Genomic DNA, 55905 nt, shown 5'->3' with positions numbered 1-55905 from the left:
TCGGTCTGCGAGTCGGTCTGCGGGTCGGTGCCCCGGGCGGGGCGCGGGGCGGTGCCCGGGGCGGTGTGCTCGGCGGTGGTGCGGACGGGCCAGCGCCGGAGGACGGCGGGGCTGCCGTCGGGGGCGGTGTCCTCGTCGAGGCAGCGGCCGTCGGTGAGGTCGAAGACCTGCTTGTACATCGGCGAGGCGAGGGTGGGCCGGTCGCCGCGGCTGCCGAGCAGGCCGCGGGAGAGGACGTACGCGCCGCTGAACGGGTCGCGGTTGTCGACGGCGTGCAGGGCGCCGGCGCGGTCGAGGAAGAGGGCCACCTGCGCGTCGTTGCCGTCGTCGGCCGCGGCGAGGAGGACGGCGACGCCGCGGCCGGGCTGCAGGTCGTCGAGGGTACAGACGGGCTGCCAGCGGTTGCCGTCGTGGATCTCCACGGTCACTTGGCGAGCACCTCCAGTCGGGGACCGGCCACCAGGACCGGGGTGGGGGCGTAGACGGGGGCGGTGAGGACGTGGCCGTCCTCGTCGGGGCGGGCGGGGCGGATCTGGCCGCGTTCGGGGACGAAGGTGACGGCCGGGTCGGGCGTGCCGGGGGCGTTGACGAAGGAGGCGAACCGGCGAAGGCGGTCCGGGTCGGCCAGGGTGGCGGCCCACTCGTCCTGATAGGAATCGACGTGACGGTCCATCAGCTGGTCGAGCTCGGCGGCGATGCCGAGCGAGTCGTCGAGGACGACCGCACGCAGGTGGTCCAGACCTCCCTCCAGCCGTTCCAGCCAGACGGAGGTGCGCTCCAGGCGGTCGGCCGTGCGGATGTAGAACATCAGGTACCGGTCGATGGTGCGGATCAGGGTATCGCGGTCCAGATCGGCGGCGAGCAGGTCGGCATGGCGGGGGGTCATGCCGCCGTTGCCGCCGACGTAGAGGTTCCAGCCGGCGGACGTGGCGATGATGCCGAAGTCCTTGCTCTGGGCCTCGGCGCACTCGCGGGCGCAGCCGGAGACCGCCGACTTGAGCTTGTGCGGGGAGCGCAGTCCGCGGTACCGGAGCTCCAGCTCGATGGCGAGGGCCACGGAGTCCTGGACGCCGTACCGGCACCAGGTCTCTCCGACGCAGGACTTCACGGTGCGCAGCGCCTTGCCGTAGGCGTGCCCGGACTCGAAGCCGGCGTCGACCAGGCGGCGCCAGATGGCGGGGAGTTGGTCGACGCCGGCGCCGAAGAGGTCGATCCGCTGGCCGCCGGTGATCTTGGTGTAGAGGCCGAAGTCGCGGGCCACCTCGCCGATCGCGATCAGACCGTCCGGGGTGATCTCGCCGCCGGGCACGCGCGGAACGACCGAGTAGGAGCCGTTGCGCTGGAGGTTGGCGAGGAAGTGGTCGTTGGAGTCCTGGAGCGCGGCCTGCTCGCCGTCCAGGATGTGGCCGTTGGAGAGGCTGGCGAGGATGGAGGCGACGGTCGGCTTGCAGATGTCGCAGCCCTCGCCGCTGCCGTGGCGGTCGATCAGCCCGGAGAACGTGGTGAGGCCGGTGACCAGCGCGATCTCGTACAACTCGGCGCGGGTCTGCGGGAAGTGCTCGCAGAGACCGGTCTGCGGGGCGGTGCCGGCGGCGGTCAGCTCCTCGGTGACCACGGTGCTCAGCTGCTTGAGGCAGCTGCCGCAGCCGGTGCCGGCCCGGGTGCACTTCTTGACGGCGGCGACGGTCTCGCAGCCCTGGTCGCGGACGGCGGTGCGGACGGCGCCCTGGGTGACGTTGTGGCAGGAGCAGAGCACCGCGTCGTCGGGCAGCGCGATCGGGCCGGCGGCGGCGAACCCCGCGGGCAGGACGAGTTGCTCGGGCGGCGTGGTGAGCGGCTTGCCGGCCGTCGCGAGCGGGCGCAGGACGCCGTAGGACTCGGTGTCACCGACCAGGACCCCGCCGAGCAGGGCCCCGTCCCGGCCGATCACCAGCTTGCGGTACACGCCGAGCCGGCTGTCGCTGTACAGCACGTCGAGGGCGCCGTCGGCGGTGCCGTGCGGGTCGCCGAAGCTGGCCACGTCGACGCCGAGCAGCTTGAGCTTGGTGGAGGTGTCGGCGCCGGTGAAGCCCGCGCCGGGGCGGCCGGCGAGTTCGCGGGCGGCGGTCTCGGCCATCTGGTAGCCCGGGGCGACCAGCCCGTAGACCCGGCCGTCGGCGGCCTGGGCGCACTCGCCGATCGCCAGCACGGCCGGGTCCTCGGTGCGGCAGCGCTCGTCGACGACGACGCCGCCGCGCGGGCCGACCGGGAGGCCGCAGTCGCGGGCGAGCTGGTCACGCGGGCGGACACCCGCGGAGAACACCACCAGGTCGGCGACGAGTTCGCGGCCGTCGGAGAGCGTCAGGGCCCGGACCCGGTCGTCGGGACCGGTGGCGACGCCGCTCGCGCCGGCGGCGGTGTGGACGGTGACGCCGAGGTCCTCGATCTTGCGGCGGAGCAGCTCGCCGCCGCCCTCGTCGACCTGGACGGCCATCAGCCGGGGTGCGAACTCGACCACGTGGGTGGCGAGCCCCATCGCCCGGAGCGCGCCGGCCGCCTCCAGTCCGAGCAGTCCGCCGCCGACCACCACACCGGTCGCGGCGGCCGCGGCGGCGGCCCTGATCTCCTCCACGTCCTCGACGGTGCGGTAGACGTGGCAGCCGTCGGCGTCGTGGCCGGGCACCGGCGGCACGAAGGGGACCGAACCGGTGGCCAGTACCAGGGCGTCGTACCGGAGCAGGTGCCCGGACCGGGTGGTGACGGTGCGGGCGGCCCGGTCGACGGCGGTGACCGGGTCGCCGAGGCGCAGGTCGATGCCGTGCTCGGTGAGGAAGCCGGGCGGGCAGAGACCGAGGTCCTCGACGGTGCGGCCGTCGAACAGTGCGCCGAGGTGGACGCGGTCGTAGGCGGGGCGGGGCTCCTCGGCGAGCACGGTGACCCGCCAGCGGTCGGCGCCCGGCTGCTCGGTCCAGGACTCCAGGAAGCGCTGGCCGACCATGCCGTGGCCGACCAGGACGAGGTCCCGCGGCCGGTCGGGCGTGTGCGACGTCATGGCGTGACTCCTCGGGGTGGTGCGGGAAAGGGTGACGGGGGAACCGGCGGGACCGGGGGAACCTGGCAGGGCCGGGGCGGTCGGGACATCGGTCAGGCAGCGGGCGGCGGCCGGGGGTCGGGGTCCGGCGGTCAGGGGTCGGGCCCGGCCGCTCATCCGGGCGCGGGTCCGGAGCCCGCGGTGAGCAGGTGCAGCGGGTGGCCGGTGAGCGGGTCGTCGCGGGCCCAGGCGTCGGCGAGGGCGTCGAGACCGGCCAGATCGCCGAACAGGATGGCCCCGACCAGCCGGTCGCCCCGCAGCACGAGCTTCTTGTAGCTGCCCCGGGTGGCGTCGGTGAGCCGGAGGACGTCGAGCCCCTCGTCGCCCGTCTCGTCGACGGCGCCGAAGGCCGCGTACTCCAGGCCGGCGGCGCTCAGCCGCACCGACGGGCGGGAGCCGGTGTAGCGGGCGCCCGGGTCGGCGCCGGAGAGCCGCAGGGCGAGGACGTCGGCCTGGTCCCAGGCGGGGATGGCCGATCCCTGGACGGCGCCCCGGTGTTCGGCGCAGTCGCCGATGGCGGACACGTGCGGTGCGCCGGCCGCGAGGCGGTCGTCGACCAGCACTCCGGTGCCCACCGGCAGACCGGCGGCGTGGGCCAGCGCGGTCCGCGGCCGGGTGCCGCAGGCGAGCACCACCAGGTCGCAGTCGAGCCGGTAGCCGTTGGCCAGCTCCACGGCGGCGACCCGGCCGTCGGGGGCGACGACCGTGCGGGCCCGGTTGCCGGGGTAGGTCGCGACACCCAGCCCGTCGAGCCGGGCGCGGAGCGCCGCGCCCGCCTCCGCGTCGAGCTGACGCTCGATCAGATGCGGTCCCTGGTGGACGATCTCGGTCCGGACACCGAGTGCGGCCAGCGCACGGGCGGCGCTCACACCGAGCACACCGCCACCGACGACCACGGCCCGGCGGGCGGTGACGGCGTCCTCGGCGAGCCGGGTGCAGTCGTCCAGGGAACGGAGGGTGTGCACGCCCTCGGTGAGTCCGGCCCCGTCGACGCGGCGCAGGCCCCGGACGGGCGGCAGCACGGGGTTGGAGCCGGTGGCCAGCACCAGTTCGTCCCAGGGCTCCACCGTCCCGTCGGCGAGGCCGAGCGTCCGGGCGTCCGGGTCGAAGGTCACCGCCTCGCAGCCGGCGCGGAGCCGGGCGGCGCCCAGCGGCAGGGCGATCGCCTCGGCGTCGTACCGTCCGGTGAGCACGTCGGCCAGCAGCACCCGGTTGTAGGGGGTGCGCGGTTCGGCGGCGTAGACGGTGACGGTGCCGGCGCCGCCGAGCGCGGTGTACCGCTCGGCGAAGCGGGCGCCCGCCATGCCGCCCCCGACCACGGCGATCCTTCGCTCCGTACGCATCACGCCACCGCCCATGCCGTGTCGTCCGGCCGGCGCGCCCCGGGCCGCGTCGCCCGTCCCGCCCGTGCCTCCTGCATCGGCCGCGTCTCCTGGTCGGGACGCCCTTCCTGCTCCGGCCGCCCTTCCTGCCCCGGCCGCGGCCGGGCCGCGGGTTCGACCCGCACCGCGCACGTCTTGAACTCCGGCATCCGGGAGACCGGGTCGAGCGCGGGGTTGGTCAGGCTGTTGGCCCGCCCGGCCCCGGGCCAGTGGAACGGCATGAACACGGTGTCCGGCCGGATCGTGTCGGTCACCCGGGCCGGCGCCACCGCCCGGCCCCGCCGGCTGACCACCGCGACCGGATCGCCGTCGGCGATGCCGAGCCGGGCGGCCAGCCGGGGGTGCAGCTCGACGAACGGCCCGGGAGCGGCGGCGTTCAGCTCGGCGACCCGCCGGGTCTGCGCCCCGCTCTGGTACTGGGCGAGCACCCGGCCGGTGGTGAGGTGCAGCGGGTACTCCCCGTCGGGCTCCTCCCCCGCCGGACGGTGGGTCACGGCAGCGAACCGGGCGCGGCCGTCCGGGGTGGCGAACCGGTCCAGGAAGAGCCTCGGCGTGCCCGGGTGCCCGGCGTCGGGGCAGGGCCAGAAGACGCCGTTCTCCGCCGCGATCCGCCGGTAGCTGATGCCCGCGTAATCCGCGTCCCCGCCCGCCGAGGCACGCCGCAGTTCGTCGAAGACCTGCTCGGCGTCGTCCGGGAAGCCGGCCTCCACGCCCAGCCGGGCGGCGAGTTCGCGCAACAGCCACAGTTCGCTGCGCACCCCCTCGGGCGGGTCCACGGCCCGGCGGCGCAGGATCACCCGGCCCTCCAGGTTGGTGGTGGTGCCGTCCTCCTCGGCCCACTGGGTGACCGGCAGCACGACGTCGGCCAGCCGGGCCGTCTCGGAGAGCACCGGATCGGCGACGACCAGCAGGTCGAGGCCGCGCAGCCGGGAGGTGACGTGGGCGGCGTTCGGCGCGGAGACCACCGGGTTGGAGCCCATCAGCAGCAGCGCCCGCGCCCCGCCCGGCTGCCCGAGGCCGTCCAGCAGCTCGTACGCGGAGCGGCCGGACCTCGGCAGGGCCTCCGGATCGATGCCCCACACCCCGGCGACGTGTGCGCGGTCGGCCGGGTCCTCGATGGAACGGTAGCCGGGGAGCTGGTCCGCCTTCTGGCCGTGCTCCCGGCCGCCCTGCCCGTTGCCCTGGCCGGTCAGGCAGCCGTAACCCGCGTACCGGCGGCCCGCGTTGCCGGTGGCGAGGCAGAGGTCGATCCAGGCGCCGACGGTGTCCGTCCCCTTGCTCTGCTGCTCCGGTCCGCGGGCGGTGAGCACCATGCCGGTCGCGGCGCGCCCGAACAGCCGGGCCGTCCGGCGGAGCAGGTCCACCGGGACGCCCGTGAGCCGTTCCACCCGGTCCGGCCAGTGCGCCATGGCGGCCTCCCGGGCCCGGTCGAAGCCGGTGGTCCGGGCGGCGACGAAGTCCTCGTCCACCAGCCCGTCGGCGATCACCAGGTGGAGCAGTCCGAGGGCGAGCGCGAGGTCGCCGCCGGGGCGCGGCTGGAGGTGCAGGTCGGCCAGTTCGGCGGTCCGGGTGCGGCGCGGGTCGACGACGATCAGCGTGCCGCCGTTCTCCCGGATCTCGCGGAAGTAGCGGAGCGCGGGCGGCATCGTCTCGGCCGGATTGCCGCCGACGAGGATCAGGCAGCCGGTGTGCGGGACGTCGGCCAGCGGGAAGGGCAGCCCCCGGTCCAGCCCGAACGCCCGGCGGTGCGCGGCCGCGGCGGAGGACATGCAGAACCGGCCGTTGTAGTCGATGTTGGCCGTCCCCAGCACCACCCGGGCGAACTTGCCCAGCTGGTACGCCTTCTCGTTGGTCAGCCCCCCGCCGCCGAACACCCCGACCGCGTCCGCCCCGTGCCGCTCCTGGACGGCGGCGAGGCCCGTCGCCACCCGGTCGAGGGCCTCCGCCCAGCCCGCCGAGCGCAGCGGCCCGCCCGGCCGGTCGCGCAGCAGCGGTCCGGTCAGCCGGACGCCGACCGCCAGCACGGCGGGCGCGGAGCGGCCCTTGCCGCAGAGCGCACCCCGGTTGACCGGGAAGTCGGCGCGCTCCAGCACCTCGGCGGGCGCCTCCCCCGGGCCGGCGTCCGTGGCACGCAGCCGCATCCCGCACTGGAGCGAGCAGTACGGGCAGTGGGTGTCCGTGGCATCGGCGGCGCCGGCTCCGCCCGCGGCGTCGGCAGCCCCGGCAGCCCCGGCAGCGTCGGCAGCGACGGACACGTCGGACGCGTCGCGAACGGAGGCGGTGGAGTCGGCGGAGGAGGGGGTGGGGGTACGGGTGGAGGCGGAGCCGGCGGGGGTGGCGGGGGTCATGGCAAGAAATGTGACCGCCGGTCGTTTCGCGACAGGGTCCGCCGTGTTGCACGCGCGGTACACGTCCCTCACGCCCGCCGGCACCCGTGGTGCGCCCCAGGACATCCGCCGTAACCGGAGCAGCCCTTTCACTAACGCGCAGGTGACCGGCGGGCAATCGGCCCGTAACGCGCGGACCGCACCCTTTCGGCCATGGCAACAACCACCCTCACCGGATCGCGCCCCACCCCGCGGCCCGGACCCCTCACCGGCTTCACCATCGGGGTGACCGCCGCACGCCGCCGCGACGAGCTGGTGGCACTACTCACCCGGCGTGGTGCCCAGGTGGTGGAGGCACCGGCCCTGCGGATCATGCCGCTCGCCGACGACCTCGCCCTGCGCCAGGCCACCGAACAGTGCCTGGCCGCCCCGCTCGACTACGTCGTCGCCACCACCGGCGTCGGCTGGCGCGGCTGGATGAGCGCCGCCGAGGGCTGGGGCCGGGGCGCCGCCCTCGCCGAGGCCTGCCGACACGCCGTCGTCCTCACGCGCGGCCCCAAGGCCACCGGCGCGGTCCGCGCCAGCGGCCTCGGTGAGGGCTTCTCTCCCGGTTCCGAGGCCACCGACGAACTGCTCACCTGGCTGCTCGCCCGACCGCTGGCCGGCAGCCGGATCGCCGTCCAGGAGCACGGTGTCCGGCTGCACGCCTTCGCGGCGGCGCTGCGCGAACGCGGCGCCGAGGTGATCTCCGTCCCGGTCTACCGCTGGGCACCGCCGGACGACCCCGCACCGATCCGGCGGCTGGTCGAGCAGACCGTCCGCCGCCAGGTCCACGCCCTCGCCTTCACCAGCGCCCCCGCCGTCACCGCCTTCGTCGAGACGGCCGCCGCCGACGGCCTGCGCGAACCGCTGCTGGACGCGCTGCGCGGGGACGTCCTGCCGGTCTGCGTGGGCGCGCTCTGCGCCCGGCCGTTCGCCGAACTGGGCCTGCCCGCCGTGTTCCCCGAGCGCGGACGGCTCGGCTCACTGGTCCGCCTGCTCGCGGAGACCCTCCCGGGCCGGGGCCGCCGCGAGTTCGTCCTGGGCGGAAGGACCCTGACGCTCCAGGGGAACGCCGTCCTGGTCGACGGTGAGAGCCACTGGCTCAGCCCCCGCGGCGCGGCCGTGCTGCGCGCCCTCGCGGAGCGCCCGGGCCACGTCCTCAGCCGCGCGGACCTGCTGCGGACGGCCTGGGCCGACGCGGTCGCCGACGAGCACGCCGTCGAGGCGGCCGTCGGCCGGCTGCGGACGGCGCTCGGACCGCACGCCCGGCTGATCCGTACCGTGCCGAAGCGCGGCTACCGTCTGGCGGCGGACTGATGGCCGCCCGGCTCCACCCCGCCACCGCGCCCGGCCGGTCCGGCAGCGCCGGGGGTTCAGGCTCCGGCTGCGCCGTCTGCGCCGCCGGTCCGTCGGTGGCCGACCCGGCCGAGCAGCGCGCGCCTGCGGACGAACCCCCGGTCCTGCTCGCCGTCGCACACGGCAGCCGGTCCGCCGAAGGGGTCGCCACCGGCCGTGCGCTGCTCGGCCGGGTCCGCGAGCTGCGGCCCGAACTCGACGTCCGCTGCTGCTTCCTGGACCTCGCCCGCCCCTCGCTGCCGGAAGCGCTCGACGCACTGCGCGGACGGCCCGCCGTCCTGGTCCCGCTGCTGCTGGGAGCCGGCTACCACCTGCGCGTCGACCTCCCCGGTGCGCTCGCCGCCGCCGGGCTGGCGCACCTCCCGCTCGCCCCCGCGCTCGGCCCGCACCCCCTGCTCGCCGCCGCGCTCGCCGACCGGCTCACCGACAGCGGCCGCCCGGCGGGCGCCGGTCCGGTCGTCCTCGCGGCGGCCGGCTCCTCCGATCCCGCCGCCAACGCGGACACCGCGCAGATGGCCCGGATGCTGGCCGACCGCCTCGCCGACGGCCGGCCCGTCGTCCCCGCCTACCTCTCGGCCGCCCACCCCACCCCCCAGCAGGCGGTGACCGCCCTGCACGCCGCCGGCCACCGGCACGTCGCCGTCGCCACCTACCTGCTCGCCCCGGGCTTCTTCGCCACCCGCGCCGCCGCCACCCCCGCGCGCTGGACCGGTGCGCCCCTCGGCACCCACGACGGCCTCGCCCGCCTCGTCGCCGAACGCTACGACCGGGCACGCGCCGGTCAGGCACTCTCCGACCGGGCGCTCGCCGACCGGTCCGGGAACGACCGGGCCCGTCCCGACCGGGCCCACGCCGCCCGGGTTCACCCCGCCCGGATCCACGCCGACCGGAGCACCATGGCCGGAGCAGGCTGACCACCGGCAGCGGCCGTCAGGCCCGGCGGCGGCGGTGGTACGCGAAGGTGAGGGCCAGGATCAGCGGGCCCCCCAGCACGAACAGCCCGCTGACCACCACGGAAAGCGCCCGCCACCAGCCGTTGGCGAAGCCGACGTCCGAGAAGCCCGCGAGCCCGAAGGTGGTGAGCACCCAGTCGACCGTCAACAGGGTGAAGCCCAACCCCGTCACCTCGGTGCTCGTCATGTGCCCAGCCTCCGCGTCCGCCGACCGTCGCGAATCGTGCGGACGCCCGATCCCTTTCCCCCGCGCGGGGGAGCACCGGCCTGCGCCCGGCGCCTCTCCTCTCCCCTCCTTCCCTTCCGCCTCCTCCCCCTCTCTTCCTCCTCTCTTCCTCCCGTCCGCCGGCGAAGCTGTCGGACTGCTCACACCCACCCGCCAATCCCCCTGCGCCCGCCGCCCTCCGCCTAGGGTGATCTTCGTCGGTGCGGGCGGATCGGACGATGGGGTGGACCAGGTGGGAGTTTCACTGACGGCGCGTCAGCTGGTCGAGCTGCTCGTGGACCCCGGGAGCCACCTGGACTGGGACGAGCCGGCGGACACGGAGCCCGCGGACGCCGAGTACCGGGCGAGCCTCGCCCGGGCACGCCGGCGGACCGGACTGGACGAGGCGGTCCTCACCGGCACCGGCCGGATCGGCGGACAGACCGTCGCCCTGATCGCGTCCGAGTTCGGCTTCCTCGGGGGGTCGATCGGGGTCGCCACGGCCGAACGGATCACCCGGGCCGTGGAGCGGGCGACCGCCGAGCGGCTGCCCGTGGTCGCTCTGCCGGTCTCCGGTGGGACGAGGATGCAGGAGGGGTCGGCCGCCTTCCTCTGCATGCTGCGGATCACCGCCGCCGTCCAGGCGCACCGCGCGGCGGGCATCCCGTACCTCACCTATCTGCGCAACCCCACCATGGGCGGGGTGTTCGCCTCCTGGGGCACGCTCGGGCAGCTGGTGTTCGCCGAGCCGGGGGCCCGGCTCGGCTTCCTCGGGCCGCGCGTCTACGAGGAGCTGCGGGGTGTGGAGCTGCCCGCCGACGTGCAGCGCGCCGAGACCCTGGCCGACCGCGGCCTGGTGGACGCGGTGGTGGCGCCGGAGGAGTTGCGCGAGGTGCTGCGGCGCTCGCTCTCCGTGCTGACCCGCGTGGCGCCGGTCGGCGGACCCGGAGAGCCGCTCGGATCCGATGAGCCCGCCGGACCCGCCCGACCCGGCGGGTCCGGCGGGTCCGGCGGGTCCGGCGAACGGCCCGACGCCTGGGAGGCCGTCCGGCGGACCCGCCGCCCCGACCGACCGGGCACCCGCGAGCTGCTCCGTCGAACGGCCGAGGAGCTGGTGCTGCTGGACGTACCGGGCGGCCGGGACGGCGCACTGGTGCGCGCGCTCGCCGTCCTGGAAGGGCGGCCGGTGCTGGTGGTCGGGCAGCAGCGGCAGGCCGGCGACCGCGAGCGGCCGTTCACCGCGGCCGACCTGCGCGCCGTCCGCCGGACCGCCGGGCTCGCCGAGCAGCTCGGGATGCCCCTGGTCACGGTGGTCGACACGGCCGGGGCCGAGCTCTCCGCCCAGGCCGAACTGGACGGCATCGCGGTGGAGATCGCGCACTGCCTGACCACCCTGCTCTCGCTGCGCACGCCGGTGCTGTCGGTGCTGCTCGGCCAGGGCTCGGGCGGCGGCGCGCTGGCCCTGCTGCCGGCCGACCGGGTACTCGCCGCCGGGAACGCCTGGCTGGCGCCGCTCCCGCCGGAGGGCGCGTCGGCGATCGTCCACCGGGACGGCGCGCACGCCGCCGAACTGGCCCGGGCCCAGGGCATCGGCGCGTACGACCTGGCCGCGGTGGGCCTGGTGGACGTGGTCGTGCCGGAGCTTCCGGACGCCGCCGAGGAGCCGGCGGCGTTCTGCGAACGGCTCGGACGGGCCGTCGGCGTCGCGCTCGGCGAGCTGTCACGGCTGTCGGCGGCGGAGCGGTCGGCCGCCCGCGCCCTGCGGCACCGGCGACTGGGGGACGCGATCGCCCCGTGAGACCGGTTTCCGGCGCCGTGCCTGCGCATCCGGTACCCGCGCCTGTGGCGCCGCTCTCAGATCGTCTGTACCCGTGGTGGCGGCGGCGCGCCGGTCGGTGACGGCGCCGGGAGCCGGTCCGGTGAGTGCGCTCACAGGGATTCGACGGCCACGACGGTCGATAGTGCCCGCGCCGTCCGGCGACGACTGCTCTGAGCGGCCCCGCCCGGTCCGGACATCGGTGCAGCTCAGCGGGCATTGCGGCGCGTCGTCACCGCGCCGCCTTCGATTCGCGGCACCGCCCGCCGCTACGACGGTGCGTCGTATCCGGGGGGTCTTGGCGGGCGCCCTCCGCGTCTGGCAACAATGGCTCAGTCGTCAGCCGCACCCGGTACCTGTCCCACCGGGAGCGGCTTTCCGCAGACTTTTCGCCGGGCACGCCCCGCGACCGTTTCGGCCCCTGTCCGGCCGCGGTCGGGGCGGGGCGTGCACCGGCCCAACCTGATTGAGGTCTTGTTCTTCATGCCCGCTTTCAAGCTTCGTATGCGCACTTCTGCCGCTCTTCTTGCCGGTGCCGCCGGTCTGACCGCCCTGGGCGCCGGCCTGGTGCCCGCCACCGCCTCGGCCGCGACCGCGTCCCCGCAGGCCATCGCCGCCCAGATCGTGCCGGCCGGCCAGCTCGCCGCGTTCAAGCAGATCATCTCCCACGAGTCCAGCTGGAACGTGACCGCGACCAACCCCAGCTCGGGCGCGTACGGCCTGGCGCAGGCGCTGCCGGGTTCGAAGATGGCGACGCACGGCTCCGACTGGAAGACCAACCCCACCACCCAGATCAAGTGGGCGCTGGACTACATGAACACCCGCTACGGCAGCCCGAACGCCGCCTGGTCGTTCTGGCAGACCCACCACTGGTACTAAACCGACCCCACCCGTCTCCACCGACGGCATCCGGACCGCCTGTCCCCCCTCACCCCGGGGTCGGACAGGGATCACCGGGGTGACCGAAGGGCCCGGCCGCGCGCGATCCGCGCGGCCGGGCCCTTCGGGCGTTCCCGCCGGGCGTGTTCCGGCTCGCACGGGCCCGCGCACCGGGCCCGCCCCCGTTCGGCAGGAGCCCGTCCGGTCGGCGGACCGGTCGGATATATTCGGGCCGAGACAAAGTCCCGCCCGCTCGGGCCCCGCCCGGCCCCGCCCGAGGAGCATCCGGTGACCCAGCCCCCGCGCGCCACGCCGCGCACCACGTCACGGACCGCACCGCGCACCCCCGCGACCGCGACCACACAGACCGTGGCGCAGGTCAACCAGACCGTACTGCTGGAGGTACTGCGCCGGCACGGCTCGCTCTCCCGGCAGCGGCTCGCGGCGGAGAGCGGCCTCTCCACCGCGACCGTGCACCGCCTGGTCGAGGTGCTGCGGACGGCCGGACTGGTGATCGTGGAGACCGAACGGGCGCCGTCCAGCGGGGGGCGGCCGCCGCAACTCGTCCGCTACAACGCCGGTGCGCAGACCGTGCTCGCCGTGGCGATGCGGCCGCGCCGGATCGTCGGCGTGGTCGCCGACCTGCACGGCACCGTGCTGCACGAGACCGAGCACCACTGGACCGGCCTCGGCCCCGACCGGAGCCGCGAGCCGTCCGCCGAGGACCTCACCGGGCCGCTGCTGGCCCTGGTCGACGGCCTGCGCACGTGGGCCGGCCGGCACGCCGGCGCCCCGCGCGCCCTGGTGGTCGGAGTGCCCGGCGTGGTCCGGGACCGGACGGGGCTGGTGGAGTTCGCGCCGGCGCTGGACTGGCCCGGGATGCGGCTGCGCGCACTGCTCCAGGAGCGGTTGGGCATCCCGGTGGCGGTCGAGAGCAACGTCGACCTGGTCGCGCTGGCCGTCCGGCACAGCGAGGCCGGTGCGGGGGTGAGCGACCTCGCGGCGGTGGTGGTCGGGATCGAGGTCGGCGCCGGGATCGTGCTCGGTGGCCGCCTGCACCGGGGGCGGCTCGGCTCGGCGGGCGCGCTCGGCCACCTGATGACCGACCGGCGGGCGCTGGACCGGCCGCTCGGCCGGACCGGCGACACCCAGTCACGGATCGGCGACCACGCCGTCGACCGGCGGATCACCGAGGCGGGGCTGACCGTCACCGGCACCTCGGCCGAGCGGGTCGCCGAACTGTTCCGGCTGGCCCGGGAGGGGGAGCCGGCCGCGGTCCGGCTGGTGGACGAGTTCACCGACGACCTGGCCCTGCTGGTGGCCAATCTGACCAGCGTGCTCGGGCCCGAACTCGTCGCGCTGGGCGGCCGGTTGTTCTGGGAGAGCGGGGGCGAGATGCTGCCCGCGATCGAGTCCCGCCTGCAGGGCCGGGTCCCGGTCCTGCCGCGCCTGATGGTGGTGCACTCGACCACCACCGAGCTGGTCGGCGCCGCCGCGTCCGCCGTCCGCCTCGCCGACGGGGCGACGTTCATCACCCGCTGAACCGCCGGGCCGGCCTCGCCCCGCCGGCCCGCCCAGGGCCGCCACCCCCCGCACCGCCCCTCGGACCCGCCGCACGGCCCCGAATCCGCGCCTCCCCCTTCCCGCACGCGCCCGCGTGCGCCCTCCCGGGCCTTCCGCCACCCCTCCAGCGCCTCCCCGCGTCCCACTATTTCTCAGTGTGATAGAAACTCTCCGTGGGCACTCGACCAAGGGAGACCCGAATGTTCGCGGCCGCCTTCGCGATGGACCCCGTCCGCTTCCCCGACGTGTACGGACCCGAGGCTCGCGCCCGGGTGGTCGCGCGGGCGGAGACGGTCGAGGACCCGGCCGGCCCCGGTGGGGTCTGGAGCGCCGAACGGCTCGCCGCCGACCCGGACGCGCTGCGCGACGTCGAGGTGCTGTTCACCGGCTGGGGCGGCCCCGTCCTCGACGCGGCGGCGCTCGCCCGGATGCCCCGGCTCGCGCTGGTGCTGTACGGCGCGGGCTCGGTGCGCCGGATCGTGACCGAGGAGTTCTGGGCCACCGGCATCCCGCTCGTCACCGCCGCCCACGCCAACGCCCTGCCGGTCGCCGAGTTCACCGTCGCCCAGATCGTCTACGCGCTCAAGGACGGCTGGCGGCACGTGCTCGCCGCCCGCGCCGCCCGCGCACCGATCCGCGTCGGCCGCGCCCCGGGTGCGTACGGCGCCACCGTCGGCGTCCTGTCGCTGGGCGCGACCGGCCGCCTGGTCTGCGAACGGCTGCGCGACTACGACGTGCGGGTGGTCGCCCACGACCCGTACGCCGCACCCCCGCCGGGGGTGGCGGCCGTCGGCCTGGAGGAACTCTTCGCCACGGCGGACGTGGTGACCGTCCACACGCCGCTCACCGAGGAGACCAGGGGGCTGGTCGGCCGGTCCCTGATCGCCGCCATGAAGCCCGGCGCGACGCTCGTCAACACCGCACGCGGCGCCGTCCTCGACCAACCCGCCCTGCTGGACGTGCTCGCCGAACGACCGGACCTGTTCGCCGTACTGGACGTCACCGACCCCGAGCCTCCGCCGCCCGGCTCGCCGCTGTTCACCCTGCCGAACGTCGTGGTCACCCCGCACCTGGCCGGCAGTCAGGCCCTGGAGCGCCGGCGCCTCGGCGACCTGGTGGTCGGGGAGTTCGAGCGCTGGACGCTCGGCGAGCCGCTGCTCCGGGCGCTCGACCGCCGCACCTACGAGCGGATGGCCTGACCGTGACCGACCGCCCCGCCGACGACCGCCCCGCCGACGACCGACCTGTGGACGACCGACCTGTGGACGACCGGCCGAACGTCCTGGTGGTCCTGACGGACCAGCAGACCGCCGGGGCGATGAGCGCCACCGGCAATCCGCACCTCGCCACCCCGCACATGGACGCCCTGGCCGCCGCCGGCACCCGGTACCGCCAGGCGTACTGCGCCCAACCGCTCTGCGCACCGTCCCGGGCGAGCCTGCTCACCGGGCAACTGCCCAGCAGCCTCGGGGTCACCGGGAACGAGGGCGGCGCGGAGCCGGTGCTCGGCCGGCTGTTCGCCGACGCCGGCTACGACTGCGGCTACGGCGGCAAGTGGCACCTGCCCGAACTCGACCTGCCCGACGGGCACGGCTTCCGCCGCATCCACCCGGCCGGGGACGACGCCGGACTGGCCCGCGCCGCCGCCGCGTTCGTCCGCGAGCGGCGCGACCGGCCGTTCCTGCTGGTCGCGTCGTTCCTGGAACCGCACGGCATCTGCGAATGGGCGCGCGGCCAGGACCCGAAGACCGGGCCGCTGCCCGCCCCGCCGCCCGCCGAGGACTGCCCGCCACTGCCCGCCAACTTCCCGCCCGCCCCGTACGAGGCCCGGCTGCCCCGGCTGGCCCAGCGGGCCTGGGCGCACACCCACCCCACCGAGGAGTGGAGCGAGGACGACTGGCGGCGGTACCGGTACGCGTACTACGCACTGGTCGAACGGGTGGACGCGCACCTCGGAACGGTCCTGTCCGCGCTCCGCGAACCGGCCGACGGGCCGGAGCAGCGGCAGGAGGGACGCCGGGAGACGGTGGTGGTGTTCAGCTCCGACCACGGCGACGGCGCGGGCGCGCACCGGTGGAACCAGAAGTGGGCCCTGTACGAGGAGTCGGTGCGGGTGCCCTTCCTGGTCAGCGGCCCCGGCGCCGCGGCGGGTGCCGTCAGCGACCGGCTGGTCTCCACCGGCCTGGACCTCGTCCCGACGCTCTGCGACCTGGCGGGCGTCACCCCGCCGCCCGGCCTGCCGGGGCGCAGCGTCCGCGCCCCGGAACCCCGGGAGACGGTCGTGGTGGAGACGCGCTGGGAGCTGCCCGGCTTCAACAACGCGCTGGGCCGGATGGTCCGGGACCCGCGGCACAAGTACGTCTGCTACGCCTGGGGCGACCACCGGGAGCAGCTCTTCGACCTCACCGCCGATCCCGGCGAGATGGTCAACCTGGCCGTGGACGCGCGGCACGCGGCGCTGCTCGACCGGTTCCGCTCCCTGCTCGCCGTGCACTGCGCCCGTTCCGGCGATCCGTTCGCGCGCTTCCTCCCGGCGCCGCGGGCGGGTTGACGGTCCGCCGCCCGGGAGGGCCCGGACCGCTCGTCAGGGGATGCGTCAGGCCGTGTCGCCGTCCAGCCCCAGCAGTTCGCGGGTCCGGCGGTACTTGGCCGCCAGCCGTTCGGCGGTCGCCGAGTCCAGGCTCGCCAGCCGGGCCGGGTCGGAGTTGTGCGCGAGGTCGGCCTGCTTGACCAGCAGGGCGCCGGGGGTGGCCAGGATGCGCGCGGTGTACCCCTCCAGCGGTTCGCCGGGGCGCTTGGTGAGCGCGTCCACGATCGCCTTGGTGGCGTCGGTGAGGGCGGCCCCGGCCAGCCAGTCACCGGTCAGCGCGTCGTCCTCGATCGCGTCGTGCAGCCAGCCCGCCGCGATCTGCTCGTCACTGCCGCCGCGCACCGCGACGCCGTTCGCCACCGCCGCCAGGTGCTCGGTGTACGGGTGACCGTTCTTGTCGGTCTGCCCCGCGTGGGCGCTCCGCGCGATCCGTTCGACCTCGGCCAGGCTCAGGTACTCCACAGCGCCATCCTAGGGCCTGCCGCCGCCGGCCGGGTCCCGGGACCCTCCTGGTCAGCCCCGCACCGCCGCCTGGTTGACTTCCGGTCCGGCGGCCCGCCGTGGGCCACCGCGACCGCACCCGCCGGTGCCGCCGGTGCCGCCGGTGCCGACCCTGCCGAGGACTCCATGCCCAGCCTGCCTCCGCTGATCTCCGGCTTCGCCCCGATCTGGGCGCTCACCGGGGTGGGCTACCTGCTCGGTCGGAGCGGGCTGCTGGGGGGCCAGGCGGAGCAGGTGCTGAACCGGTTCGTCTTCCACGCGGCCATGCCTGCGGCACTGTTCCTGATGATCGCCCGGACCCCGCTGGACCGGTTCGCCAATCCGTCGATGGCGGCGTTCGCCGCGGGCACGGCGGTGGCGGGCGGGCTGGGGCTGCTGGCCTCGCAGCGGCTGTTCGGGCGGGGCCTGCCGGAGCGGACGGTCGGCGGCATGGCGGCGGGCTACGTCAACTCGGCCAACCTGGGCATCCCGGTGGCGGTGCAGGTGCTCGGCGACGCCTCGTTCGTGGGGCCGGTGGTGCTGTTCCAGATCCTGGTGGTCACCCCGGTCGTGCTGACCGTCCTGGACTCGGGGCGCGCCGGGCTGCGGGCAGCGCTCACCCTGCCGCTGCGCAACCCGATCCTGCTGGCGGTGGCCCTCGGCGCCGTGCTGTCGGCGACCGGTTGGCGACCGCCCGCCGAGCTGAATCGTTCCTGCGAGCTGCTCGGCGGTGCGGCCGTGCCGACCGCGCTCGTGGCACTCGGCCTCTCGCTGTGCCACCGGCCGGCGGTCACCGGCGCCGCCCGGTACGCGGAGGTCGGGGTGGCGGTGCTGACGAAGACCGTCGTCCAGCCGCTGGCCGCCTACGCGGTCGGGGCGTTCGTCCTCCACCTGTCGGCCCACCAGCTGCTCACCGTGGTCCTGTTCTCCGCGCTGCCGACCGCGCAGAACGTCTTCGTGTACGCCCGCGAGTACGGTCGCGGCGCGGCACTGGCGCGGGACGCGGTGCTCTGCTCCACCCTGGTGTCGATGGCGACGCTGTCGCTGGCCGCGTGGGCGCTCGGCCCGGCCTGAGGCCCCGGGCCGGGGCGGGCCCCCGACCCCGCCCCGGCCCCGGACACCGGCCCCCCGACACCGCTGTCCGGGCGCCCGCACCTGCCGCGTGGGCGGTCAGCGGTCCCGTACGGCGATCAGCTCGCGTCCGCGCAGCGTGTACAGCACGCCACCGTCGTCGGCCGCGACCCGGGCGCCGCTGTACCACTCGGCGTCCACCTGGACCAGCACGGTGGCGGCCAGCGTCTCCGGGTCGAGCCGGAACAGCGTCCGCTCGCTGATCCCGTACAGCCGGTCGTCCACCACCAGCAGGCGCGGGTTGGCGGACGTGATCGCGCGCAGGTCGGCGCGGGCACCGATCACCGGCGCGGGCGCGCCGCCGCCGGGGCGCCGCCGCGCCGTCCGCAGGTCGACGGAGAACACCTGCCCGTTCACGGTGATGCCGAACAGCCACCGGCCGTGGACCGCCAGGCTGCTGATGCCGGAGCCGAGGTTCGTGCCGATCCGCCAGAGCTCGCGCCCCGCCTCGGGGTCCCAGGCGGCGAGGTCGCCGCGCGGACCGGTGGTCTTGGCGTTGTCGCCGCCGAGGAACGCCTGCCCGTGGCCCACCGCCACCGCGCGGACCAGCTGCTCGGACCCGAGCGGGTCGACGTGCACGGTGGGCCGGCCGCTGCCGGGCCGGTAGGTGACGAAGGACCCGCCGCCGGTGGTGTCGGCCTGCACCCCGAGCAGCAGCAGCCCGTGCTCCTCGTCCCAGCGGATCGTCTGCGGCCGGTTCTGCTCCTGCGGGAGGACGGCCTCCTGCACCGGCTCCGTGTCCTCCCACGGGTTGTACCGCCAGATGCCCTGCGAGGAGTAGACGCCCAGGTAGAGGGTGTCGTCGTCGAGGATCACGGTGTCCTTGGCCTCGCCGGGCACCGGGAGCTTGCGCACCGTTCCCGCGCGCAGGTCGTGCAGCGCGATCGAGCCGTTGCCGCCGACGTAGACGCGGCCGTTCCGGGCCGCCAGCGACATGCCGAGCTGAGCCTCGGCCGGCGCTCCGGCGGCCACCAGGTCGGTGGTGGTGACGGCGGCCGTGGAGGTGGAGAGGGTCCACGCGGTGCCGCCCTCGGTGACGCCCACCAGGGTGTAGCCGAGCCGGCCGAGGCCCCAGGAGTTGCCGTCCGGGACGGGCACGGCGAACTGTTCCAGGGTCCCGGCCGCGAGCCGGTACCGCCAGACGACGCCCTGCTCGGTGGAGGTGAACCAGACGGTGTCGCCCAGGCGCTGGAAGTTGGTGATGCTCTTGGTGCCGGGCACCGGGAACGACCGCAGCACCGTGTGGGTGGCGGGGTCCAGGAAGGCGACGTGGGCCGGCTTGCCCTCGGTGGAGACGGCCAGCAGGTCGTCCCCGAGCGCGGTGATCTGCCGGATGATCGTGTCGGCCGCCAGCTCGGGCGGGGTGATGTCGGCGATCCGGCCGGTGGCCCGCTCGACCGCGAACAGGCTGGCGAGGGTGGCCCCGCCGCCGCCCGCCAGGTTGCTGCCGACACCCAGGTAGGCGTGGGTGGCGGTGGCCTCGACCGCCCGGCCCTGGGTGGCGCCCGGCGCGGGCGAGGCGACCTCCGTGAGCACGCCGGTCGCCGGGTCGTACGCGTACAGGCCGGGGCCGGCCGCGCGGCCCTTCTGCCGTCCGGTGGCGTACACCACGCCGTCGGGGGCGACCGCGACGTCCCGGACGTCGGCGCCGGGCACGTTGACGAGGCCGCGCACGCTGCCGTCGGCCGGGTCGAGGCGGTAGAGGTTGACGGCCTTCGGCGCGTCGGTGACGCCCAGGTAGAGGCGGCCCCCGTGGGCGGCGGAGCCCTGCACGAAGTTGCCGGTCGGCAGGGTGGCGGTCGCGGTGACCCGCCCGGTCGGCACGTGGTAGCCGACCACCTTGGCGGGCGCCAGGTTCCGCGAGCCGATCCAGAGCGTCTCGCCCAGCAGGGTGGCGCTCATCAGCGGGAAGTCGGCGTTCCCCGGGCCGAGGCCGGTCACCTCGGGGGCGCGGGGCGAGCGCGGCGCGGCGGCGGCGGGGCCGACACCGAGTGCGGTCAGGGCGGTCACCGTACCGGCGCCGAGGAGGAGTTGGCGGCGGGAGGGGCTGGCGGACGTCATGGTGCTCCTAGGAGGGGGCGGCGGGGATGTGCGCGGCGGGCGGCACGGGGTGCAGGCGGGCGGACAGGCAGGCGGGGCGAACCGGAAGGCGGCGCGCGTCAGTGCGCGGCGGCGGCCAGCAGCTGCCTGGTGTACGGGTGCGCGGGCGCGGTGAACAGCTCGGCGGAGGGGGCGTGTTCGACGACCCGGCCGTGACGCATCACCAGCACCTCGTCACAGAGGTGGCGGACGAGCGCGAGGTCGTGCGAGATGAACACCAGCCCGACGCCGGTCCGTCGGCGCAGATCGAGGAGGAGGTTGAGGATCTGGGCCTGGACGGACACGTCCAGGGCCGAGGTCGGCTCGTCCGCCACCAACACCTCCGGGCCGACCGCGAGCGCCCGGGCGATCGCGACGCGCTGGCGCTGCCCGCCGGACAGCTGGTGCGGCCGGGAGTCGAGCAACCCCGCCGGGAGTCCGACCAGTTCGCGCAACTCATCGACGCGCGAGAGCGGCAGGCCGTGGGTCAGCAGCGGCTCGGTGAGCGCCTGGCGGATCGTCATGCGCGGGCTCAGCGAGGCGTAGGGGTCCTGGAAGACGAACTGGACGCGACGGCGCAGCGCGCGCTCCTCCTCCGGGGCGACCTCCGCCCAGGAGCGTCCGCCGACCCGGACGGTCCCGTGCTGCGGGCGGAGCAGCCCCAGCAGGGCGCGGGCCAGCGTCGACTTGCCCGAGCCGGACTCGCCGATCACCCCGACCGCCCGGCCCGGCGCCGCCGTGAGGCTGACGCCCTCCAGCGCCGGCGCTCCCCGGCGGCCACGGCCGTAGCGGACGGTGAGGTTCTCGGCGACCAGCACCGGCTCCGCCGCGACGGGAGCGTCCCCGGCGGGGCTGGTCGCCGCGGCGGCGGCCCGGTCGTCGGCGGCCGGGCCCGCCCCCGGCGGGTCGGTCCGCCCCTGTCCCTGACCCTGCTCCTTCTCTCGTCCCTGCTCGTGCTCCGCTTCGTGCTCCGGCCCCTCCTCCGGCACCGGCACATGGCAGGCGAGACCGCGGTCCCCCACGACCTCCCATGCGGGCACCTCCTCGGCGCACCGCGCGGTGGCGGCGGCACACCGCGGCGCGAAGGCGCAGCCGGGCAGCGGTTCGCCCGCGGCGGGCGGGCGGCCGCCGATCACGGCGAGCGGGCGGCCGGGCGGGCCGTCCAGCCGGGGGACGGCGGCCAGCAGCCCGGCCGTGTAGCGGTGTCGCGGGCTCGCCAGCAGGGCCTTGGCCGGGGCTCGTTCGGCGATCCGTCCGGCGTACATGACCTGGACCGTGTCGCAGGTCCGGGCGACCACCCCGAGGTCGTGGGTGATCAGCAGGACCGCGGTGCCGGTCTCGTCGCGGAGCCGGACCAGGAGGTCGAGGATGCCGGCCTGCGTGGTGGGGTCGAGGGCGGTGGTGGGCTCGTCGGCGATCAGCAGGTCGGGCCGGTTGGTCATCGCCATGGCGATCAGGACCCGCTGGCGCATCCCGCCGGAGAACTCGTGCGGGCGGTCGCGGAAGCGGCGCTCCGGCTCCGGGATGCCGACCAGGTCGAGGAGTTCGAGCGCACGGGCCCGGGCCGCGGCCCGGGAGGATCCGTGCACCCGGGCGGCCTCGGCGAGTTGGCGGCCGATGGGCATCCGGGGGTTGAGGTAGGCGAGCGGGTCCTGGAACACCATGCCGATCCGGCGGCCGCGGACGGCCCGCATGCCGGGTTCGGGGAGGGTGAGGAGGTCGGTGCCGTCTAGGCGGACCGTCCCGGCCGTGGTCCGGCAGCCGGGCGGGAGCATCCGGTTGGCGGCGAGCGCGGTGAGGGTCTTGCCGGAGCCGGACTCGCCGACGAGGCCCAGGATCTCGCCGGGCCGGAGGGTGAAGTCCACGCCGTGGACGACCTGGTGGGGCCCGGCGGCGACCCGCAGGCCGGACACCTCCAGCAGCGGCGCCCCCGGGCCGGTGCGGCCGACGTCGTCGACGGCGGCGGTCGGGCCTGCACCGGCGGTCGGGCCGCCACCGGTGGTGCGGGCGGTCTCGGTGGGCGCGGTCACCGCAGTTTCTCCCGGTTGAACGAGTCGGCGAGCAGGGTCAGCCCGAACACCAGCAGACCGAGCAGCAGGACGGGCGCGAGGGCGTAACCGGGGTGCAGGAAGAGGTACTTGCTACCGGTGTTGATCATCGTGCCGAGCGAGGGGGTGGGCGGCTGGATGCCGAAGCCGAGGACGCTCAGCCCGCCCTCGATCTTGGCCGCGTGCGCCATCGCGACGGCGAGCAGTGCGGTGGCGGCGTCGGTGACGTTGGGCAGCACGTACCGGCGGAGGGTCCGCCCGCGCGGTACGCCGAGCACCCGGGCGGCCACCACGTGGTCACGGGCGAGCTGGGCCAGCAGGGCGGCGCGTGCCTGGCGGCCGAAGACGGGCAGGGCGCTGAGCACGATGGTGACGACCACACTGCCCAGGCCGGGCCGGACGATCAGCGCGATGGCCAGGCCGAGCAGCAGCCCGTGGAAGCCGAGCAGCAGGTCGAAGAGCCGCTGGACGGCCTCGCCGAGCAGGCGGTTGAGCCCGCCCGCCAGGCCGAGCAGGGTGCCCAGCACGGCGGCGACGGGAACGGCCAGCAGGCAGACCAGCAGCTCGATCCGGACCCCGTACAGCGCGCGGACCAGCAGGTCGCGGCCGACCTCGTCGGTGCCCAGCGGATGGTCCCAGGAGGGCCCGGCCAGTGCCTCGCGGCTCTGCTGGTACGGGTCCGCGGAGAGCAGCAGCGGGCCGAGCAGGCCGAGCAGCACCACCAGGGCGACCAGCGCCGCCCCGGTCCGGCCCCGCCTGCCCCGCAGTGCGGCGGGCAGCGCGGGCAGGGCCGGCAGTCGGCGACGCCCGGTGCTCCGGCCTGCGGGAGTGCTGTCGGCCGCGGTGGCCGCCCCTCCGGTCCCGGCGGTTCCCGCCTCGGCCGGGGTCCCGGCGGTGGTGTCCTGGGTCTCGGCGGTGGTGCTCATCGGGCCTCCCCGGTGCCGGCGCGGGCGATCCGCGGGTCGAGGCGACCGACCAGCAGCTCGGAACCGAGCTGGACGGTGACGGCCACCGCGACGGCGAGCATGATCAGGGTCTGGGCGACGGGGTAGTCCCGCTGGTTGATGGCGTCGAGCAGCAGTTGGCCGAGACCGTGCCGGGCGAAGAGCTGCTCGGCGACGACGGCTCCGCCGAGGAGTTCCCCGAGGTTGAGCCCGAACTCGACGCAGAACGGCGCCAGGCTGTTGGGCACCACGTGGCGCAGCAGGATGCGCCGGGGCGGCGCACCCTTGGCGACCGCGGTGAGCACGAACTCCTCCTGCCGGGTGCGGCGGATCTCGGTGGCGAGCAGCCGGGCGAGGACCACCGACCCGGGCAGGGCCAGCGCCACGGCGGGCAGCGCCAGGTACTGCACGGCCAGGTCCGGCGCGGTGAGGAGGTCCTTCTCGCCGCCGGCCGGCAGGACGCGGAGCAGGACCGCGAAGACGAAGACGAACAGCACGGCGGTGACGTAGACCGGCAGGGCCAGCACCGCGGTGGTGAGCGGGTCGAGCACCCGGGCCAGCCGGCCGCGCCGCTCGGCGGCCAGCGCGGCCCCCAGCAGCAGGCCGAGCACGAGCATCAGCAGACCTGCGGCGAAGGCGAGTTGGAGGGTCGAGCCGAGGCTCTGGCCGATCATCCTGGTGACCGGCTCGCGGTAGTGGAAGGAGAGTCCGGGGTCGCCGACGAGCAGTCCTCGCAGCCAGGTCAGGTACTGGACGGGCAGTGGCCGGTCCACGCCGAGCTGGCGGCTGAGGTGGTCGCGCTGCTCCTGGTCCGCCTCGGCCCCGAGGGCGGCGGAGACCGGGTCGCCGGGAGCCAGGTGGAGCAGCAGGAAGACGGCCACCGAGGCGAGCCAGAGGGTGGCCAGCGCTCCGGCGGCCTTTCTGGTCCAGTACGGCACGGGGGTTCTCCGGGTGGTCGGGCCATGCGGGCGGGCCGGGTGGTTCACCGGCCCCGGGCGGTGGGGGTCGCCCGGGGCCGGCGGCCGGCGGGGCGGGGCGGTTCGTCGGGCCGGGGCGGCGCCGGGATCCGGCCGGTCGGGGCGGACCGGGCCGGACCTGGCGGAGCCGGACGGGGCGGGACCGGACGGGACCGGACGGGGCGGGACCGGGAGTCAGCCGGCCCGGCGGGTGTCGGTCAGCTTCAGGTAGCCGAGCGCGCTGGTGGACACGTCGTGCACCGAGGAGGCGAAGGCGTACGTCTCCCAGGCGTGTGCGAGCGTGATGTGGAAGGACTGCGCCAGCAGGTACTCGGACAGCTCGTGGTTGACGTCGGCCCGGGCCTGCTCGTCGGCGGCGGCGAACGCGCGGGCCTGCAGCTCCGCGTAGGCGGGGTCGGTGACGTGCGACGTGTTCTTGCCGACCTGGAGCGGCCCCGAGACCGTGATGCCGCTCAGCGGCGAGACGCTGACCATGCCGTGGTTGGCCACGAACAGGCCCTCCAGGGTGCCCTGCTGGATCTTCGGCTGGATCGCCGCGTTGTCCAGCAGCTGCACGTCGACGCCGAAGCCCGCCTGCTCCAGGTCGTACTTCACCAGCTCGACGAGCGAGGTGAAGATCGGCGAGTTGGCGGCGGTGAGCGGCACCCGGACGCCCTCCGCGCCGGCCTCCCGGAGCAGGCCCCGGGCCTTCTCCGGATCGTGCCGGTAGCGGGTGACCTGGTCCGGGGTGACCCCCGGGGTGTTGGACGGCCAGGGCAGGCTGCTGGCCTCGGCGTGGCCGCCGTAGACCTGGGCGACGATCCGCTCGCGGTCCACCGCGTACTGCAGCGCCTGGCGGACCCGGATGTCGTCGAAGGGCTTGGAGGCGACGTTCACCCCGAGGAACGCCTGCTGGTAGGAGGCCTTGGCGGACTGCACGGTGAAGCCGGGGTTGCCGGCCAGCACCTTGAGGTCGCGGCCGGGGACGGCGCCGATCAGGTGGGCCTGACCGGACTGCAGCGCGGACAGACCGGCCTGGCTGCTCGTCACCGACCGGACGGTGATCCGCTCGAACCGGGGCCGTCCGCTCTGCCAGTAGCGGTCGTAGCGGGTGAGGTCGAGCTGGTTGCCCCCCTTGAACTCCTGCCAGGTGAACGGGCCGGTGCCGTTGACCTTGTCGGAGGCCCTGCCCTCGACGTAGCTCCGGGCGTCGACGACGGGGTTGAAGGCGAGCGCGTCGAACAGGTTGCTGGTGGGCTTGGAGAGGGTGAGGGTGACCTCGCCCCGCGCACTGGCCTTCACGTCGGCCAGGCGCTCCAGCAGCGGCTTGACCTGGGAGCTCTTGGTGGCTCCGACCAGCGAGTACACGACGTCGTCGGCGTCGAGCCCGCGTCCGTCGTGGAACGTGACGTCCTCGCGCAGCTTGAGCACCAGCTTCAGCCGGTCGGCGCTCCACTCCCAGGAGGTGGCGAGCCAGGGCACCGGCTGGAGGGTCTTCGGGTCGAGGTCGACCAGCCGGTCCAGGACGAGGTTGACGAACGCCGGGGTGTCCGGGCCCCGGTGGAGCAGCTGGGTCGGGTCGGGTGCGCTGCCGTACACGATCTGCAGGTCGGGTGCGGAGGCGGTGGCGGACGCGCCCGCGGCGCCGCCGGGTGACGGGTCGGTGGCCGAGCGGCAGCCCGCCGCCAGCAGGGCCGCTCCGGCGCTCAGGCCGAGAAAGCCTCTTCGGGCCAGGCCGGGGTGGCGGGCCGCTTCGCTCATGGTGCTGCTACCTCTTGGTGGTTGGGTTCGGGGTGGCCCGCGGCACGGGGCCGCGGGCCGACGGGGCGGGGAACTCCCCCACCCGCCTCAGTACTTGGTGACGACCACGCTGTCGCTGTAGAGCACCACGTCGGGTCCGCCGGTCGGGTAGGAGATGCCCTTGGCCGGGTTCCAGTTGGCGCGGTAGATGCCGGTCTTGAAGTAGGGCGCCTGGTTCTGGTGGTAGTTGTTGAGCCCGCTGTGCGTGCCGACCTGGACGCCGTCGCGGAGCACGGTGATCGAGCCCGGCGTGGTGGCGGTGGACCAGGTGACGTCGAAGGCCCACTGGTTCCAGTGCCCGAACTGCACGGCGCCGAGCGGGATCACGGCCTCCTGCACGGTGGACGGGTCGGTCAGCCAGTGCACCTTCAGCCGCCAGTTGCCGTCCTTGACGGTGAGGGCGATCGGCGGCTTGGTGTCACTGCCGTCGGCGAGCGGGTAGCCGTGCCACTGGGCGACGATGGTCTCGGTGGAGGTGCGCACCCAGTCGGCGGGCAGGTAGTCGGCGAAGGCGAAGCGGTAGCCGCCCCAGCCGAGGGCGTTGACGGCGACCTCGGAGCGGTAGGACTGCCCGTCGTTGGGCACGCTGAACCGGCCGGCCAGGCCCGAACCGCCGGCGGGCCCGCCGGTGACGGTGATGCTGCCGTTGCCGTCGATCCGCTGACGGGTCCAGTTGGCGACGGTGCCGGACTCGAAGTCGTCCGAGAACACGGTGGTGGCAGCGGTGGTGGTGGCGGTGACGGCGGTGGCGGTTCCGGCGGTCGTGCCCGCGACGGCCGCCGGGGCGGCGAGGGTGCCGGTCAGCAGCGCGGCGGCGAGGGCGGTGCCGGCGAGCCGGCGTGCGGTGGGGCGGGACGGGGCCATGGGGATCGTGCTCCTCGGGACGTACGGGTTCGGGTGACGGTGACCGGGGCGGCCGGCCGACGACGGCTTCAGGCGTCAGCCGGCCCGTCGACAGGAGGCCGCCGCCGACCCGGCACGGCCCGTCCGCCCGGCGCCCGCGGCCCGCCCGACCCAGGTCGGGCTCGACCACGCCCACTGGTCGTTCAGCTGCCGGACCCGTACGTGGTAGAAGTCGCCGTCGCCGCCCGGCCGTTCGTCGATCAGGTCCAGCTCGGCCGTGAGCTCCCCGGCCGGCACCGCCCGGTCGAACCGGAAGGCCCCGGAGACGAACCCGCCGATGAACCCGGTCCGCGGCCCCTCGCGCAGCTCCCCGACGGCGTACGAGGTCTCGACCCCGTTGACGACGGCCGTCAGCCTGGTCCGGTCGTCGCCGGCGACCGCGAGCGAGAAGCCCTGGGTGGCGTCGGTCGCGGTGTTGGGGTTGCCCTCGGTCACGGTCCGCAGCCGCAGCTCGCCCGGGCCGGTGCGCCACCAGTCGGACGGGCGGTACGACGCGGGCTCGGCCGCGGCCGGGGCGACCGTCTCCGAACCGCGCAACCGGGGCTGGACGTCGAGCAGTTCGCCGCCCTCGACCCGCAGCGTGACGTCCCAGTGGACGGGCGTCTCGCGCTTGCCCCAGCCGACGGCGAAGCCCAGCGTGCCGTCGAACGCGGCGGACCGGGCGGCGGCGCCCAGCAGCTCGGGCCGGGAGACCCGGTGGATCGGCACGCCGTTGCGGACCACCTCGACGTGGTCGAGCGCGTCCCGGCCCTGCACGGTGACCCGGATCCGGCGGCGGTCGGCCGACGCGGTCTCGGCCCCCATCGGCGCCCCGTTCACGGAGGCCGCGAGCAGGATGCGGTCCCCGGTGATCGCGTAGGTGCTCCGCCGCTCGATCGCGTCCCAGATCGCCGGCCGGGTCAGTTCCGGCGCCCAGACGGCGAGCCGGCCGTGACCGTGGCTGCCGGGGAAGGCGCTGTGGTGGTCGGTGGAGCCGATCAGCCCGAACCGGTGGCCGAGCCGCAGCCCGTGCACGGCGGTCCCGGTGGTGTCGCGCGGGCCCATGGTGTGCAGGTAGGTGCGCGGCGCGTCGTCGGACTCGGCGCAGCCGTGCATCGACATCATCTCCACCACCGGGGCGAACTCCTCGGTGTAGGTGTCCCAGTTGATGCCGCGCCGCCCGGTGCCGTAGCCGATGTGGTGCGGAAGCGCCCAGGTCCGCACGCCCTCGGCCGCGAGGGCGCGCAGCCGGGCTCGCAGTTCCTCCAGGCCGGCGGCGCGGATGATCTCGCCGCGCGGGCCGTCGAAGTACACGCAGTGGTCCCCGTGGGCGAGGCTGTGCCACTCGAAGGACTGGAAGGTGACGAACCGGCCGTCCTCGTGGGCGGCGGCGGTCACCTCCTGGACGTGCTCCCAGCGGTCGGCGAGCCGGGCGAAGCCCTGGGTGTGGTAGTCGACCAGCGAGGCCAGCTCGGGGGTCCGCTCGGGGAGGTCGTGCCACCAGCCGTGGCCGGTGACGCTGGCGAAGTCGAGCTGGAGGCGGGCGTTGGCGTACGCGTCCTCGATCGGGCCGTGGCCGTAGCTGATGCCGCAGTGGTTGTGGATGTCGCCGACGTACAGGCCGAGACCGCCGTAGCCGGGCGCGTCGGTGGTGGGGGCTGTCATCGGGTCGGGCTTCCTCTACGGTGCGCGGCGAGCGATCGCCGCAAGATGTTTGATCGACTGTGAGAAGAAGTCTTTCCCGATCTTCCGGTGATGGTCAAGACCAGGCCGACCTGCGTTGCCCGATCGCCACAGGGGGAAACACAGGCTTCACAGAAGCCCGGCAGGCAGAAAGAGCCCCTTGCTGACCAGCGACATGCCGCCCGCCTCGGGACACCGTCTCGAAACTTTCTATCGATCTGATAGAAACTGCCGAAGCACCCCGCCGCCTTCCGTGAGGACGACCGCCAGCCATGCCGACCACCGCCCCGCGCACCCTGCCCGCCCCGCCCGACCTCAGCGACTCCGTCCTCGTCCGCGCACCCGAGCGCCCCCTGCCCGGCTACTGGGCCGGCTGCCCGGGCATCCGCTACGAGGCCGACCGCGACCGCTTCCTGCTCACCTACCGCGAGCGCCGCCCGCGCGGCACCGACGGCCAGGACCGGGGCTGGCGCTGCGCGGTGGCCGAGAGCGGGGACGGCGTCGAGTTCCACGACGTCTGGTCGGTCGAGCGCGCCGAGCTGGACTCGCCGTCGATGGAGCGCTTCGCCCTGCTCCCCCGCGACGACGGCTACCTGCTCCACCTCAGCTACGTCGACCCGGCCGACAACCGCTGGCGGATCGACGCCGTCCGGGCCGGCGCACCGGACTCCTTCGACCTCGCCACCCGCACCCCGGTCCTCACCGCCGCCGGCACCGGCACCGAGGGCGTCAAGGACCCCTACCTGCTCGAACTCGACGGCACGGTAGAGATGTTCAGCACCGTCTCGCGCACCCGCGCCTTCACCGCCGAGGAGCAGGAGCTCGCCCACGCCGACGCCGACATCCACACCACCGGCCTCACCGTCCAGCCGACCGCGCGCGCCGGCTCGCCCGACGGACTGCGGTTCACCGCCCCTCCCGGCCGGGCCGCCGAGGTCCTGGACGTCGGCCCGCCCGGCGCCTGGGACGCCTACGAGGCCCGGATCACCGCCGTCCTCCCGGACGGGCGGGGCGGCTGGCTCGCGCTCTACGACGGCTCGGCCGACGCCGCCGGCAACTACGAGGAGCGCTGCGGCCTCGCCGTCTCCACCGACCTGCGGGAGTGGCACCGGCTGACCACCGACGGGCCCTGGTTGGACGTCCGCTACGCCGACGTGGTCGCCGCCCGGGGGCGCTGGTACCTGTACTACGAGCAGACCCGGCCGGACGGCGCGCACGAGCTGCGAGTGGCGGTCCTGGACGAGTTCGCCGGGCTCCGGCCGTAGCCGGGACGCGCCCCGCCGACGGCCTCGTCGGCTCGCATCCGTCCGGACCGTCCGGGACCGGGGGACCATGAACCTCAAGCACAAGATCGCGAAGGGCGCTGTTGCCGTCACAGTGGCGGCAGCCGCCACGTTCGGCCTTGCAGCCACCGCGAGCGCCACCCCGAACGCTCCGGCCGTCCAGGCTTCCGGCTCCCAGCGCGTCCTCGCGGTGAACAACCTCGGGCTGAACACCACACAGGCCCAGAACGTTCAGCACTGGCTGCGGGGGTACTGGGGCTACGGCGGCGCGCTCGACGGCCTCGCGGGCACCGAGACCGTCAAGGCGCTGCAGCGTCTGCCGAAGGACAGCTGGGGCTACACCGGCGCGATCGACGGCATCGCGGGCTCGGGCACGCAGACGGCGTTCAGGACCTTCGCCAACAGGATCTACTGATCCCGACCCGTGGGAGGACGGCCCGCCGGGGAACCGGCGGGCCGTTCGTCCGCAGAGCGCCCGCCCGGGGGTTCGCACCGGCAACGCGCACCGGGTCCGCGCTCGATGTCGCCGGTCGCCCCTGCGTCCGACTCGACCGACGCACCTGGCTCTGTCCGGACGGCAGCTCCGTACGCTCCGCCACTGCGGATCCGTAGCCCCCTCGCGGGCACGCCGGGTCGCGGCCGCGACCGACCGGTTGCCGCCGGCAGGCCGGCGTCACCGGGCCCGGGCCGTCGCCACCACGTCGGTCATCGCCGTCAGGAACCGCTGCGCCACCGCCAGCTCCGCCTCCCCGAAGCCGCCCATCGCGGTCACCAGATCGGCGATGAGCCCGCCGAAGAAGGCCTGCCCGAGCTCCGTCGCCCGGTCCTCCACCACCAGCCGGACCTTGCGACGGTCCTCCGGATCGCGCTCGCGCCGGATCAGGCCGAGCCGCACCAGACGGTCGACCAGACCGGTCGTCCCCGCCGAGTTCAGCCGCAACGCCTCACCGAGCCGCCCGGGAGTGACCACCGAACCGGCCCGCGCGGCGTCGAGCAGGTGGACCAGCGCCCGCAGGTCGGTCGGGTGCAGCCCGTGCCGCGCGGCGAACTCGGCGCCGAAGAGGTCGAGTTCGACGGTCAGTCCGCGCAACAGATGGACCAGCTCCATCGGCAGCCGAGATTGCTCCACCCCGTGTCCTTTCCCTGACGGTCCCCCGGACGTATTGTCTCGCTGAGCGAGATACACGCTCGGCGAGCGACTCCATCATCCACCGGGGGAGATCATGTCCGCACGCACATCCGCCGACCCGGCCGTCGAACCCGGCCACGCCGCCTTCCTCACCGCCTACGACGAGGCCCTCGCCCGCTGGCCCGTCCCGGCCGAGGCGCTCACCGTCCGGACGCCCCACGGCGCCACCCGCGTCAACGCCTGCGGCCCGCGCGACGGCCGCCCCCTCGTCCTGTTGCACGGCGGCGGCTCCACCTCGACCTGCTGGACCGCCGTCGTCGCCGCACTCACCGGGGCCGGCCACCGGGTCCTCGCCGTCGACCTGATCGGAGACCCGGGCCGCAGCGTCCTCGGCGGCTCGCCGCTCGGCGGCGTCCCCGGCCTGCTGAGCTGGCTGGACGCCGTCCTCGACGGGCTCGACGTGGCCGCCGCCGACGTCGTCGGCCACTCCTACGGCGCGTGGATCGCCCTCCGCCACGCCCTGCACGCCCCCGGCCGGGTCGGCCGCCTCGCCCTCCTCGATCCCACCCAGTGCTTCGCCGGCTTCCGCCCCGGCTACCTGCTGCGGGCCCTTCCCCTCCTCGCGCCCCCGCGCACGGCCGCCAGGGCCCGCTCCTACCTGGACTGGGAGAGCGGCGGGACCGCCCTCGACCCGGCCTGGCGCGAGCTGTACGCACTCGGGTACGCCGGCTTCCCCGCCGCCCGGCCGGTCACCGGCCCGCGCCCGACCACCGACCAGCTGCGCGGGCTCACCGCGCCCGTCCTCGCCCTGTTCGCCGAACGGAGCCGGACCCACGACGCCGCCGCGGTGGCCGAACGCGCCCGCCGGACCCTCCGTTCCGCCACGGTCGCGGTCCTCCCCGGAACGTCCCACCACACCCTGCTGACCGCCCGGCCGGACGAACTGAACCGGCGGCTCACGGCCTTCCTCGCCACCGGCCCCTGACCGCGCGGCCGCGCGGCCCGGGGCTACCCGCGTCGCACCAGCCCCGCGATCAGCGCACCCAGCGCCACCTCCAGCTCCCCGCACCGCTCGCCCACGCCGACGTACCCCGTCTCGGCCAGCACCCGCCCGAGAGCCGGCAGCCGCGTCGCGTCCGCCCCCTCGTACGCGGCGCGGCGCTGGCTCGGTTCCCGCGGCGGGCTGACGGGGTGCTCGGAGAGCAGTTCGCCGAGGACCAGCTGCCAGCAGGAACGGAACGCCGGCATCGCGCGCCCGGGCGGGAGTCCGGCGGCCATCAGGTCGGCGAGGCAGGCGTCGTTGAAGGGCAGCGCGTTCTCGGCCACCAGCTCGCCCCGGATCAGGATGTGCAGCACCCAGGCGTGGCCGGCCATGTAGTCGTGGGCGTCGACCAGCCGGCGCAGCAGCCGGGCCTCCGGGCCGGCACCCGCCACGCCGACCGGCAGGCCCTCGGCGATCTCCTCCAAGGCGGCGAGCAGCAGCGCCTCACGGTCGGTCACGTGCCGGTAGAGGGAGGCGGGCGCGGTGCCGAGCTCGGTGGCGACGGCGCGCATGGTGAGCGCGTCGATCCCGTCGCGCTCGATCACCCGGCGCCCGGCGGCGACCACGCCGGCGGTGGTCAGACCGGGGCGCGGGCGCTTGCGCCCGTACCGGCCGCGCTCCCCCGCGACCTGCCCGGCCACCTCTGCGGCCCCCTGCGCCGCGGCGGCGGGTGCGGTCCCCGAGCCCGCCCGGCGCGGGACCTCGGGTGCGGTCTCCGGTGCGCTCCCCGGGGCAGTCGCGGGCGCGGCCTGCGGTGCGGCCTCGCGCACGGCGTCCGCCTCACGTCCGCCGGCGCCCGGCCGACTGGTCTCTTCTGACACTCCGCCATCCTGCCATGGCTCCGCCAACCCGCTCCTCCACCGGGTCGTTTGCACTCGACATCGAGTAAGGCTTACCTTACGCGAACAACGTTCGCATCGGAGGTCGTCATGCCCGAAGCCGCGCCACCCACCCCGTCCCGGGCCACTCCCGGGACGTCACCCGGCCCGACGCCGGTCCACGCCCAGGACCCGGCCCAGGACCCCGCCCCGGAGTCGCCGCCCACCCCGCGCGCCCCGCACGGGGAGCACGCCCGGCACGCCAGGCCGGGCCTCGTCCTCGCCACCGTCTGCCTCTGTCAGCTGATGGTCACGCTCGACGCCAGCATCGTGAACATCGCGCTTCCCGCCATGAGCGAGGCCCTCGGCTTCGTCGACAGCGCGCTGCCCTGGGTGGTCAACGCCTACGCGCTGGCGTTCGGCGGGCTGCTGCTGCTCGGCGGCCGGATCGCCGACCTGGTCGGGCACCGCCGCGCGGTGCTCTCCGGTCTGGTGCTGTTCGGGATCGCCTCGGTGCTCGGCGGGTTCGCCCAGACGCCCACCCAGCTGGTCGCCGCCCGCGCCGGACAGGGCGTCGCGGCCGCGGTACTGGCCCCGATCGGCCTCACCCTGATCATGGTGACCTTCGCCGAGGGACCGGCCCGGGCCCGTGCGCTGGGCATCTGGTCGATGGTGACCGCCGGTGGCAGCGCGCTCGGCGTGCTGCTGGGCGGGGTACTCACCGACCTGCTCGACTGGCGCTGGGTGTTCTTCGTCAACGCCCCGATCGTGCTGGTCGGCGTCGCCCTGGCAGCACGCTCGGTGCCGGCCTTCCGCCCACCGCGCGCCGGCCGCCCGGACGTACTCGGCGCGGTCCTCGGCACCGGTGCGATGACCGCCCTGGTCTACGGGCTGATGGAGACCGACCGGCACCCGTGGGGCTCGGCCCGCACCCTCGGCACGATCGCCGCCGCCGTTCTGCTCGGCCTCGCCTTCCTGTTCTGGGAATCCCGGTTCGCACAGGCGCCGATCGTCCGGCTGGGCGTGCTCCGGGCCCGTACGGCCTGGGTGGCGAGCACGGTCGTCACGCTGCTCGGAGCGGCCATGCTGGTCGGCTTCTACTTCTGCTCGCTGCACCTGCAGAACGTCCTGCACTACGGCCCGCTCGCGGCCGGAGCCGCGTTCCTGCCGTTCTGCGCCGGAACGGCGGCGGGCAGCATGATCGCGGGCCGGCTCACCGCCCGCTTCGGTGGACGGGCCACCCTCACCGGCGGCCTGCTGCTCGGGGGCCTCGGCATGCTCTGGTTCGCCGGACTCGGCGTGGACTCCGGCTACCTCACCGCCTTCGTCGGCCCCTCCCTCGTGGCCAGCGTCGGCGTCGGCATCTGCATGGTCTCCAACACCGCGATGGGCACCTCCGGCGTCGACCCGCGGGAAGCCGGCCTGGTCAGCGGACTCCTCAACGCCGGACGCCAGTGCGGCGGGAGCATCGGCCTCGCCGTCCTGTCGACCCTCGCGGTGTCCGCCACCCGCCGGGCCGCGGAGGACGGCGAGACCCCCCTGGCCGCGCTGGCGGCCGGCTACGACCGGGCTTTCGTGGTCACCGCCGCCCTGCTCGGCGTGGCGGCACTGATCTCGGTGCTGTTCGTGCCCGCCCGCAAGGCGGCCTCCGGGCCGCAGCCGGCCCGGCCGCGCTGACGGAACCGGAGGACGCGGCCCGGCGGAGACCGGTCCCGTTCCGAACCGGAGGGTCGGAACGGGACCGGCGGCGCTCCGGACGCGGCCGGGCCGGACTCCGGACCGTCCGCGGGTCGGGGCCCCGGCGGCCGGGGGCCGAGCGCTCAGGGGCCGGCCAGTCAGGGGCCCGGCCAGTCAGGGCCCGAGCGTTCAGGCACCCAGCCGTACGGACGTCCTGCCGGGCGGCCGTGGACCGGGCGGCCGGCGCATTCGCCGAGCGGCCGCGTCAGTAGATCAGGTACCCCGGCCGGTGCCCCTCGTCCTCGATCTCCCCGGTGGCCTGGGCCCGCAGCTTGCGGGACAGCGCCTCCAGGGCGCGCGAGGCCGCGACCTCCTCGCCGATCCGGGCGAGCGGTCGGTCCTCCACACTCTTCAGCGCTTCCCCGTGCGCGGTGAGGCCCGGCGCTCGCGCCCCGGTCAGCCGCGCGTTGCATCCCGTGTGGACGCCGTCCTCCTCGAAGCTCAGCTCCACATCCCACTGGTTGTGCATGCCACACCTCCTGGCGCCGGCCCCCGTCCCGCCTGCCCGGACCGGCACGGGCAGTGGCCCGTGCCGTCCGCTCACACCAGCGTGCGCCCGCCACCACGGCGGCGGCAAGCGGACACCGCGCCCCGCGCCCGGCGCAGCTCCGGGGGTCGGCGCCGGGCCCCGGCGGTAGGCTGACGACAGCGCGCCAGAACCGCGGGACGCCCGGGAGCCATTCCGTGCGGACGTCCCCCTTCCTCCGGAGGACCGGCGGTGCGGCGCGGGCAACGACCTTCGGGTGGTCCCTTCGTGGCGGTCTTCGTCCTGGCACTCAGCGCCGCCTGCTGTATGGGCCTCGGTTTCGTCCTCCAGCAGCACGCCGCGCAGCGGGCCCCGCGTGCCGACCTGCTCCGCTGGCGCCTGCTGCTGGACCTGCTGCGGATGCGCGAGTGGCTGCTCGGCACCGGCTTCATGGTCTGCGGGCTCATCCTTTCCGCCCTCGCCCTCAACCAGGGCGAGGTCTCGCTCGTCGAACCGCTGCTCGCCACCAACCTCGTCTTCGCCATGGCCCTCTCCCGGGTCCTGACCAAGCAGTCGCTCGGCCGCTCGGGCTGGGCTGGTGTGCTGTTGCTGGCCGCCGGGGTGACGGCGTTCATCGTGGCCGGCCGCCCGACCGGCGGAGGCCCGCCGGCGAGCGAACTTCGGCACTGGCTGGTGGTCGGGACGGTCGTCGGCCTGACGCTGCTGCTCGTGTCGACGGCCCGCCGGATGCCGTTGTTCGAGGAGGCGACCCTGCTCGCCCTGGCGGCCGGCCTGCTCTACGGGCTCCAGGACGCACTCACCCGGACCACCACCCAGCGCCTCGACCGCCAGGGCCTGGACGCGGTGCTGGGCAGCTGGCAGCCGTACGCGGTGGTGGCGGCGGGCGTGGTCGGGCTGCTACTGGTCCAGAGCGCCTTCGAGGCCGCGCCGCTGCGCATGTCGCTCCCGGCGCTGACCGCTGCCCAGCCGATCGCCGGAATCGCCTGCGCGGTCGGCTTCCTCGGCGACCGGCTCCGGGTCACCCCGGGCGCCCTGGCGTGGGAGGTCGCCGGGCTGCTGGCCATCGTGACCGGGGTGGTGGTGATCGGCCGCCACCCCGCGATGCCCGGTGCCGTCGGCAAGGACTCGAAGGGCTCCGGGGAGAAGCCCACGGACGAACCCGGAGCCGAGTCCGGCGAGGAACCCCGCGAGGAACCGGACGAGGAACCCTGCGACGAGGGCCCGGGCGGCGCGGCAACCGTCGGCCGGCGCCCCGGCGACACGAACAGGACGGACGCCACGAACGGGACGAACCGGGGCGACATGGGCAAGGGTGGGGAGGAGAACGGACCGAAGCGGGCCGGGACGAAGCGGAACAGGGCGCAGGGGAGCGACATGGCGGGCAACGACACGAGCGGCCGCAACGACGACCGCGACGACGGCGCAGACGGAGCCGGCCCGCTCCCGGGCGCCCGCTGACCGGCCGCCGGAGCACGGCACATGTGCTGGAGCGCCCGGGCGGACCTGGTGGTCGGCGGCGCGGTTTCGGCCGTCGGCGTTGTCTGCCTGGTCCGGGCCCACCGCGCCGGACGACCTGAACGGCTCGTGCTGGCCGCACTCCCCCTGGTCCTCGGCGTGCACCAACTGATCGAGGCCGCGGTCTGGCTCGGCGCCGACGGCGACCTACCCGCCGGGACGGCCCGCTGGGCGGGCACGGTCTGGGCGGTGATCGCCCTGCCGCTGCTCCCCGTCATGGTCCCCGTCGGGGTCCGCTGCGCGACCGACGGCGGACCGACCCGTCGCAGGCTGCTCACCGCCGTCGCCCTCCTCGGCATCCTCGTGGCCGTCCCGTTGGCCCTCGCCGTCGCCGCCCCGCCGGTGACCGTGACCGAGCACACCCACACCCTCACCTACGGCGTCGGCGTCCCGTACCCGGCTCTCCTCCTCCTCGGCTACCTCCTTGCCACCGTCGGCGCGCTCCTCCTCAGCGGTGACCGTTCGCTTCGCCTCCTCGGTCTGCTCACCGGTGTCGGCGCGCTGGTCTGCGCCCTGCTCTGGCGGCTGGCGTTCGTCTCCACCTGGTGCGCCCTGGCCGCTCTCGCCTCGCTTCTCCTCCTCCACTGGACGGCTTCACCAGGTCGGCCCCCCACCGTCGGGGTGTGACAGGAACCGGTTGCCGTTCGGCGGGCCGACCGCAGGTCGCCCCTGGATCGGCGGCCCCGCCGACGGCGGCCCCGCCGACGGCGGCCCCGACGGGATCGACCTGACCTGCCCCGGCCCGACCCGCCTGCGTGGCCGTCCGGGTCAGGCCCCGACCCCGGTGGTGACCGCAGGCCGTTCTGCCGGAGTGCTGCCCGTGTCGGCGACCGCTTCAGGTCCGCGGCGTCGCTTGCGGTCCATCTCGCGCCACTCCGGGCGCAGGCCGGAGAGCGTGGTGGTGGCGAAGTACAGACCGCCGCACACGAGCAACACGGGTATGAGCCCGACCAGGGCCACGGCCGCGCCGCCGAGGAGACCGCCCAACGGGATGCCGGCCCAGGCCAAGGAGTCGCCGAGGGCGTTGACCCGGCCGAGCAGGTGGCGCGGTACACGCTCGAACTGGACGGCGCCGAGGATCGGATTGAGGAATCCGGAGCCGAAGCCGCTCACCGCGAAGACGGCGAGGACGACACCCATCGGTGCCCCCAGGGCCAGGACCAGGAACCGCGGGGCACCGCAGAGCAGGAAGCCGGTGAAGAACACCGTCCGGCGCGGCAGCCGGTGGGCGACGGCTGCCGCGATCAGGCTGCCCCCGACCGCCGCGATCCCCCAGACGCTTCCCGTCAGACCGATGGCGGCCGGACCTCCCCCGGACTCCTGGGCCCAGACCGGGACCAGGACCGTCATGAACGCGGCGTCCAGCAGGTTCGTCACCGCGACCATCACGATGATCGTCAGCAGCAGCGGGTCGCCCCGGAGGAAGGTGAACCCCTCCCGGAACATCCGCCAGTAGCCGACCGGCGGCGGCGCCCCTGGCTCGGCCACCCGCTCGGCCACGCGCCCGGTCCGGTGTCCAGGCGCGGGCTCGGACGACGGCGCGGCCTCGGTGAGTGGCAGGGCAGCGGCGGCGTGCGCGGCGACGGCCCGACCCATGCCCCGTGGCAGCGCGAGTGCGATGACCAGCGAGCCCAGCGCGAAGGCGACCGCGTTGACGGTGAGGCCGGCCATCGGGCCGAGCAGCGCGACGAGAGCTCCGCCCACCGCCGGGCCGGCCGTGGAGGCCAACCGCTCCGTGACCCCGGACAGCCCGGTGGCCCGCTCCATCGGGACGCGGCCCCGGTCGGCCGCCTCGGGGACCATGACCTCCTTGGCCAGGTCCCCCGGGCCGCGGGCCGCACCGATTACCCCGACCATGATCAGCAGCAGCCAGAACGGCAGCAGGTCGAGGCCGTGCAGCAGTGGCACCAGACCGGCCACGACGGCGCTCACCGCGTCCGCCGTCCAGGAGACGACACGCGGGCCGAGCCGGTCGACCACGGGCCCGGTGAGGGCCTTGACCAGCACGTACGGCGTCAGCTCGACGAAAGCGACCAGGCCGGTCATGGTCGCGCTGCCGGTGGTGGCGAGCACGAACCAGGGCAGGGCGATGGCCGAGACCCGCGTCCCGGTCAGGGAGACCGCCATCGCCGCCAGCACACCGACCAGCGGCCGGAGACTGCGCGGCGCGGCTGCGGCATCGGCAGCCCCGGCAGCCCCGGCAGCGGGAGCGTCCGTACTCCGCGCGGTCATGATCGTTCCTCCAGTTCCTCAGGTGCCGCCGCGACCGGGTCGGGGAGCACGTGGACGACCACCGCCACCCGCTCGGTGCCCTCCGGTCCCGCCGAGGCCGGATCGGCCCGCCGGTAGCGCGCGACCACCTCCGTCAGCTCCGCCGCCAGTTCGCGGGCCTCCTCCGGGCTGAGCCGGAGCACCGAGTCGCTGAGGTCCAGGGCGTGCCGCCAGTCGCTCGGCATGGTCTCGTACGCGTTGAGCGCCGTCTGCGCGGTGACGGTGTGCGCCGCGACGATCGACCTCAGGTAGCCGAGCGCCGCCTCCGGGTCCTCGTCGGCGAGGTTCGCGTCCGTCCACCAGGTGACCTGGTGGACCGCCTTCCACCACCGCTCGCGGGCGTTGCCGCGTTCGGTGTCCTCCGCGACGAACCCGGACGCCGCGAGCTGGCGGAGGTGGTAACTGGTCGCCCCCGAGTTCAGCCCCAGCTGCCCGGCGAGCCGGGTGGCGGTGGACGGGCCGTGCTTGCGGAGCAGCCCGATCAGTTGCACGCGCACCGGGTGGGCCAGGGCACGCAGGCCCTTGGCGTCGAGCACGACATCGGTCTGGGGGTCCGGGCTGTGCGGCCACCTGCGGTCATCGGTCATGGCAACACCCTAGAACCGCAAACAGTTCTTCGCAAAGGGTTTTTGCGAAGAACTGTTTGCGGTTCCAGGGTGGAGGGGCCTGCGCGGCGCGCCGGCACCGCCCCCGACGGCCCGCCGTCAGTCCCCGGCGACCGTCAGCACGAGCACCACCGTGACCCCTCCACCGGGCGTCTGCTCCACGCCCAGCCGTCCCCCCGCGGCCCGGACCAGCGCGGGCACCGAGGGGCCGGCCGCGTCGCCCGCCCCGCCGGGTTCGCGCCCGTCCGCCGGGCCTCCGGGTTCGGCGGCCCGGACCCCGGCCGGCAGCCAGTGCCGGGCCTCGGGGAGCTCCGACGGCCCCTGGTCCACGACCCTGAGCTCCACCCGGGCCAGCTCACCCGCGGGGACCTCCGGGGACCCCGGGAAGCCGGGGAACCCGAGCCCGCCCGGACCGCCCGGACCGGGCACCGGATCGATCCGGACCAGCACCCTGACCCCGGGCGGATTGCGCCGGACGGCGTGGTCGACCAGCCCGGCCAGCGCCGCCTCCAGACGACGGGCGTCCGCCACCACCACCGGCAGGCCGACCGGTATCCGCACCGACACCGACGCCGACCGGCCGCCGCCGCGCAGCACCCTGCGCACCACGTCGGCCACCTGGACGTGCCGCGCGTCCGGCACGCAGCCGCCGGCCCGGTCGGTCCACCGCAACCGTTCCAGTTCCGGTCGCGACAACGCCTGGGGTCCGACCATCCCGCCCGAGCCCGCCCGGAGCGGGCCGCCGAGCCCGCCGCCACCGGCCGGCGGCGCACCGAACCCGGCCGTCGAGCCCGGTCGACCGACCACGCCCGCGCTCTTGACCAGCCACGAACCCGCCAGTCCGCCGGACCGTCCGAGCGGACCCAACCCGCCCAGCGCCCGGGCGCCCGACGCCACGTAGTCCCAGAGCTTCCCGCTTGCCATCGCCCCGCCCCTCGTACCTCGCGGACCGTCTCCGCGGAATCCCCGGCGAGCCGGTGCGGACCGTCTCCCCGGTCCTGCGACCAGCCTGCGCCAGCGCCGCCCGGGTGACAATCCGGCCCCCGGCCCCAGGCCGACCCGCCCACCCCGCCGACCGGAGGAGTCGACACCCGCCGACCGGCGGGGGCGCACTTCCCCGGCGCGCGCAACCACCCTCCGCAAGCCGCGCACGCCCCCCACCCCGAACACGGACACCCTCCACCCCCGGCCCGCCCGATCCGCCCGATCCGCCCGATCCGCCCGCCGACCCTAGACTGGCCGCATGGCCCGGCTCAACGACCAGGTCAGGGAGCTGCTCCAGGAGTACGCCGACCTGATCTCGATCACCGGCGGGGACGCCTTCCGCGCCCGCGCCTACGAGAAGGCCGCCCGGGCGGTCGGCGGCCACCCCGACGACATCGCCGGACTCGACGTCAAGGGCCTCCAACAGATCCCCGGCGTCGGCAAGTCCACCGCCGAGAAGATCGCCGGGTACCTCTCCACCGGCCGGATCGAGGCGCTGGAGTCGCTGCGGGCCGAGATCCCGACCGGGGTCCGCGCGATGATGTCCGTCCCCAACGTGGGCCCCAAGCGCGCCCTCGCGCTCTACCGGGACCTCGGCATCGCGTCCGTCGACGAGCTCGCCGAGGCGGTCCGCGCCGACCGGCTGAGCGAGGTGGCGGGCTTCGGCGAGCGGAGCGGCGAGAAGATCCTGCACGGCATCGAGCTGATGCGGCAGTCGGGCGGACGGACGCTGCTGGACGTCGCCACCGCACAGGCCGAACAGATCGTCGCCGCGCTCGCGACCGTCCCCGGCTGCACCCGTTGCGCGTACGCCGGCTCGCTGCGACGCATGCGCGAGACCGTCGGCGACATCGACGTGCTGGCCACCGCGGAGGACTCGGCACCGCTGATGGCCGCGCTCACCGGGCTCCCCCAGGTGGCCGACGTGATCGCCGGCGGTCCGACCAAGACCTCGATCCGCACCACCGACGGTCTCCAGGTCGACCTGCGCGTGGTGCCCGAGGAGGACTGGGGCGCGGCGCTGGTGTACTTCACCGGTTCCAAGGCCCACAACATCAGGCTGCGGACGATCGCCGTCCGGGCCGGCCGGAAGCTGTCCGAGTACGGACTGTTCGACGCCGAGAGCGGGGAGAAGATCGCCTCGGCGACCGAGGAGGAGGTCTACGGGGCGCTCGGCCTGCCGTGGATCGCGCCGCCGCTGCGCGAGGACCGGGGCGAGATCGAGGCCGCCCTGCGCGGCGAACTGCCGGACCTGGTTTCCGAGGCCGACCTCCGGGGCGACCTGCACACCCACACCGACCTCACCGACGGGCTGGCCGGCCTGGAGGAGATGATCGACGCGGCCGCGGCGCGCGGCTACTCCTACTACGCCGTCACCGACCACGCGCCCGACCTGGTGATGCAGCGGATGACCGACGAGAAGATGCTCGCGCAGCGCGAGCGACTGCGCGCACTGGCGGGCCGGCACCGGCGGATGCGGCTCCTGCACGGCACCGAACTGAACATCGGCCCCGACGGCGGCGTGGACTGGCCGGCCGACTTCCTGGCCGGTTTCGACGTCTGCGTGGCCTCGGTGCACTCGCACTTCGGGGCGGACCGGGCGGCCCAGACCCGTCGCCTCGTCCGCGCCTGCGAGAACCCCCACGTCCACGTCATCGGCCACCTCACCACCCGGCGGATCGGCCGGCGCGGCCCGATCGACGTCGACCTGGACGCCGTGTTCGCGGCCGCGGCCCGGACCGGCACCGCCATCGAGATCAACAGCTCTCCCCAACGCCTCGACCTGCGCGACGAGGACGTCCTGCGCGCCCGGCGCCACGGGGTGAAATTCTCGATCGACAGTGACGCGCACGCCACCCCGCACCTGGCCTACCCCCGGTACGGGATCGGCACCGCCCAGCGGGCCTGGCTGACCACCGAGGACGTGATCAACACCTGGCCCTGGCAGCGGCTGAAGCGGTTCCTGCGCAAGGACGCACTGCGGTGAGCGTCCGCCCGGAGGGGGCGTGACCGCCGGCCCCGGGCACTCTCCGCTCTCCCACATCACCCCGAAATATCCGATTTGGGAGAATATCCACCGAACCCCTGGTGCACCGGCCCGGCGAGGAGCATGATGGTGGTGAACCTGCGAGGTAGCTGAGGGAGTTCGACCGCAGGAGGCAGTGGCGACAGATCGAGACGGATCAGGGTCTGCCGCTGGTACCTCGGTCGACGATCGAACTGTACGGCCGGAGGACGCGACGTCCGGAGGCCACCCCCGCCTCGCAGGTTCCCCACGTCCGTGGTTCCCCGCCTCCGGCTACGCGCCCGTCCGCACCGCGTACCCCATCTCCCAGGCGTGCACCGCGATGCCGACCCGGTTCGACACGCCGAGCTTGCGCTGGATGCTCGCCACGTGCGTCTTCACCGTGCCCGGGGAGATGAAGAGTTCCGCGGCGATGTCGGCGTTGGTCCGGCCCGCGGCGACCTGCCCGGCGATCTCCACCTCGCGCCCGGTCAGCGGCGCCACCGGCGCCGACCGGCGGTCCGTCCGCCGGGTCTCCGTGACGTGCTGCAGCAGCCGGACGGTGACGGACGGGCTGATCAGACTCTCCCCGCTCGCCGCCGCCCGGACCGCCTCGGCCAGCAGCGCCGGACCGGAGCGCTTGAGCAGGAACCCCGAGGCGCCGTGCCGCAACGCCGGATAGACGTACTCGTCGAGGTCGAAGGTGGTCAGCACCACCACCCGCACCGGTGTGACGGCGCCCGGGCCCGCGAGCCTGGCGGTCAGTTCCAGGCCGTCCATCCGCGGCATCCGGATGTCCACCAGCGCGACGTCCGGGCGCAGTTCCGCGGCGAGTTCCAGCGCGGCGAGACCGTCGGCCGCCTCGCCGACCACCGTGATGTCGGGCTGGGCCTCAAGGATCCGCCGCACACTGCGCCGGACGGCCTCCTGGTCGTCCGCGATCAGCGTGCGGATGGGCTCCGGGTTCGGACTCGTCACGGGGGCAGTCTCGCACGGCGGCGCCGACCCCCCGCCCCGGGATCAGGAGGGCCGGCCCTTGAGGTCGGTCGCCCGGCCGTCGCGCAGCACGGCCACGTGCGGCGGCACTTCGACCCGGAACCTCGCGTCGCAGTCGGCGAGACCGGAGCAACTCGCCTCCAGGTGGAGGGTGTCGCCCTCCAGCCTCCAGTCTGTCGTGCTCGTGCCGACGACGTCGGCCTTGAACCAGCGCGTGACCTTGATGTCCTGACGGTCCGCCGTGACCAGGTCGGTGGGCACGTGGTGCGCCACGACGACGTCCAGCGTGGTGCCGGCGTAGCCGAAGAGCGTCGACTCGGGCTCGGCTTCCTCGGCCCGGGCGCAGCCCGTGACGGCAGCCAGCAGGACGACTGCGGTCACGGCTCCCAGGACGGGCACCCGGCCCACCGACCGCCCGGGGCGCCCGAGCAGGAACGCCCACCTTCCGGGTCGTTCGGCGGCGCTCCCCGGCCGGGCGGCCACGGCGGCGGGCGCGGCGGCGGTGTTTCGCGGCGGGGCGGCGGGCGCGGCGGCGGGGCTGGGCACGACGGTCATGAAGGGCCTCCTGCGGCGGGAGCGGTCCGGCGGCACGACCGGCGACGGCGGCCCTGCGCGGTGGCAGGACCGCGTGCGGCGGTCGCACCGACCCGTTGACGCGGATCGGAGCAGCGCGTCGGCGCTGCCGGCTTCGATCACAGTGACGAGGATCGTCCTTCGACGGCCCGCTGCCATCTGCCGTTCGGCAGATCTTCGGCGGAGGACCTTCCGCCCGCGCCCGACCGATCGGCCTGCCGCGCGGGAAGCACGCAGCCGGTCCGCCAGCCCGTAGGCCGCCACGGTCCCGCCGCCAGCGTGCCGCCGTGCGCCGAGACGCGCTCGGCGAGTCCCACCAGCCCGGTGCCACCACTGCCCGGGCGGCGGCGCAGCAGGCCCTTGACGCCGCGTCCGCCATCGCCGGAGTCGGTGACCGACACCTCCACCGTCCGGAGGCCGCCCGGGCCGGCCGCCACGCGCACCACCACCTCCGCGGCCCCGGGAGCGTGCCTGCGCACGTTGGTCAACGCCTCCAGGACGACGGTGTAGGCCGTGGCGTCCGCCTCCGCCGACAACAGCCCGACGGTCTCGGGCGCTGCCTCCAGACGGGCCCGGACGGCGCCCGTCGCGGCGAACCGACCGACCAGTTCCGGCAGTTCGGCCAGCCCCGGCACACGGGTGGTGCCGGCCGTGCGACCGGCCGCGCCGCCGACGCCCGCCTCGCCGCCCCGCTCCCCGACCCGCCCGCCGACACCGTTCCCGACGCCCTCCCCGTCGTCCTGCGGATCCCTCAGCGCGCCGACCATCGCGTCCATCGAATCCAGCGCGCGCAGCCCGGCCTCCTCCAGCCGGCGCAGCAGCGCGGCCGTCTCCTCCGGATCCAGCCCCGGCAGCTGGCCCGCCTGAGCCTCCAGCACGATGCCCGTGACCTCGTGCGCCACGAAGTCGTGCAGCCCGCGGGCCACTTCGAGACGCTGTGCGCGCCGGGCCCGGGTCACCGCGCGCTCCCGACGGGCGTCCAGCGCGCGCAGGTAGAGGCTCGCCCCGACCACGACGGCCAGCGGCACCAACGAGCACAGCACGGCGATCACGGAACCGGTCCGGCCGCCGTCCGGGACCCTCGCGGTGAACCGCAGCGGCACCACGGCCGCCGCCGTCACCACCGCCACCCCGACCGCGCCGGCCCACCGTCCGCGCGCCCGGCGGGCCACCCGTCCCGCCAGCACCAGCAGGGCCGCCCACTCGAACGGCAGCCAGAAGGCGGGCAGTCGGTACGGCCCCGCGTACCCGAGGTCCAACGACAGCGAGGCGACGGCCACCGCGCCCGCCGCCGCCACGAGCGTCACCCGTCGCGACGGCGACGGCCACGGCAGGACGGCGACCAGCGCCGCCAGGGCGGCCGTGCCCGCGACCAGCAGTGCGGCGGTGTGCTCACCCGCATGTGCCAGTGCGGCGGGCGCGAGCAACAGCAACGCGACGGCGGTGCCCAGCGGTCGGCGGGCCCGGGCGGCCCGGGTCGGGAGGGAGGAAGCGGCGGCGGGCCACGGCTCGGCCAGGATCCGGGCCTGCGCTCGATTCGCCGAAGGTTCAGCACACATACGGACGAGCCTACGATCCGGCCGGTCGTTCGCCCGCTCGGGCCAACTCTCCCGGGGGAGGCGGAGATCCTCCCTGAGGAGGGGGCGACCCCCACCGCAGCGGGAGGTGCGACGGCCGTGCACCGATCAGTCTGGTGCGTGACCGCAACACCTCGCCGGAGACACCCCGGCCCCGGACCCGGCCCACCCGGACCCCGCACGGCGCCGACCGCCTCCGACCACCGTCGAAAGGACCCGCCCCATGCGACGCCCCACCACCACGACCGTTCGCACCGCCTCCGCCACCGCCCTCTGCCTGCTGGCGGCACTGGTCACCGCGGCGCCCGTGACCGCAGCCCCCTCCGTCACCCCACCCGCCGTCACCGACGCCCGGGAGACGGGCGGGACGGACGAGACCGGCGGGACGGGCAAGACCGGCGGGACCGGCCAGCCGACCGTCCGCGTGCGGGGCGGCGGCGGAGCCACCCTCACCAAGGACTTCTCCGGGATGGAGGGCGACCTCGTCCGGTTCGAAGTCGACGCCCGGACGGACCTCAACAACGCGCCCGGCCACGCCCGGGGCCGCTTCCACGTCACCCACCACCGACCGGACGGCGCCCTGGTCGCCGACTTCGAGGGCACCCTCGACTGCCTCGCCGCCGGCGGGCGGACGGCGATCACCACCGGTGTGGTCACCGGCGGGTCGGCCCCCTGGTTCCCGGACCTGCCGCTCGTGGGTTCCAGGGTCTCGCTCACCGTCCAGGACGACGGGCGGAACGACCGCCTGGGGTGGCTCTGGGGCGCCTTCGGGATACCCGTGTCCGACTGCCAGGGCACGGTACCGTTCATCCGTACCGACACCGGCAACTTCACCGTCCGGGGCTGAGCCCCGCCGCACCCCGCCGCACGGAACCGGAGGACCCGTCCGATGTCCCAGCCCCGTACGCCCTCCGGCGTCCTCCCCCGCCCGGGCCGCGCCTTCCGCCCGGACCCGGTCAGCCGCGCCGCCCCGGTCCCCGGCGCAGCGGTGGCCGGCCGGTGAGCGACGCGCCCGACTACGGCCGGCTCGCCCTCGTCGGCCCCTACTTCGCCCTCGACGTCGCAGCCGCACCGGGCCAGGGGCCGCCCCCGGGCTTCCGTCCGCTGCGGGAGTTCTACGCCCCCGGCCCGGACGGACCGCTGGCCGACCGGGTACGAGAGGTGGCGCGGCGGCTCGGGACGGCCGAGCCCAGGGTCGCGGCGTCGATCCTGCACCTCGGCCTGGCCGCCCGGTTCTGCTCGGTGGGCCTCGGTGCGGCCGTCCTGCTCGGCGAGGTGCCCGAACTGGACCCGGACCGGGCGTGGGTGCGGGTCCCCGAACAGGGACCGGTCGACCTCTGGATGCCGTCCGGGCCCGCCCGCGCGGACCGGGGTTCCCTCGTCGACCGCTTCCACCGGACCGTCGTCGAGGGGCAGTTGGTGGTCCTGGAGGCGGCCGTCCGGGCCGTGGTGCCGCTCTCCGACGGGCTGCTCCGGGGCAACACCGCCTCGGCCCTGGCCGGCGCCCTGCGCATGCTCGACGCACACACCGCGGAGCACGCCACCGCCCGCACCTGCCCGCCGCCGGAGGCCACCTCCCCGCCCCACGGCCCCGCCCGGGCCCGCTCGCTCGTCGCCCAGGTGCTCGACCGACCGCCGCTGGCCGGCAGCGGAACGTTGATCGCGACCCGGGTCCCCGGGATCCCCGGGCACCCGGACGCGCTCGGCGGTACGGCGTTCCGTCGCACCAGCTGCTGCCTGTACTACCGCGTCGGCCCGCAGGCGGGCGTCTGCGGCGACTGCTGCTTCACCCGCCCGCCCCGCCGTCCCTGACCGGCGCACCCGACCGCCGTCCCTGACCGCGCCCGGGTCGGCGGGGCCGGCCCCGGGGCGGTACCGGCTCGCCCCTCGGCACCGGAGTCGACCCGGCCCGGGTTATCGTCCCGGTGTGCTGTCCGTACTCGTTCTCCCGGCGGCGCTGCTCACGGCCGGAGCGGCGTACTGGCTCGCCCTGGCCTCCCTTCGGTTGGCGGCCGGGGTACCGGTCGCCCTGGCCGCCCTGGTCGGAGCGCCGGCGGTGCTGGGTTCGGCGGCGGCCGTCGGCTGGCTCGCCCGGCCCTCCTACCTCGCGCCGTTCGCCGCCCTCCTCTGGGCGGTCGGCGGGCTCGCCGGCGCCGGACACGGACTGCTGCGCCGCCCCTCCGGCCGACACACCTGACCCGCCCCGGGTCGGGGGCCCGAGGTCGGGGGCTCCGTGGCCGGGGTGCTGCCCGCCGGATCCACCACGGCACCCCGCCCGCGCCACGCGCCGCCGACCGGCTGCCCGACCGGGCGCCCGACCGACCGGCCGCCCCGGCCCGCGGCATCAGACCAGCTTGAACACCCCGTACGAGAAGCCGTCCGCCCGCAGCTCCCCGCTCACCACCCGCACCCCCTGCACGTCGAGCGGCCGGACCGCCCGGCCCTCCGGTACGGCCCCGCCCAGCTCCACCACCACCGGCTCCCGCCGCGGGTTGACCACCACCAGGTACCGCCCGGCGCGCGTGTAGACCAGCGGGTAGCCCGCGTGCCGGACCTCCACGGAGCCGGTGGCCCCCAGCCCCGGGTGCGCCCGGCGCAGCGCGATCAGCCGCCGGACGGTGTGCAGCAGCGAGGTCGGGTCGGCCCGCTGGGTGGCCACGTCGGGCCGGTGCGGGTCGGGGTCGACCGGCAGGTAGAGCCGCTCGGCGGGAGCCGTCGAGAAGCCCGCGTTCGGGCCGGGCGCCCACTGCATGGGGGTGCGCGAGCCGGCCCGGTTGTACTGCGGGCCGAGCACGCTCCCCTCGACGTCCGGCAGGCCGGGCAGGTACCGCATGCCGATCTCGTCCCCGTAGTAGACCGCCGGCAGCGTGGGCCAGGTGAGCAACAGCGCGAAGGCCGGAGCGAGTTGCTCCGCGGTGCGCGGTCCGGTGGCGAGCCGGGAGAAGTCGTGGTTGGCCGTGGGGAGTGCGATGTAACCGGCGCCCTCGGTGAGTTCGGCGGCGGAGCGCCAGGCGTCCAGGAAGACCCGGGGCGTGCCGCGCCCCTCGGCCTCGAAGTAGCAGGGCCCCTGCTTCCAGTACTCCTCGACCGTTCCGGCGTTGTTGTTCCAGAGCGAACGCAGTGGCAACCCCTGGTCGGCGCCGCCGAACTGGAGGAAGAAGTCCGCGTGGAAACCGGCTGCCACGGCGGCGGCCGGCTCTCCCCACTCGGCGAACAGGGCCGCCTGCGGGTGGGTGCGGTCGAGCCAGTCCCGCAGTTCGCTCCAGAGCTTGCCGGTCTCGGTGAAGCCGGGGTCGTCCTTGACCATCGAGGAGGCCATGTCGACCCGGAACCCGCTCAGGCCGAGGCCGAGCCAGTGGTCCATGATCTCGCGCAGCGCGGCACGGTTGGCACGCGGCCCCTCGGCGTCCACCGACTGCCGCCAGGGCTGGTCGGCACTCTCGCGCGCGTAGCCGAAGTTGAGTGCGGGCTGGCAGTCGAAGAAGTTGGGCCGGTACCAGCCGGGACGGCCGCCGGGCGAGGCGACGAAGCCGTCCACCGGGCCGTCGGACCAGATGTAGCGGTGGTCGGACGGGTCCTCGGCCGCGGCCAGGAACCAGGGGTGGCGGTCGGAGGTGTGGGCGGCGACCAGGTCCAGCAGGACCCGGATGCCCTTGCGCCGCGCGGCCTCGACCAGGGCGGCGAGGCCCTCCGTGGTGCCGTAGCGCGGCGCGGGCGTCAGGTAGTCGGCGACGTCGTACCCGGCGTCGCGGAACGGCGAGGCGAAGCACGGGTTGAGCCAGACCGTGTCGACGCCCAGCCACGAGAGGTGGTCGAGGTGCTCGGTGACGCCCGTGAAGTCGCCGATTCCGTCGCCGTCCGAGTCGGCGAAGGTCTGCGGGTAGATCTGGTAGAGGACGGCGTCGGCCAGCCAGTCGGGGCCGGGGCGGGTCGAGGTCATGGGTGGATCCTCCTGCCGGGTGCCGGGGGCTCTCGATTCTCGTTGAATCCCGGCCGTCCCAACAGTCCGCAGCGACCACTCCCGGCGCCGAAGCGGGCCTCCGGGGCCTGTGGCGGGAGGAGCCCCCGGGTCGTCCCGCACTCCTCCCGCGCCGCTTCAGCGCCCTCCCGCTCCCCCTCCCCGCGCGCCCCGCACCCCTCCCGGACCGCTCCGCCCACCCTCCGCACCCCCGCGACCCGCAGTTCCGCAGCCTTGAAGCCTCAAAGCCTCAAAGCTGCGGAGCTGCGGAGCCTCAGAGCTGCGGAGCCCGCCCCGCCGTCCGCTACCGCGCCGCGCAGGCCGCCGTGAACGCCTTCGCCCGCCGGGTGATCTCCGCCCAGTCCCCGGCCGCGACCACGTCCGGCGGCACCACGTCCGTCCCGGCACAGACCGCGAGCGCGCCCTGGGCCAGGAACTCGCCCGCGTTGCCCCCGTTGACGCCTCCGGAGGCGACCAGCGGAACGTCCGGGTACGGGCCGCGGAGGTCCTTGAAGTAGCCGGGACCGAACGCCCGCGCGGGGAAGATCTTCACGGCGGCGGCGCCCAGGTCGACCGCCAGGGCCACCTCGGTCGGGGTGAGCGCACCCAGGACGACCGGCACCCCGGCGGCGTGCGCGGCATGCGCCACCTCGGGCCGCAGACCGGGGGTGACCAGGAAGGAGGCACCGGCGTCGAGCGCCCGCCCGGCCTGCTCCGGGGTCAGCACCGTACCGACCCCGACCCGCCAGCCGGCGCGCGCGGCCTGCTCGACGTGGGACGTCACGTCCGGTGTGGTGAAGGTGAGTTCGGTCCAGGTGATGCCGCCCTCGGCGAGCGCGGCGCAGAGCGCGGCGGCGTCCGGTATCCGGGGGGCACGGACGACGGCGATGACCGGTTCGGCGGCCAGCGCCGCGCGCGTGGCGGCGAGCACGGCGGGGTCGGCGGCAACCGAACCGACCGGGGCGGCGGAATCGACGGTGACGGGCTGAGAGTTCATGCGGCTCGGGTTCCTCGTGCGGTTCGGCGCAGGGCCCGCCCCGGGCGCGCGCCCGTGGTGCGGCCCTGCCGGACGACGGCTGTGCCGTTGACGTAGACGTGCTCGATGCCGACGGCGGGCCGCCGCGGCTGGTCGAAGGTGGCCGCGTCCTGGACGCGTTCGGGGTCGAACAGGACGAGGTCCGCGTGGTGGCCCGGGGTGATCCGGCCCCGCCGGTCCAGGCGGAGCCGGGCGGCGGGCCGGCCGGTCATCCGGGCGATCGTCTCCTCCAGCGTGAGCACGCCCGCCTCCCTGCTGTAACGGGCCAGGTAGCGGGGGAAGGTGCCCCAGGCACGCGGGTGCGGCCGGGCCCCGACCAGCAGCCCGTCACTCCCGACGGTGTGCGCACGGTGGCGCATGATCGCCCGGACGTTCTCCTCGTGGCCGACGTGCTGGAGGATCGTGGTGGCCAGCTCGTCGCGGCGCAGCAGGTCGAGGAAGACCTCCGTCCCGGAGCGGCCCTGCTCGGCGGCGAGCTCGGCCACGGACCGGCCGACGGCGTCGGCCAGCTCCTGGTTCCGGACGCCGGACAGCTGGATGGTGGCCCAGTCGGTGACCACCCCGTGACAGCCGTCGCTGCCCTTCTCCTCCACCTCGTACCGGATGCGCTCGCGCACCGCGGGATCGCCCAGCCGGTCGAGGGTGGCGCGCGGGCCGCCCTCGGTGGACCAACTGGGGAGCAGCGCGGCCAGTGTGGTGGAACCGGGCAGGTAGGGGTAGCTGTCCAGGGTGAGGTCCACCCCGTCGTCGAGCGCCCGGTCGACGAGGTCGAGCAGTTCGCCGGCCCGTCCCCGGTTGACGCCGAAGTTCATCGTGGCGTGGGTCAGGTGGAGCGGACAGCCGGAACGCCGGGCGATCTCCACCATCTCCGCGTAGCCCTCCAACGCTCCCTCGCCGTAGGAGCGTTGGTGCGGGGCGTGGAAGCCGCCGTACTCGGCGACCACGCGGCAGAGCTCGACGAGTTCGGCGGTGTCGGCGTACATCCCGGGCGTGTAGGTCAGCCCGCTGGACATCCCGACCGCGCCCTCGGCCAGCCCCTGGGCCAACAGCGCGCGCATCCGGTCGAGTTCGGCGGCGCTCGGGGCCCGGTTCTCCCATCCGACGACGAGCATCCGCAGCGATCCGTGCGGCACCAGGTAGCAGGCGTTGACGGCGGGACCGGTCCGGTCCAGCCGGTCCAGGTAGCCGCCGACCGTCCGCCAGTCCCAGTCGAAGTCCTCCGGGTCGCCGTTCCAGCCGGCGATCTGGCGGCGGAGGGCAGGCAGCGTACGGTCGTCGACCGGGGCGTAGGAGAGGCCGTCCTGGCCGAGGACCTCGCAGGTGACGCCCTGGGTGACCTTCGCCGGATGCTCGGGTTCGAGCAGCAGGGCGAGGTCGGAGTGGGCGTGCATGTCGATGAACCCGGGAGCCAGCACCAGCCCGTCGGCGTCCACCACCCGCGCCCCGTCGACACCGCGGCCGATCTCGGCGATCACTCCGTCGGCGATCCGGACGTCGGCCCGGTACCGTTCGGCGCCGGTGCCGTCGATGACCGTGGCCCCCTTGAAGACCACCTCGCGGGCACCGGGCCCGTTGCCGCGGTCCACCCGGCCCGCCGGCTCGCCCCCGCCGCCCGGCCCCTGCTCCCGGCTCATCAGAAGAACGTCCTGACCAGCCCGGTGACCTTCGGCTCGGCCGCCGAGGCGTCGTCGAGCACCGGGATCAGCGCCCACTTGTCGAAGGCGGTGCACGGGTGCGAGACGCCCAGCCTCAGCACGGCACCGATCGGCGCGAGGTCGCCCGCGTCCCGCAGGAAGGCGTGCTGGTCGTTGAGAGCGGTGATCCGCGCCGCGGTCCCGGTCAACTCCGCCCCGCCCCGCACGCGTTGCGGCTCCGGGAGCCCTTCGTCGAACGGCAGGTCGCGCTTGCCGGCGTCCAGCAGCGCCAGGTGCGGTTCCGGCCGGGAGACCACCCGGGCCCACCCGTGCAGCGCACTGCGCAGCGGCGCCCCACCGGCGTCCGTCCCACCCGCGGCGCCGGCGGCCCGGGCGAGCGGGGAGATCCCCCGGTAGAAGCCGTCGTCGTGGGCGATGTACGCACCGGAACGGAGCACCACGAAGGCTTCCGGAAGGGCCCCCAACTCCTCGGCCACCAGGTCGAAGTAGGCACTCCCCCCGGCCGTGACCACGGGCGCCGAGCCGTCGGCGTACGCGCTAGCCAGCCGTCCGTGCAGTTCGGCGAGGGTCCGCAGGTACGTCCGGACGGCGGCGAGCCCGTCCTCGCTCGCGTCATGGGCCAGCGCGCCCTCGTAGCCGCCGATCCCGGCAAGTCGCAGGGTGGGCGCGCGCAGCACGGCGGCGGCGATCTCGACCGCCTCGTCGACGGTGCGGGCGCCGGTGCGCCCGCCCGGGCCGCCGAGTTCGACCATCACCTCGACCTGGCGCTCGGCGCCCGCGGCCCGCAGCGCCTCGTCCATCAGCCGGACGCTCGCGGCGGAGTCCACCCAGGAGGTGAAGGCGAAGGCCGGGTCGGCGGCCAGTTCGCCGGCCAGCCAGCCGAGGCCGGCCGGGTCGAGCAGGGTGTTGGCGAGCAGCACCCGCTGGACGCCGAAGGCGCGCGCCACCCTGATCTGCGGCAGGTTGGCGAGGGTGATGCCGTGGCTTCCCGCGGCCAGCTGGGCCTGCCACAGCGCGGGGGCCATGGTGGTCTTGCCGTGCGGGGCGAGCGCCACGCCCGCCTCGGCGCACCAGGCGGCCATGGTCCGCAGATTGTGGTCGAGCGCGCCGGCGTCGAGGGTGAGCAGCGGGGTGCCGAGGTCGGCGAGGGCGGGGCCGGTGGCCAGGTAGTCGCGGACGCTCAGGCCCCAGGCGGCCGGCGGCAGCGCCTTGAACCGCCAGTCGAGCGTCTCGTCGGCGAGCGCCGCCACCGCCCCGGTGTCGATGCCCGGCCCGGTGCCGCTGCTTGCGAAGGTCTGGTCCACCGTCTTCCTCCATTTGCCGTGTTGCAACATACGCAACGAGGGTTGCACATGCTGGCAGCACGGTTCTAGCATCGGCGCCGGACGAAGGTCAACGACGGTCGCCCCCGGCAGGCGGGCCACCCGGTCAGCCGCAGCACCCCCACCCGGTCGGCCGCAGCACCCCGAGGAGCCCAGCAGATGCCACGACAGGACGCCGCCGTGAGCCCGGGCACCCCACCGCTCGGCGGCCCGGCGGCGGCCGGACCCGACCCGGCCGGGCCCGCAGTGGCCGAGCCGGCCACCCCGGCCGGCTCCGCCGCGCCCGCCCCGGGGGACGTCCGGGACGGGGACCCCGCCACCCCGGCCGCCGTCTGCGTGGGCGAGTCGATGGCCGTCCTCCTGCCCGACCGGCCCGGCCCTCTGGAGTCGGTGGAGGCGTTCCGACTATCCGTCGGCGGGGCCGAGTCGAACGTGGCGGGCGCCCTGGCCGCGCTGGGCGTGCCGAGTGCCTGGATCAGCCGGGTCGGCGACGACGGCTTCGGCCGCCGCCTGCTCGGCGAGCTCACCGCACGCGGGGTGGACGTCTCGGCGGTCGCCGTCGATCCGCACCGCCCCACCGGCCTCTACCTCAAGGAGATCGGCGGCTCCACCGGCGACCGGTTCGACCTCGGTCCCGGCCGCAGCCGGCTCCACTACCACCGGCGCGGTTCCGCCGCCGCCGCGCTCTCCCCCGCCCTGCTCGCCGACCCGGCCGCAGCCCGGCTACTGGCCGGCGCCCGGCTGCTGCACCTCTCCGGCATCACCGCGGCGCTCTCCGACGACTGCCTGGCCCTGCTCCGCGCCCTGCTCGCCGACCGCCGCCCGGGCCGCCTGGTCAGCTTCGACCTCAACTGGCGCCCGGCGCTCTGGCGCGACCGCGACGTCTCGGTGCTCCCGCCGCTGCTGGACGCCGCCGACCTCCTGCTGATCGGCGCCGACGAGGCCGAGGCCGCGTTCGGCATCGGCGACCCGCACGAGCTGCGCCGCCGGTTCCCCTCCCCCGCCACCCTGGTGGTCAAGGACGCCGCCCGGCTGGTCACCGCCCTGGAGCGGGACGGGAGCACCGTCAGCGAGCCGGCGCTCACCGTCGAGGTGGTCGAGGCGACCGGGGCCGGCGACGCCTTCGCCGCCGGATACCTGGCCGGCACGGTGCGCGGCCTCGACCAGCGGCGCCGTCTGCGACTCGGCCACCTGAGCGCGGCGTGCGCGCTGACCGCCGACGGCGACCAGGCCGAGCTGCCCCCGGAGCCGGTGGTCGCCGCCCTGCTCGCCGCCTCCCCGGAGGACTGGGCGTCCACCCGGGTGTCGGCGGATGGCATCGTGTCCCCTGTACTGCCCGCGGTCGCACGGACCGCCCCGGCCTCCAGCGTGTCGGCGCCCGCCACGGCGACACCCGCGGCGGCCACGCCCGCTCCGGCCGCGCCGGCGCCGGGGGGCGGTGCCGCCGACCCCCGACCGGCCGCCTCCCCGGCCCTTGGAGCACGATGAGCCAGACCGTCACCCGCGCCCTGCGCATCCTCGCCGAGCTCGGCGAGGGCGAGCGCTCGCTGGACCAGCTCGCCGAGGTGCTCGGCGTGCACAAGACCACCGTGCTCCGGCTGCTCCAGAGCCTCGAAGAGGAACGATTCGTCTACCGCGATCCGGCGTACCGCTACCACCTGGGCGCCGGACTCTTCGCCCTCTCCGGCCTGGCGCTGGAGCAGCGCGGGGTCCGCCGGATCGCAGCGCCGCACCTGGCCGAGCTGAACGCCGCCACCGGCCAGACCGTGCACCTGGCCGCGTACGAGGGGGGCGAGGTGGTCTACATCGACAAGTACGACTCCCGCCACCCGGTGCGGATGTACTCGCGGATCGGCCTGCGCGCGGCCCTGCACAGCGCCGCGGTCTCCAAGGTGCTGCTGGCCGACCTGCCGGTGCCGGAGCGCCGCCGGGTGGTGGCCGGGATCGACTTCACCCCGCACACCGCCCGCACCCTGACCACGCCCGAGGCACTGCTGGCCGAACTGGAGAAGGTCGCCGTCCAGGGCTGGGCGCAGGACCACGCCGAGCACGAGGCGTTCATCAACTGCGTGGCCGCACCGATCCGGGACGCCAGCGGCCGGGTGGTCGCCGCCGCCTCGATCTCGGTGCCGGACGTCGTCCTCCCGTACGAGCAGGTGCTGGAGCTGCTGCCCCAGCTGCTCGCCACCACCCGCGCCGTCTCCGCCGACTGCGGCCAGACGCCGCCGACCACCTGAGCAATCACCGCAACGAAGGAAGCGCATGAGCGACAAGACCGAGATCCGGACCGACGGCGCCCCCGCCCCGGCGTGGATGTTCTCCCAGGGCGTCCGCAAGGGCCCGATCCTCCAGGTGTCCGGTCAGGGCCCGCAGGACCCGGCCACCGGCGAGTACCTGTTCCACGGCGACGTGAAGGCCCAGACCCGGCGGACGCTGGAGAACGTCAAGGCGATCGTCGAGGCGGGCGGCGCCACGATCGAGGACGTGGTGATGTTCCGCGTCTACCTCACCAAGCGTGCCGACTTCCCGCTGATGAACGAGGTCTATGCCGAGTTCATCGACGAGAACATCAGTCCGGGCGGGGTGAAGCCCTGCCGGACCACGATCTTCGCCGAGCTCCCGCAGGAGCCGATGCTGGTCGAGATCGACGCCCAGGCCGTCGTCGGCTGATCACGCGGCCACGCGGCCAGGCGGAAGGGCCCGGACACTCGTCGGGGCCCTTCCGC

At 75.4% G+C, this 55905-nt stretch carries 46 protein-coding genes and 1 pseudogene (1 of these 47 only partly in view); 21 read left to right on the top strand and 26 right to left on the bottom strand.

Annotation, left to right across the window (positions count from 1 at the left end):
- The 4 genes from ACFWIC_RS07375 to ACFWIC_RS07360 all read right to left on the bottom strand — a co-directional run.
- Positions 1-428: the 5' portion of a nitrite reductase (NAD(P)H) small subunit gene (locus ACFWIC_RS07375; protein WP_380516650.1), read on the bottom strand. Its footprint begins 64 nt before the window's first position; only the first 428 of its 492 coding nucleotides appear in the window; it begins with the start codon at positions 426-428; its stop codon lies beyond the left edge, outside the window.
- A complete protein-coding gene (gene nirB / locus ACFWIC_RS07370; protein WP_380516648.1) occupies positions 425-3031 on the bottom strand; it encodes a nitrite reductase large subunit NirB in 2607 nt (868 codons plus the stop codon). The genes ACFWIC_RS07375 and nirB overlap by 4 nt, the downstream gene beginning before the upstream one ends.
- Before the next feature lie 152 nt (positions 3032-3183).
- Positions 3184-4413 (bottom strand): NAD(P)/FAD-dependent oxidoreductase, encoded by a 1230-nt coding sequence (locus ACFWIC_RS07365; protein ID WP_380516645.1) that lies wholly within the window; start codon positions 4411-4413, stop codon positions 3184-3186.
- On the bottom strand, positions 4413-6593 hold the full coding sequence (locus tag ACFWIC_RS07360) for a molybdopterin oxidoreductase family protein (RefSeq protein ID WP_380516834.1): 2181 nt from the start codon (positions 6591-6593) through the stop codon (positions 4413-4415). The genes ACFWIC_RS07365 and ACFWIC_RS07360 overlap by 1 nt, the downstream gene beginning before the upstream one ends.
- Before the next feature lie 399 nt (positions 6594-6992).
- Here ACFWIC_RS07360 and ACFWIC_RS07355 point away from each other — a divergent pair, with 399 nt between their 5' ends.
- The gene (locus ACFWIC_RS07355; RefSeq protein WP_380354980.1) at positions 6993-8138 is read left to right on the top strand and encodes a uroporphyrinogen-III synthase; all 1146 of its coding nucleotides are present in this window, start codon (positions 6993-6995) and stop codon (positions 8136-8138) included.
- Complete coding sequence (locus tag ACFWIC_RS07350; RefSeq protein ID WP_380354983.1) at positions 8138-9091, top strand: sirohydrochlorin chelatase; 954 nt, start codon at positions 8138-8140, stop codon at positions 9089-9091. The genes ACFWIC_RS07355 and ACFWIC_RS07350 overlap by 1 nt, the downstream gene beginning before the upstream one ends.
- A 16-nt stretch (positions 9092-9107) precedes the next feature.
- On the opposite strand, the gene ACFWIC_RS07345 is transcribed toward ACFWIC_RS07350, so the two are convergent.
- Positions 9108-9317, bottom strand: coding sequence for a hypothetical protein (locus ACFWIC_RS07345; RefSeq protein WP_380516641.1), 210 nt, complete (start codon positions 9315-9317; stop codon positions 9108-9110).
- A gap of 271 nt (positions 9318-9588) precedes the next feature.
- Between ACFWIC_RS07345 and ACFWIC_RS07340 the strand changes: the two genes are divergently transcribed.
- The 5 genes from ACFWIC_RS07340 to ACFWIC_RS07320 all read left to right on the top strand — a co-directional run bounded on the left by ACFWIC_RS07340 (position 9589) and on the right by ACFWIC_RS07320 (position 16144).
- The gene (locus ACFWIC_RS07340) at positions 9589-11133 is read left to right on the top strand and encodes a carboxyl transferase domain-containing protein (RefSeq protein ID WP_380516638.1); all 1545 of its coding nucleotides are present in this window, start codon (positions 9589-9591) and stop codon (positions 11131-11133) included.
- A gap of 522 nt (positions 11134-11655) precedes the next feature.
- The gene (locus ACFWIC_RS07335) at positions 11656-12030 is read left to right on the top strand and encodes a transglycosylase SLT domain-containing protein (RefSeq protein WP_329950109.1); all 375 of its coding nucleotides are present in this window, start codon (positions 11656-11658) and stop codon (positions 12028-12030) included.
- A gap of 288 nt (positions 12031-12318) precedes the next feature.
- A complete protein-coding gene (locus ACFWIC_RS07330) occupies positions 12319-13572 on the top strand; it encodes an ROK family protein (protein ID WP_329877824.1) in 1254 nt (417 codons plus the stop codon).
- A gap of 221 nt (positions 13573-13793) precedes the next feature.
- The gene (locus ACFWIC_RS07325) at positions 13794-14792 is read left to right on the top strand and encodes a hydroxyacid dehydrogenase (RefSeq protein ID WP_380516634.1); all 999 of its coding nucleotides are present in this window, start codon (positions 13794-13796) and stop codon (positions 14790-14792) included.
- Between the two features lie 2 nt (positions 14793-14794).
- Positions 14795-16144 (top strand): sulfatase, encoded by a 1350-nt coding sequence (locus ACFWIC_RS07320; RefSeq protein ID WP_380516631.1) that lies wholly within the window; start codon positions 14795-14797, stop codon positions 16142-16144.
- Between the two features lie 45 nt (positions 16145-16189).
- On the opposite strand, the gene ACFWIC_RS07315 is transcribed toward ACFWIC_RS07320, so the two are convergent.
- On the bottom strand, positions 16190-16645 hold the full coding sequence (locus tag ACFWIC_RS07315; RefSeq protein WP_329950113.1) for an HD domain-containing protein: 456 nt from the start codon (positions 16643-16645) through the stop codon (positions 16190-16192).
- Between the two features lie 165 nt (positions 16646-16810).
- On the opposite strand from ACFWIC_RS07315, the gene ACFWIC_RS07310 reads away from it, so the two are divergent.
- Positions 16811-17737 carry an AEC family transporter gene (locus ACFWIC_RS07310; protein WP_329950114.1) on the top strand — a complete coding sequence of 309 codons (927 nt, stop codon included), beginning with the start codon at positions 16811-16813 and terminating at the stop codon, positions 17735-17737.
- A gap of 96 nt (positions 17738-17833) precedes the next feature.
- Here ACFWIC_RS07310 and ACFWIC_RS07305 read toward each other — a convergent pair whose 3' ends face one another.
- From ACFWIC_RS07305 to ACFWIC_RS07275, 7 genes are all read right to left on the bottom strand, one after another.
- Complete coding sequence (locus tag ACFWIC_RS07305; RefSeq protein WP_380516627.1) at positions 17834-19855, bottom strand: PQQ-binding-like beta-propeller repeat protein; 2022 nt, start codon at positions 19853-19855, stop codon at positions 17834-17836.
- A 98-nt stretch (positions 19856-19953) separates the two neighbouring features.
- The gene (locus tag ACFWIC_RS07300) at positions 19954-21903 is read right to left on the bottom strand and encodes a dipeptide ABC transporter ATP-binding protein (RefSeq protein ID WP_380516624.1); all 1950 of its coding nucleotides are present in this window, start codon (positions 21901-21903) and stop codon (positions 19954-19956) included.
- Positions 21900-22847 carry an ABC transporter permease gene (locus tag ACFWIC_RS07295; protein ID WP_380516621.1) on the bottom strand — a complete coding sequence of 316 codons (948 nt, stop codon included), beginning with the start codon at positions 22845-22847 and terminating at the stop codon, positions 21900-21902. Before ACFWIC_RS07295 ends, ACFWIC_RS07300 begins: the two co-directional genes overlap by 4 nt.
- Positions 22844-23803, bottom strand: coding sequence for an ABC transporter permease (locus tag ACFWIC_RS07290; RefSeq protein ID WP_329877836.1), 960 nt, complete (start codon positions 23801-23803; stop codon positions 22844-22846). Before ACFWIC_RS07290 ends, ACFWIC_RS07295 begins: the two co-directional genes overlap by 4 nt.
- Positions 23804-24016: 213 nt before the next feature.
- The gene (locus ACFWIC_RS07285; RefSeq protein WP_329877838.1) at positions 24017-25582 is read right to left on the bottom strand and encodes an ABC transporter substrate-binding protein; all 1566 of its coding nucleotides are present in this window, start codon (positions 25580-25582) and stop codon (positions 24017-24019) included.
- Positions 25583-25669: 87 nt separating this feature from the next.
- Complete coding sequence (locus ACFWIC_RS07280; RefSeq protein WP_329950119.1) at positions 25670-26485, bottom strand: polysaccharide lyase; 816 nt, start codon at positions 26483-26485, stop codon at positions 25670-25672.
- Positions 26486-26560: 75 nt separating this feature from the next.
- Positions 26561-28168, bottom strand: a complete 1608-nt coding sequence (locus ACFWIC_RS07275) for a DUF3604 domain-containing protein (RefSeq protein WP_380516618.1) — start codon at positions 28166-28168, stop codon at positions 26561-26563.
- A 290-nt stretch (positions 28169-28458) separates the two neighbouring features.
- Between ACFWIC_RS07275 and ACFWIC_RS07270 the strand changes: the two genes are divergently transcribed.
- Together ACFWIC_RS07270 and ACFWIC_RS07265 are read left to right on the top strand one after the other, a co-directional pair.
- A complete protein-coding gene (locus ACFWIC_RS07270) occupies positions 28459-29451 on the top strand; it encodes a hypothetical protein (protein ID WP_380516615.1) in 993 nt (330 codons plus the stop codon).
- 67 nt (positions 29452-29518) lie between these two features.
- Positions 29519-29884, top strand: a complete 366-nt coding sequence (locus tag ACFWIC_RS07265; protein WP_329950122.1) for a peptidoglycan-binding protein — start codon at positions 29519-29521, stop codon at positions 29882-29884.
- A 258-nt stretch (positions 29885-30142) separates the two neighbouring features.
- On the opposite strand, the gene ACFWIC_RS07260 is transcribed toward ACFWIC_RS07265, so the two are convergent.
- Complete coding sequence (locus tag ACFWIC_RS07260) at positions 30143-30577, bottom strand: MarR family transcriptional regulator (protein WP_329950158.1); 435 nt, start codon at positions 30575-30577, stop codon at positions 30143-30145.
- A 115-nt stretch (positions 30578-30692) separates the two neighbouring features.
- On the opposite strand from ACFWIC_RS07260, the gene ACFWIC_RS07255 reads away from it, so the two are divergent.
- A complete protein-coding gene (locus ACFWIC_RS07255) occupies positions 30693-31583 on the top strand; it encodes an alpha/beta fold hydrolase (protein WP_380516612.1) in 891 nt (296 codons plus the stop codon).
- Positions 31584-31606: 23 nt separating this feature from the next.
- On the opposite strand, the gene ACFWIC_RS07250 is transcribed toward ACFWIC_RS07255, so the two are convergent.
- Positions 31607-32461 (bottom strand): TetR/AcrR family transcriptional regulator, encoded by an 855-nt coding sequence (locus ACFWIC_RS07250; RefSeq protein ID WP_380516610.1) that lies wholly within the window; start codon positions 32459-32461, stop codon positions 31607-31609.
- 108 nt (positions 32462-32569) lie between these two features.
- Here ACFWIC_RS07250 and ACFWIC_RS07245 point away from each other — a divergent pair, with 108 nt between their 5' ends.
- Complete coding sequence (locus tag ACFWIC_RS07245) at positions 32570-34135, top strand: MFS transporter (RefSeq protein ID WP_329950125.1); 1566 nt, start codon at positions 32570-32572, stop codon at positions 34133-34135.
- 265 nt (positions 34136-34400) lie between these two features.
- Here the strand turns inward: ACFWIC_RS07245 and ACFWIC_RS07240 are convergent, their stop codons facing one another.
- Positions 34401-34664 carry a dsRBD fold-containing protein gene (locus ACFWIC_RS07240; protein ID WP_329877854.1) on the bottom strand — a complete coding sequence of 88 codons (264 nt, stop codon included), beginning with the start codon at positions 34662-34664 and terminating at the stop codon, positions 34401-34403.
- 285 nt (positions 34665-34949) lie between these two features.
- Between ACFWIC_RS07240 and ACFWIC_RS07235 the strand changes: the two are divergent.
- Positions 34950-35789 (top strand): annotated as a pseudogene (locus ACFWIC_RS07235) (DMT family transporter); the annotation flags it as partial.
- A gap of 372 nt (positions 35790-36161) precedes the next feature.
- A complete protein-coding gene (locus ACFWIC_RS07230) occupies positions 36162-36824 on the top strand; it encodes a DUF6629 family protein (protein ID WP_380516606.1) in 663 nt (220 codons plus the stop codon).
- A gap of 141 nt (positions 36825-36965) precedes the next feature.
- On the opposite strand, the gene ACFWIC_RS07225 is transcribed toward ACFWIC_RS07230, so the two are convergent.
- From ACFWIC_RS07225 to ACFWIC_RS07215, 3 genes are all read right to left on the bottom strand, one after another.
- The gene (locus ACFWIC_RS07225) at positions 36966-38429 is read right to left on the bottom strand and encodes an MFS transporter (RefSeq protein WP_380516603.1); all 1464 of its coding nucleotides are present in this window, start codon (positions 38427-38429) and stop codon (positions 36966-36968) included.
- Complete coding sequence (locus tag ACFWIC_RS07220) at positions 38426-39055, bottom strand: helix-turn-helix domain-containing protein (protein WP_329950127.1); 630 nt, start codon at positions 39053-39055, stop codon at positions 38426-38428. Before ACFWIC_RS07220 ends, ACFWIC_RS07225 begins: the two co-directional genes overlap by 4 nt.
- 117 nt (positions 39056-39172) lie before the next feature.
- On the bottom strand, positions 39173-39997 hold the full coding sequence (locus ACFWIC_RS07215) for a hypothetical protein (protein ID WP_380516600.1): 825 nt from the start codon (positions 39995-39997) through the stop codon (positions 39173-39175).
- Positions 39998-40316: 319 nt separating this feature from the next.
- Between ACFWIC_RS07215 and polX the strand changes: the two genes are divergently transcribed.
- Positions 40317-42044, top strand: coding sequence for a DNA polymerase/3'-5' exonuclease PolX (polX, locus tag ACFWIC_RS07210; RefSeq protein ID WP_380516597.1), 1728 nt, complete (start codon positions 40317-40319; stop codon positions 42042-42044).
- Positions 42045-42356: 312 nt separating this feature from the next.
- Here the strand turns inward: polX and ACFWIC_RS07205 are convergent, their stop codons facing one another.
- The 3 genes from ACFWIC_RS07205 to ACFWIC_RS07195 all read right to left on the bottom strand — a co-directional run bounded on the left by ACFWIC_RS07205 (position 42357) and on the right by ACFWIC_RS07195 (position 45190).
- Positions 42357-43040, bottom strand: a complete 684-nt coding sequence (locus tag ACFWIC_RS07205) for a response regulator transcription factor (protein WP_329950130.1) — start codon at positions 43038-43040, stop codon at positions 42357-42359.
- Positions 43041-43082: 42 nt separating this feature from the next.
- Positions 43083-43613: a hypothetical protein gene (locus ACFWIC_RS07200; RefSeq protein WP_355404046.1), complete on the bottom strand. Its 531-nt coding sequence runs from the start codon at positions 43611-43613 to the stop codon at positions 43083-43085.
- A 137-nt stretch (positions 43614-43750) separates the two neighbouring features.
- The gene (locus ACFWIC_RS07195) at positions 43751-45190 is read right to left on the bottom strand and encodes a sensor histidine kinase (protein WP_380516593.1); all 1440 of its coding nucleotides are present in this window, start codon (positions 45188-45190) and stop codon (positions 43751-43753) included.
- 241 nt (positions 45191-45431) lie between these two features.
- Here ACFWIC_RS07195 and ACFWIC_RS07190 point away from each other — a divergent pair, with 241 nt between their 5' ends.
- From ACFWIC_RS07190 to ACFWIC_RS07180, 3 genes are all read left to right on the top strand, one after another.
- Positions 45432-46055, top strand: coding sequence for a hypothetical protein (locus ACFWIC_RS07190; protein ID WP_380516590.1), 624 nt, complete (start codon positions 45432-45434; stop codon positions 46053-46055).
- Positions 46056-46207: 152 nt separating this feature from the next.
- The gene (locus tag ACFWIC_RS07185) at positions 46208-47020 is read left to right on the top strand and encodes a (2Fe-2S)-binding protein (protein ID WP_380516587.1); all 813 of its coding nucleotides are present in this window, start codon (positions 46208-46210) and stop codon (positions 47018-47020) included.
- Positions 47021-47135: 115 nt separating this feature from the next.
- Positions 47136-47405 (top strand): hypothetical protein, encoded by a 270-nt coding sequence (locus ACFWIC_RS07180; protein ID WP_329877876.1) that lies wholly within the window; start codon positions 47136-47138, stop codon positions 47403-47405.
- Positions 47406-47552: 147 nt separating this feature from the next.
- Here the strand turns inward: ACFWIC_RS07180 and ACFWIC_RS07175 are convergent, their stop codons facing one another.
- The 4 genes from ACFWIC_RS07175 to ACFWIC_RS07160 all read right to left on the bottom strand — a co-directional run bounded on the left by ACFWIC_RS07175 (position 47553) and on the right by ACFWIC_RS07160 (position 53161).
- Positions 47553-49148 carry an alpha-amylase family glycosyl hydrolase gene (locus tag ACFWIC_RS07175; RefSeq protein WP_380516584.1) on the bottom strand — a complete coding sequence of 532 codons (1596 nt, stop codon included), beginning with the start codon at positions 49146-49148 and terminating at the stop codon, positions 47553-47555.
- Between the two features lie 322 nt (positions 49149-49470).
- Positions 49471-50163: a bifunctional 4-hydroxy-2-oxoglutarate aldolase/2-dehydro-3-deoxy-phosphogluconate aldolase gene (locus ACFWIC_RS07170; protein ID WP_380516581.1), complete on the bottom strand. Its 693-nt coding sequence runs from the start codon at positions 50161-50163 to the stop codon at positions 49471-49473.
- On the bottom strand, positions 50160-51836 hold the full coding sequence (locus tag ACFWIC_RS07165; protein ID WP_380516580.1) for an amidohydrolase family protein: 1677 nt from the start codon (positions 51834-51836) through the stop codon (positions 50160-50162). Before ACFWIC_RS07165 ends, ACFWIC_RS07170 begins: the two co-directional genes overlap by 4 nt.
- The gene (locus ACFWIC_RS07160; RefSeq protein ID WP_329950137.1) at positions 51836-53161 is read right to left on the bottom strand and encodes an alanine racemase; all 1326 of its coding nucleotides are present in this window, start codon (positions 53159-53161) and stop codon (positions 51836-51838) included. Before ACFWIC_RS07160 ends, ACFWIC_RS07165 begins: the two co-directional genes overlap by 1 nt.
- 177 nt (positions 53162-53338) lie before the next feature.
- On the opposite strand from ACFWIC_RS07160, the gene ACFWIC_RS07155 reads away from it, so the two are divergent.
- From ACFWIC_RS07155 to ACFWIC_RS07145, 3 genes are read left to right on the top strand one after another with little or no spacing between them, the layout of a single operon-like run.
- Positions 53339-54667: a sugar kinase gene (locus ACFWIC_RS07155; RefSeq protein WP_329950138.1), complete on the top strand. Its 1329-nt coding sequence runs from the start codon at positions 53339-53341 to the stop codon at positions 54665-54667.
- Positions 54664-55416: an IclR family transcriptional regulator gene (locus tag ACFWIC_RS07150; RefSeq protein WP_329877889.1), complete on the top strand. Its 753-nt coding sequence runs from the start codon at positions 54664-54666 to the stop codon at positions 55414-55416. The genes ACFWIC_RS07155 and ACFWIC_RS07150 overlap by 4 nt, the downstream gene beginning before the upstream one ends.
- A 25-nt stretch (positions 55417-55441) precedes the next feature.
- Complete coding sequence (locus tag ACFWIC_RS07145; protein WP_329950139.1) at positions 55442-55849, top strand: RidA family protein; 408 nt, start codon at positions 55442-55444, stop codon at positions 55847-55849.
- Positions 55850-55905: the final 56 nt, after the last annotated feature.

The organism is Kitasatospora sp. NPDC127035, assembly GCF_042726075.1.
GTDB lineage: Bacteria > Actinomycetota > Actinomycetes > Streptomycetales > Streptomycetaceae > Kitasatospora.
Note: the sequence above shows the minus strand (reverse complement) of the source record. Positions and strands in the feature narration are given on the sequence as shown.

What these genes read in the sequence shown, in the direction of transcription:
- nirB (WP_380516648.1), bottom strand. Translation starts at nt 3,031, where the DNA reads ATGACGTCGCACACGCCCGACCGGCCGCGGGACCTCGTCCTGGTCGGC.
- ACFWIC_RS07365 (WP_380516645.1), bottom strand. Translation starts at nt 4,413, where the DNA reads ATGCGTACGGAGCGAAGGATCGCCGTGGTCGGGGGCGGCATGGCGGGC.
- ACFWIC_RS07360 (WP_380516834.1), bottom strand. Translation starts at nt 6,593, where the DNA reads ATGCGGCTGCGTGCCACGGACGCCGGCCCGGGGGAGGCGCCCGCCGAG.
- ACFWIC_RS07355 (WP_380354980.1), top strand. Translation starts at nt 6,993, where the DNA reads ATGGCAACAACCACCCTCACCGGATCGCGCCCCACCCCGCGGCCCGGA.
- ACFWIC_RS07350 (WP_380354983.1), top strand. Translation starts at nt 8,138, where the DNA reads ATGGCCGCCCGGCTCCACCCCGCCACCGCGCCCGGCCGGTCCGGCAGC.
- ACFWIC_RS07345 (WP_380516641.1), bottom strand. Translation starts at nt 9,317, where the DNA reads ATGACGAGCACCGAGGTGACGGGGTTGGGCTTCACCCTGTTGACGGTC.
- ACFWIC_RS07335 (WP_329950109.1), top strand. Translation starts at nt 11,656, where the DNA reads ATGCGCACTTCTGCCGCTCTTCTTGCCGGTGCCGCCGGTCTGACCGCC.
- ACFWIC_RS07325 (WP_380516634.1), top strand. Translation starts at nt 13,794, where the DNA reads ATGTTCGCGGCCGCCTTCGCGATGGACCCCGTCCGCTTCCCCGACGTG.
- ACFWIC_RS07310 (WP_329950114.1), top strand. Translation starts at nt 16,811, where the DNA reads ATGCCCAGCCTGCCTCCGCTGATCTCCGGCTTCGCCCCGATCTGGGCG.
- ACFWIC_RS07305 (WP_380516627.1), bottom strand. Translation starts at nt 19,855, where the DNA reads ATGACGTCCGCCAGCCCCTCCCGCCGCCAACTCCTCCTCGGCGCCGGT.
- ACFWIC_RS07295 (WP_380516621.1), bottom strand. Translation starts at nt 22,847, where the DNA reads ATGAGCACCACCGCCGAGACCCAGGACACCACCGCCGGGACCCCGGCC.
- ACFWIC_RS07285 (WP_329877838.1), bottom strand. Translation starts at nt 25,582, where the DNA reads ATGAGCGAAGCGGCCCGCCACCCCGGCCTGGCCCGAAGAGGCTTTCTC.
- ACFWIC_RS07280 (WP_329950119.1), bottom strand. Translation starts at nt 26,485, where the DNA reads ATGGCCCCGTCCCGCCCCACCGCACGCCGGCTCGCCGGCACCGCCCTC.
- ACFWIC_RS07275 (WP_380516618.1), bottom strand. Translation starts at nt 28,168, where the DNA reads ATGACAGCCCCCACCACCGACGCGCCCGGCTACGGCGGTCTCGGCCTG.
- ACFWIC_RS07270 (WP_380516615.1), top strand. Translation starts at nt 28,459, where the DNA reads ATGCCGACCACCGCCCCGCGCACCCTGCCCGCCCCGCCCGACCTCAGC.
- ACFWIC_RS07265 (WP_329950122.1), top strand. Translation starts at nt 29,519, where the DNA reads ATGAACCTCAAGCACAAGATCGCGAAGGGCGCTGTTGCCGTCACAGTG.
- ACFWIC_RS07260 (WP_329950158.1), bottom strand. Translation starts at nt 30,577, where the DNA reads ATGGAGCTGGTCCATCTGTTGCGCGGACTGACCGTCGAACTCGACCTC.
- ACFWIC_RS07255 (WP_380516612.1), top strand. Translation starts at nt 30,693, where the DNA reads ATGTCCGCACGCACATCCGCCGACCCGGCCGTCGAACCCGGCCACGCC.
- ACFWIC_RS07245 (WP_329950125.1), top strand. Translation starts at nt 32,570, where the DNA reads ATGCCCGAAGCCGCGCCACCCACCCCGTCCCGGGCCACTCCCGGGACG.
- ACFWIC_RS07240 (WP_329877854.1), bottom strand. Translation starts at nt 34,664, where the DNA reads ATGCACAACCAGTGGGATGTGGAGCTGAGCTTCGAGGAGGACGGCGTC.
- ACFWIC_RS07230 (WP_380516606.1), top strand. Translation starts at nt 36,162, where the DNA reads ATGTGCTGGAGCGCCCGGGCGGACCTGGTGGTCGGCGGCGCGGTTTCG.
- ACFWIC_RS07225 (WP_380516603.1), bottom strand. Translation starts at nt 38,429, where the DNA reads ATGACCGCGCGGAGTACGGACGCTCCCGCTGCCGGGGCTGCCGGGGCT.
- ACFWIC_RS07220 (WP_329950127.1), bottom strand. Translation starts at nt 39,055, where the DNA reads ATGACCGATGACCGCAGGTGGCCGCACAGCCCGGACCCCCAGACCGAT.
- ACFWIC_RS07215 (WP_380516600.1), bottom strand. Translation starts at nt 39,997, where the DNA reads ATGGCAAGCGGGAAGCTCTGGGACTACGTGGCGTCGGGCGCCCGGGCG.
- polX (WP_380516597.1), top strand. Translation starts at nt 40,317, where the DNA reads ATGGCCCGGCTCAACGACCAGGTCAGGGAGCTGCTCCAGGAGTACGCC.
- ACFWIC_RS07200 (WP_355404046.1), bottom strand. Translation starts at nt 43,613, where the DNA reads ATGACCGTCGTGCCCAGCCCCGCCGCCGCGCCCGCCGCCCCGCCGCGA.
- ACFWIC_RS07195 (WP_380516593.1), bottom strand. Translation starts at nt 45,190, where the DNA reads ATGTGTGCTGAACCTTCGGCGAATCGAGCGCAGGCCCGGATCCTGGCC.
- ACFWIC_RS07190 (WP_380516590.1), top strand. Translation starts at nt 45,432, where the DNA reads ATGCGACGCCCCACCACCACGACCGTTCGCACCGCCTCCGCCACCGCC.
- ACFWIC_RS07175 (WP_380516584.1), bottom strand. Translation starts at nt 49,148, where the DNA reads ATGACCTCGACCCGCCCCGGCCCCGACTGGCTGGCCGACGCCGTCCTC.
- ACFWIC_RS07170 (WP_380516581.1), bottom strand. Translation starts at nt 50,163, where the DNA reads ATGAACTCTCAGCCCGTCACCGTCGATTCCGCCGCCCCGGTCGGTTCG.
- ACFWIC_RS07165 (WP_380516580.1), bottom strand. Translation starts at nt 51,836, where the DNA reads ATGAGCCGGGAGCAGGGGCCGGGCGGCGGGGGCGAGCCGGCGGGCCGG.
- ACFWIC_RS07155 (WP_329950138.1), top strand. Translation starts at nt 53,339, where the DNA reads ATGCCACGACAGGACGCCGCCGTGAGCCCGGGCACCCCACCGCTCGGC.
- ACFWIC_RS07150 (WP_329877889.1), top strand. Translation starts at nt 54,664, where the DNA reads ATGAGCCAGACCGTCACCCGCGCCCTGCGCATCCTCGCCGAGCTCGGC.
- ACFWIC_RS07145 (WP_329950139.1), top strand. Translation starts at nt 55,442, where the DNA reads ATGAGCGACAAGACCGAGATCCGGACCGACGGCGCCCCCGCCCCGGCG.